At 44.4% G+C, this 55,217-nt stretch carries 68 protein-coding genes (2 of these 68 cut by a window edge); 26 read left to right on the forward strand and 42 right to left on the reverse strand.

Features of this window, described 5'->3' with window-relative positions; translation table 11 throughout:
• From CSW98_RS15660 to hflC, 7 genes are all read left to right on the forward strand, one after another.
• On the forward strand, positions 1 to 646 hold the end of the coding sequence (locus CSW98_RS15660) for an N-acetylmuramoyl-L-alanine amidase (protein WP_443083670.1). It extends 1,055 nt beyond the left edge of the window; only the last 646 of its 1,701 coding nucleotides appear in the window; its start codon lies off the left edge, out of view; its stop codon occupies positions 644 to 646.
• Positions 646 to 2,598, forward strand: coding sequence for a DNA mismatch repair endonuclease MutL (gene mutL / locus CSW98_RS15665; RefSeq protein ID WP_100801410.1), 1,953 nt, complete (start codon positions 646 to 648; stop codon positions 2,596 to 2,598). The genes CSW98_RS15660 and mutL overlap by 1 nt, the downstream gene beginning before the upstream one ends.
• On the forward strand, positions 2,591 to 3,544 hold the full coding sequence (gene miaA / locus CSW98_RS15670; protein ID WP_100801411.1) for a tRNA (adenosine(37)-N6)-dimethylallyltransferase MiaA: 954 nt from the start codon (positions 2,591 to 2,593) through the stop codon (positions 3,542 to 3,544). Before mutL ends, miaA begins: the two co-directional genes overlap by 8 nt.
• Positions 3,545 to 3,718: 174 nt before the next feature.
• Entirely contained in the window at positions 3,719 to 3,988 is a 270-nt protein-coding gene (hfq, locus tag CSW98_RS15675) for an RNA chaperone Hfq (protein WP_100801412.1), read from the forward strand.
• Positions 3,989 to 4,017: 29 nt separating this feature from the next.
• Positions 4,018 to 5,307, forward strand: coding sequence for a ribosome rescue GTPase HflX (hflX, locus tag CSW98_RS15680; protein WP_100801413.1), 1,290 nt, complete (start codon positions 4,018 to 4,020; stop codon positions 5,305 to 5,307).
• A gap of 45 nt (positions 5,308 to 5,352) precedes the next feature.
• Positions 5,353 to 6,537 carry an FtsH protease activity modulator HflK gene (gene hflK / locus CSW98_RS15685; RefSeq protein ID WP_100801414.1) on the forward strand — a complete coding sequence of 395 codons (1,185 nt, stop codon included), beginning with the start codon at positions 5,353 to 5,355 and terminating at the stop codon, positions 6,535 to 6,537.
• Between the two features lie 2 nt (positions 6,538 to 6,539).
• Positions 6,540 to 7,517: a protease modulator HflC gene (gene hflC, locus CSW98_RS15690; protein WP_100801415.1), complete on the forward strand. Its 978-nt coding sequence runs from the start codon at positions 6,540 to 6,542 to the stop codon at positions 7,515 to 7,517.
• 91 nt (positions 7,518 to 7,608) lie between these two features.
• Here hflC and CSW98_RS15695 read toward each other — a convergent pair whose 3' ends face one another.
• Positions 7,609 to 7,794 carry a DUF2065 domain-containing protein gene (locus tag CSW98_RS15695; RefSeq protein ID WP_100801416.1) on the reverse strand — a complete coding sequence of 62 codons (186 nt, stop codon included), beginning with the start codon at positions 7,792 to 7,794 and terminating at the stop codon, positions 7,609 to 7,611.
• A gap of 148 nt (positions 7,795 to 7,942) precedes the next feature.
• Here CSW98_RS15695 and CSW98_RS15700 point away from each other — a divergent pair, with 148 nt between their 5' ends.
• The 10 genes from CSW98_RS15700 to pgi all read left to right on the forward strand — a co-directional run bounded on the left by CSW98_RS15700 (position 7,943) and on the right by pgi (position 18,518).
• Complete coding sequence (locus CSW98_RS15700) at positions 7,943 to 9,244, forward strand: adenylosuccinate synthase (RefSeq protein WP_100801417.1); 1,302 nt, start codon at positions 7,943 to 7,945, stop codon at positions 9,242 to 9,244.
• Positions 9,245 to 9,432: 188 nt separating this feature from the next.
• On the forward strand, positions 9,433 to 10,068 hold the full coding sequence (motX, locus tag CSW98_RS15705) for a flagellar protein MotX (protein WP_100801418.1): 636 nt from the start codon (positions 9,433 to 9,435) through the stop codon (positions 10,066 to 10,068).
• Positions 10,069 to 10,202: 134 nt separating this feature from the next.
• Entirely contained in the window at positions 10,203 to 12,680 is a 2,478-nt protein-coding gene (rnr, locus tag CSW98_RS15710; protein WP_100801419.1) for a ribonuclease R, read from the forward strand.
• Between the two features lie 14 nt (positions 12,681 to 12,694).
• Positions 12,695 to 13,432, forward strand: coding sequence for a 23S rRNA (guanosine(2251)-2'-O)-methyltransferase RlmB (rlmB, locus tag CSW98_RS15715; protein ID WP_100801420.1), 738 nt, complete (start codon positions 12,695 to 12,697; stop codon positions 13,430 to 13,432).
• 201 nt (positions 13,433 to 13,633) lie between these two features.
• On the forward strand, positions 13,634 to 14,014 hold the full coding sequence (gene rpsF, locus CSW98_RS15720) for a 30S ribosomal protein S6 (RefSeq protein WP_100801421.1): 381 nt from the start codon (positions 13,634 to 13,636) through the stop codon (positions 14,012 to 14,014).
• 8 nt (positions 14,015 to 14,022) lie between these two features.
• Complete coding sequence (priB, locus tag CSW98_RS15725; RefSeq protein WP_100801422.1) at positions 14,023 to 14,325, forward strand: primosomal replication protein N; 303 nt, start codon at positions 14,023 to 14,025, stop codon at positions 14,323 to 14,325.
• A 16-nt stretch (positions 14,326 to 14,341) separates the two neighbouring features.
• Entirely contained in the window at positions 14,342 to 14,569 is a 228-nt protein-coding gene (gene rpsR, locus CSW98_RS15730) for a 30S ribosomal protein S18 (RefSeq protein WP_000090471.1), read from the forward strand.
• A gap of 33 nt (positions 14,570 to 14,602) precedes the next feature.
• Complete coding sequence (gene rplI / locus CSW98_RS15735; RefSeq protein ID WP_100801423.1) at positions 14,603 to 15,052, forward strand: 50S ribosomal protein L9; 450 nt, start codon at positions 14,603 to 14,605, stop codon at positions 15,050 to 15,052.
• Positions 15,053 to 15,213: 161 nt separating this feature from the next.
• Positions 15,214 to 16,608 carry a replicative DNA helicase gene (locus tag CSW98_RS15740; RefSeq protein WP_100801424.1) on the forward strand — a complete coding sequence of 465 codons (1,395 nt, stop codon included), beginning with the start codon at positions 15,214 to 15,216 and terminating at the stop codon, positions 16,606 to 16,608.
• 257 nt (positions 16,609 to 16,865) lie between these two features.
• Positions 16,866 to 18,518: a glucose-6-phosphate isomerase gene (pgi, locus tag CSW98_RS15745; RefSeq protein ID WP_100801425.1), complete on the forward strand. Its 1,653-nt coding sequence runs from the start codon at positions 16,866 to 16,868 to the stop codon at positions 18,516 to 18,518.
• A gap of 124 nt (positions 18,519 to 18,642) precedes the next feature.
• Here the strand turns inward: pgi and CSW98_RS15750 are convergent, their stop codons facing one another.
• The 3 genes from CSW98_RS15750 to CSW98_RS15760 form a co-directional block, all read right to left on the reverse strand.
• Entirely contained in the window at positions 18,643 to 19,104 is a 462-nt protein-coding gene (locus CSW98_RS15750) for a chemotaxis protein CheX (RefSeq protein WP_100801426.1), read from the reverse strand.
• 6 nt (positions 19,105 to 19,110) lie between these two features.
• Positions 19,111 to 19,575 carry a zinc uptake transcriptional repressor Zur gene (gene zur / locus CSW98_RS15755; protein WP_100801427.1) on the reverse strand — a complete coding sequence of 155 codons (465 nt, stop codon included), beginning with the start codon at positions 19,573 to 19,575 and terminating at the stop codon, positions 19,111 to 19,113.
• A gap of 446 nt (positions 19,576 to 20,021) precedes the next feature.
• Positions 20,022 to 20,630 carry a KilA-N domain-containing protein gene (locus CSW98_RS15760; RefSeq protein WP_100801428.1) on the reverse strand — a complete coding sequence of 203 codons (609 nt, stop codon included), beginning with the start codon at positions 20,628 to 20,630 and terminating at the stop codon, positions 20,022 to 20,024.
• 585 nt (positions 20,631 to 21,215) lie between these two features.
• Here CSW98_RS15760 and CSW98_RS15765 point away from each other — a divergent pair.
• Positions 21,216 to 21,731: a type III toxin-antitoxin system ToxN/AbiQ family toxin gene (locus CSW98_RS15765; RefSeq protein WP_100801429.1), complete on the forward strand. Its 516-nt coding sequence runs from the start codon at positions 21,216 to 21,218 to the stop codon at positions 21,729 to 21,731.
• Positions 21,732 to 21,883: 152 nt separating this feature from the next.
• Here CSW98_RS15765 and CSW98_RS15770 read toward each other — a convergent pair whose 3' ends face one another.
• From CSW98_RS15770 to CSW98_RS15825, 12 genes are all read right to left on the reverse strand, one after another.
• Positions 21,884 to 23,698, reverse strand: a complete 1,815-nt coding sequence (locus tag CSW98_RS15770; RefSeq protein WP_100801430.1) for a phage tail tape measure protein — start codon at positions 23,696 to 23,698, stop codon at positions 21,884 to 21,886.
• Positions 23,699 to 23,723: 25 nt separating this feature from the next.
• Entirely contained in the window at positions 23,724 to 23,930 is a 207-nt protein-coding gene (locus CSW98_RS17805; RefSeq protein WP_332871199.1) for a GpE family phage tail protein, read from the reverse strand.
• Positions 23,876 to 24,175: a phage tail assembly protein gene (locus tag CSW98_RS15780; protein WP_100801431.1), complete on the reverse strand. Its 300-nt coding sequence runs from the start codon at positions 24,173 to 24,175 to the stop codon at positions 23,876 to 23,878. The genes CSW98_RS17805 and CSW98_RS15780 overlap by 55 nt, the downstream gene beginning before the upstream one ends.
• Positions 24,159 to 24,857, reverse strand: coding sequence for a phage terminase small subunit (gpM, locus tag CSW98_RS15785; RefSeq protein WP_100801432.1), 699 nt, complete (start codon positions 24,855 to 24,857; stop codon positions 24,159 to 24,161). The genes CSW98_RS15780 and gpM overlap by 17 nt, the downstream gene beginning before the upstream one ends.
• 9 nt (positions 24,858 to 24,866) lie before the next feature.
• Positions 24,867 to 25,232 (reverse strand): phage tail tube protein, encoded by a 366-nt coding sequence (locus CSW98_RS15790; RefSeq protein WP_100801433.1) that lies wholly within the window; start codon positions 25,230 to 25,232, stop codon positions 24,867 to 24,869.
• A gap of 2 nt (positions 25,233 to 25,234) precedes the next feature.
• Positions 25,235 to 26,368 carry a phage tail sheath subtilisin-like domain-containing protein gene (locus tag CSW98_RS15795; protein ID WP_100801434.1) on the reverse strand — a complete coding sequence of 378 codons (1,134 nt, stop codon included), beginning with the start codon at positions 26,366 to 26,368 and terminating at the stop codon, positions 25,235 to 25,237.
• On the reverse strand, positions 26,365 to 26,550 hold the full coding sequence (locus tag CSW98_RS15800) for a DUF2635 domain-containing protein (protein ID WP_100801435.1): 186 nt from the start codon (positions 26,548 to 26,550) through the stop codon (positions 26,365 to 26,367). The genes CSW98_RS15795 and CSW98_RS15800 overlap by 4 nt, the downstream gene beginning before the upstream one ends.
• Complete coding sequence (locus tag CSW98_RS15805; RefSeq protein ID WP_100801436.1) at positions 26,550 to 27,089, reverse strand: phage virion morphogenesis family protein; 540 nt, start codon at positions 27,087 to 27,089, stop codon at positions 26,550 to 26,552. The genes CSW98_RS15800 and CSW98_RS15805 overlap by 1 nt, the downstream gene beginning before the upstream one ends.
• The gene (locus tag CSW98_RS15810; protein ID WP_100801437.1) at positions 27,086 to 27,550 is read right to left on the reverse strand and encodes a phage tail protein; all 465 of its coding nucleotides are present in this window, start codon (positions 27,548 to 27,550) and stop codon (positions 27,086 to 27,088) included. The genes CSW98_RS15805 and CSW98_RS15810 overlap by 4 nt, the downstream gene beginning before the upstream one ends.
• Positions 27,550 to 27,999, reverse strand: coding sequence for a head completion/stabilization protein (locus CSW98_RS15815; RefSeq protein ID WP_100801438.1), 450 nt, complete (start codon positions 27,997 to 27,999; stop codon positions 27,550 to 27,552). Before CSW98_RS15815 ends, CSW98_RS15810 begins: the two co-directional genes overlap by 1 nt.
• 109 nt (positions 28,000 to 28,108) lie before the next feature.
• Entirely contained in the window at positions 28,109 to 29,143 is a 1,035-nt protein-coding gene (locus CSW98_RS15820) for a phage major capsid protein, P2 family (protein WP_100801439.1), read from the reverse strand.
• A gap of 42 nt (positions 29,144 to 29,185) precedes the next feature.
• Positions 29,186 to 30,010, reverse strand: coding sequence for a GPO family capsid scaffolding protein (locus CSW98_RS15825; protein WP_100801440.1), 825 nt, complete (start codon positions 30,008 to 30,010; stop codon positions 29,186 to 29,188).
• 134 nt (positions 30,011 to 30,144) lie between these two features.
• Between CSW98_RS15825 and CSW98_RS15830 the strand changes: the two genes are divergently transcribed.
• Both CSW98_RS15830 and CSW98_RS15835 read left to right on the forward strand, forming a co-directional pair.
• On the forward strand, positions 30,145 to 31,902 hold the full coding sequence (locus tag CSW98_RS15830) for a terminase large subunit domain-containing protein (protein ID WP_100801441.1): 1,758 nt from the start codon (positions 30,145 to 30,147) through the stop codon (positions 31,900 to 31,902).
• 10 nt (positions 31,903 to 31,912) lie between these two features.
• On the forward strand, positions 31,913 to 32,881 hold the full coding sequence (locus CSW98_RS15835) for a phage portal protein (RefSeq protein WP_100801442.1): 969 nt from the start codon (positions 31,913 to 31,915) through the stop codon (positions 32,879 to 32,881).
• Between the two features lie 6 nt (positions 32,882 to 32,887).
• On the opposite strand, the gene CSW98_RS15840 is transcribed toward CSW98_RS15835, so the two are convergent.
• From CSW98_RS15840 to CSW98_RS15960, 25 genes are all read right to left on the reverse strand, one after another.
• Positions 32,888 to 33,415: a hypothetical protein gene (locus tag CSW98_RS15840; RefSeq protein ID WP_100801443.1), complete on the reverse strand. Its 528-nt coding sequence runs from the start codon at positions 33,413 to 33,415 to the stop codon at positions 32,888 to 32,890.
• Positions 33,416 to 33,417: 2 nt separating this feature from the next.
• Positions 33,418 to 33,963 carry a lysozyme gene (locus CSW98_RS15845; protein WP_100801444.1) on the reverse strand — a complete coding sequence of 182 codons (546 nt, stop codon included), beginning with the start codon at positions 33,961 to 33,963 and terminating at the stop codon, positions 33,418 to 33,420.
• A complete protein-coding gene (locus CSW98_RS15850) occupies positions 33,960 to 34,202 on the reverse strand; it encodes a hypothetical protein (RefSeq protein ID WP_100801445.1) in 243 nt (80 codons plus the stop codon). Before CSW98_RS15850 ends, CSW98_RS15845 begins: the two co-directional genes overlap by 4 nt.
• 144 nt (positions 34,203 to 34,346) lie before the next feature.
• On the reverse strand, positions 34,347 to 34,871 hold the full coding sequence (locus tag CSW98_RS15855; RefSeq protein WP_100801446.1) for a hypothetical protein: 525 nt from the start codon (positions 34,869 to 34,871) through the stop codon (positions 34,347 to 34,349).
• Positions 34,872 to 34,874: 3 nt separating this feature from the next.
• Positions 34,875 to 36,077: a phage tail-collar fiber domain-containing protein gene (locus CSW98_RS17765; protein ID WP_232733542.1), complete on the reverse strand. Its 1,203-nt coding sequence runs from the start codon at positions 36,075 to 36,077 to the stop codon at positions 34,875 to 34,877.
• Complete coding sequence (locus tag CSW98_RS15865; protein WP_100801447.1) at positions 36,074 to 36,553, reverse strand: hypothetical protein; 480 nt, start codon at positions 36,551 to 36,553, stop codon at positions 36,074 to 36,076. Before CSW98_RS15865 ends, CSW98_RS17765 begins: the two co-directional genes overlap by 4 nt.
• Positions 36,535 to 37,581, reverse strand: a complete 1,047-nt coding sequence (locus tag CSW98_RS15870) for a baseplate J/gp47 family protein (RefSeq protein ID WP_100801448.1) — start codon at positions 37,579 to 37,581, stop codon at positions 36,535 to 36,537. The genes CSW98_RS15865 and CSW98_RS15870 overlap by 19 nt, the downstream gene beginning before the upstream one ends.
• Entirely contained in the window at positions 37,578 to 37,964 is a 387-nt protein-coding gene (locus CSW98_RS15875; protein WP_100801449.1) for a phage GP46 family protein, read from the reverse strand. The genes CSW98_RS15870 and CSW98_RS15875 overlap by 4 nt, the downstream gene beginning before the upstream one ends.
• Positions 37,961 to 38,536 carry a phage baseplate assembly protein V gene (locus tag CSW98_RS15880; RefSeq protein ID WP_100801450.1) on the reverse strand — a complete coding sequence of 192 codons (576 nt, stop codon included), beginning with the start codon at positions 38,534 to 38,536 and terminating at the stop codon, positions 37,961 to 37,963. Before CSW98_RS15880 ends, CSW98_RS15875 begins: the two co-directional genes overlap by 4 nt.
• Entirely contained in the window at positions 38,529 to 39,473 is a 945-nt protein-coding gene (locus CSW98_RS15885; protein ID WP_100801451.1) for a phage tail protein, read from the reverse strand. The genes CSW98_RS15880 and CSW98_RS15885 overlap by 8 nt, the downstream gene beginning before the upstream one ends.
• Complete coding sequence (locus CSW98_RS15890) at positions 39,473 to 40,663, reverse strand: DNA circularization N-terminal domain-containing protein (RefSeq protein WP_100801452.1); 1,191 nt, start codon at positions 40,661 to 40,663, stop codon at positions 39,473 to 39,475. Before CSW98_RS15890 ends, CSW98_RS15885 begins: the two co-directional genes overlap by 1 nt.
• Positions 40,664 to 40,977: 314 nt before the next feature.
• Positions 40,978 to 41,391, reverse strand: coding sequence for a type II toxin-antitoxin system HicB family antitoxin (locus tag CSW98_RS15895; RefSeq protein ID WP_100801453.1), 414 nt, complete (start codon positions 41,389 to 41,391; stop codon positions 40,978 to 40,980).
• A gap of 62 nt (positions 41,392 to 41,453) precedes the next feature.
• Complete coding sequence (locus tag CSW98_RS15900; protein WP_100801454.1) at positions 41,454 to 41,633, reverse strand: type II toxin-antitoxin system HicA family toxin; 180 nt, start codon at positions 41,631 to 41,633, stop codon at positions 41,454 to 41,456.
• A 105-nt stretch (positions 41,634 to 41,738) separates the two neighbouring features.
• The gene (locus CSW98_RS17910) at positions 41,739 to 42,551 is read right to left on the reverse strand and encodes a KilA-N domain-containing protein (RefSeq protein WP_100801455.1); all 813 of its coding nucleotides are present in this window, start codon (positions 42,549 to 42,551) and stop codon (positions 41,739 to 41,741) included.
• Positions 42,552 to 42,824: 273 nt separating this feature from the next.
• On the reverse strand, positions 42,825 to 43,043 hold the full coding sequence (locus tag CSW98_RS15910) for a hypothetical protein (protein ID WP_100801456.1): 219 nt from the start codon (positions 43,041 to 43,043) through the stop codon (positions 42,825 to 42,827).
• A gap of 41 nt (positions 43,044 to 43,084) precedes the next feature.
• Positions 43,085 to 43,231, reverse strand: a complete 147-nt coding sequence (locus CSW98_RS17575) for a hypothetical protein (protein WP_232733543.1) — start codon at positions 43,229 to 43,231, stop codon at positions 43,085 to 43,087.
• 20 nt (positions 43,232 to 43,251) lie between these two features.
• On the reverse strand, positions 43,252 to 43,503 hold the full coding sequence (locus tag CSW98_RS15915) for an Ogr/Delta-like zinc finger protein (protein ID WP_100801457.1): 252 nt from the start codon (positions 43,501 to 43,503) through the stop codon (positions 43,252 to 43,254).
• Positions 43,504 to 43,513: 10 nt separating this feature from the next.
• Entirely contained in the window at positions 43,514 to 46,141 is a 2,628-nt protein-coding gene (locus CSW98_RS15920; protein WP_100801458.1) for a replication endonuclease, read from the reverse strand.
• Between the two features lie 268 nt (positions 46,142 to 46,409).
• Positions 46,410 to 47,240 (reverse strand): DNA adenine methylase, encoded by an 831-nt coding sequence (locus CSW98_RS15930; protein ID WP_100801460.1) that lies wholly within the window; start codon positions 47,238 to 47,240, stop codon positions 46,410 to 46,412.
• Positions 47,237 to 47,464 (reverse strand): hypothetical protein, encoded by a 228-nt coding sequence (locus CSW98_RS15935; RefSeq protein WP_100801461.1) that lies wholly within the window; start codon positions 47,462 to 47,464, stop codon positions 47,237 to 47,239. The genes CSW98_RS15930 and CSW98_RS15935 overlap by 4 nt, the downstream gene beginning before the upstream one ends.
• Positions 47,461 to 47,913, reverse strand: coding sequence for a DUF3850 domain-containing protein (locus tag CSW98_RS15940; protein WP_100801462.1), 453 nt, complete (start codon positions 47,911 to 47,913; stop codon positions 47,461 to 47,463). The genes CSW98_RS15935 and CSW98_RS15940 overlap by 4 nt, the downstream gene beginning before the upstream one ends.
• On the reverse strand, positions 47,910 to 48,503 hold the full coding sequence (locus tag CSW98_RS15945) for a hypothetical protein (RefSeq protein WP_100801463.1): 594 nt from the start codon (positions 48,501 to 48,503) through the stop codon (positions 47,910 to 47,912). Before CSW98_RS15945 ends, CSW98_RS15940 begins: the two co-directional genes overlap by 4 nt.
• Positions 48,504 to 48,585: 82 nt before the next feature.
• Positions 48,586 to 48,915 carry a hypothetical protein gene (locus CSW98_RS15950; protein ID WP_100801464.1) on the reverse strand — a complete coding sequence of 110 codons (330 nt, stop codon included), beginning with the start codon at positions 48,913 to 48,915 and terminating at the stop codon, positions 48,586 to 48,588.
• An 11-nt stretch (positions 48,916 to 48,926) separates the two neighbouring features.
• Positions 48,927 to 49,475, reverse strand: coding sequence for a phage regulatory CII family protein (locus CSW98_RS15955; protein ID WP_100801465.1), 549 nt, complete (start codon positions 49,473 to 49,475; stop codon positions 48,927 to 48,929).
• 230 nt (positions 49,476 to 49,705) lie between these two features.
• Positions 49,706 to 49,990 (reverse strand): pyocin activator PrtN family protein, encoded by a 285-nt coding sequence (locus CSW98_RS15960; RefSeq protein WP_100801466.1) that lies wholly within the window; start codon positions 49,988 to 49,990, stop codon positions 49,706 to 49,708.
• A 160-nt stretch (positions 49,991 to 50,150) separates the two neighbouring features.
• On the opposite strand from CSW98_RS15960, the gene CSW98_RS15965 reads away from it, so the two are divergent.
• The 3 genes from CSW98_RS15965 to CSW98_RS15975 all read left to right on the forward strand — a co-directional run bounded on the left by CSW98_RS15965 (position 50,151) and on the right by CSW98_RS15975 (position 52,326).
• Positions 50,151 to 51,035, forward strand: a complete 885-nt coding sequence (locus tag CSW98_RS15965; protein ID WP_100801467.1) for a helix-turn-helix domain-containing protein — start codon at positions 50,151 to 50,153, stop codon at positions 51,033 to 51,035.
• A complete protein-coding gene (locus CSW98_RS15970; RefSeq protein ID WP_100801468.1) occupies positions 51,035 to 51,454 on the forward strand; it encodes a type II toxin-antitoxin system PemK/MazF family toxin in 420 nt (139 codons plus the stop codon). Before CSW98_RS15965 ends, CSW98_RS15970 begins: the two co-directional genes overlap by 1 nt.
• Positions 51,455 to 51,738: 284 nt before the next feature.
• Positions 51,739 to 52,326: a hypothetical protein gene (locus CSW98_RS15975; protein ID WP_100801469.1), complete on the forward strand. Its 588-nt coding sequence runs from the start codon at positions 51,739 to 51,741 to the stop codon at positions 52,324 to 52,326.
• Between the two features lie 39 nt (positions 52,327 to 52,365).
• Here CSW98_RS15975 and CSW98_RS15980 read toward each other — a convergent pair whose 3' ends face one another.
• Entirely contained in the window at positions 52,366 to 53,439 is a 1,074-nt protein-coding gene (locus tag CSW98_RS15980) for a tyrosine-type recombinase/integrase (RefSeq protein WP_100801470.1), read from the reverse strand.
• 122 nt (positions 53,440 to 53,561) lie between these two features.
• On the opposite strand from CSW98_RS15980, the gene dusA reads away from it, so the two are divergent.
• The 3 genes from dusA to CSW98_RS15995 form a co-directional block, all read left to right on the forward strand.
• Positions 53,562 to 54,572, forward strand: a complete 1,011-nt coding sequence (gene dusA / locus CSW98_RS15985) for a tRNA dihydrouridine(20/20a) synthase DusA (protein ID WP_100801471.1) — start codon at positions 53,562 to 53,564, stop codon at positions 54,570 to 54,572.
• 160 nt (positions 54,573 to 54,732) lie between these two features.
• A complete protein-coding gene (pspG, locus tag CSW98_RS15990; RefSeq protein ID WP_100801472.1) occupies positions 54,733 to 54,942 on the forward strand; it encodes an envelope stress response protein PspG in 210 nt (69 codons plus the stop codon).
• A gap of 140 nt (positions 54,943 to 55,082) precedes the next feature.
• On the forward strand, positions 55,083 to 55,217 hold the 5' portion of the coding sequence (locus CSW98_RS15995; protein WP_100801473.1) for a hypothetical protein. 96 nt of this gene lie beyond the right edge of the window; only the first 135 of its 231 coding nucleotides appear in the window; it begins with the start codon at positions 55,083 to 55,085; its stop codon lies off the right edge, out of view.

The raw sequence follows: 55,217 nt of genomic DNA on the forward strand, positions 1-55,217 counted from the left end.
GGAAACCGGTTTTATTTCCAATCCGACGGAAGAGCGTCTGCTTATTCAGCGTTCTCATCAGGATAAGCTGGCTCAGGCACTCTCTAAAGCAATAGTGCAGTATTTTGAAGAGAATCCGCCAGAAGGTACTTTGTTTGCTCAGCGCAAGTCTGCCAGAAAGCATAAGGTTCTCAGTGGTGAATCTCTTTCTGTGATTGCGCAGAGATACAGTGTTACTGTCCAGACTCTGGTTAAAGCGAATAATCTGAAAAGTACGTCACTTTCTGTGGGTCAAGTACTGGTTGTCCCGGGTGGGCTTCCTATTGTCATGAAGAAGGTGATCAATCCGGTAGAGACCACCGTTATTACACATAAAGTTCAACGTGGAGAATATCTGGGTAGGATTGCCGATAAATACAAAGTTTCCGTTGCTAGCATCCAGCAGCAGAATCATTTGCGGTCAGATACTCTTCGGGTAGGACAGAAATTGAAGATCACTGTAAAACTTCAGGATCAGCCTATTCGAAAACATATCGTCAAACGGGGGGAATTTCTGACCAAAATAGCAAACCAGTATGGGGTCTCTATTGCGAGTATCCGGAAGGTAAATAAACTTCGTTCTGACCAGTTGGCAATTGGGCAGACACTAATTATCCCAAATAAATAATGGCTATAAAAATACTGCCGGCACGGCTGGCAAACCAGATCGCAGCCGGTGAGGTTGTAGAAAGACCGGCATCTGTTGTCAAAGAGCTGGTGGAAAACAGTCTGGATTCCGGAGCCTCCCGTATTGATATTGATATCGAGAAAGGGGGCTGCAAGCTGATCCGGATCCGGGATAACGGAAGTGGTATAGAAAAAGATGAACTGGCACTGGCACTTAGCCGTCATGCAACGTCCAAGATTCATTCTCTGGATGATCTGGAAGCCATCATTAGCCTAGGCTTTCGTGGAGAAGCTCTGGCCAGTATCAGTTCGGTCTCCCGGCTGACCCTGACTTCCAGACCCGTTGCTCAGGAACAGGCGTGGTCGGCTTATTCTGAAGGCCGGGATATGGCTGTAAAGATTCAACCTGCAGCTCATCCTGTCGGTACTTCTGTTGAAGTTCTTGATCTGTTCTTTAATACGCCAGCCAGAAGAAAATTTTTACGTACTGAAAAAACAGAATTTACTCATATTGATGAATTGATAAAACGTATTGCTCTCAGTCGGCTTGATGTGACCATTAATATGACTCATAACGGCAAGATAGTGCGTCAGTACCGGGCTGCAAAGACGCAGGCTCAGATGGAAAAAAGACTGGCAGCTGTCTGTGGTGGTGCTTTTGTACGTAATATGCTTCGGATCGAGCTGGAACATAATGGACTTAAACTGAGTGGCTGGATCACTACGCCGGAAGGAGCCCGTCAGCAGAGCGATTTGCAATACTGCTATGTTAACGGACGTATGATGCGAGATAAGTTGATCAATCATGCCATTCGTCAGAGTTATGAAAGCAGCCTGAGGCCGGAACAGTTTGCTACTTATGTTCTGTTTATTGAGATCGATCCGCATCAGGTCGATGTTAATGTACATCCGGCTAAACATGAAGTCCGTTTTCATCAGGCCCGTCTGGTGCACGATTTTATTTATCAGGCTCTGGCTGGAGCATTGGCTCAGAGTGCTTATATTGATGAACCGGTTATGGCGGAATCAGCCCGTCATAGAGAATCTTATTCAGAGACGGGAGAAATTGCAGCTTATCCGTTATTATCGGAAGGTGTCTCTATCGAGTATTCTGTACCTCGAAGGGTAATGGAATCGGCCTCCAGAACACCGGATTATCCGCGTAAAAGTGGTGGAAATTGGGCGCCGGATCATCGAACTCCCTCCCGCACTGGATATAAAGAAAATAAGTCAACATCAACCCCTTCTTCTCGCGAAGTGAAAGCTTATCAGGAATTATTACGCACGCCGGCTGGACATCAGCCACAGCATCCGACGATATCTGTAAGCGATAAGCCTGACCGGGCAGCAGAACAGGCTGTTAGCTATATTCACAACGAGAGCGCATCGATCCGAGAGCTGGGTAAAGCTGTGGCTGTGGTTGACAGCCGCTATCTGCTGATGCTTTCGGATTCCGGGCCGGTTCTGGTTTCTCTGTTCAGAGCTGAATGGTACAGACTGGCCGGACAGCTTAGGATTGAAGAGCATGGGCTAACTGCTCAGCCTTTGTTGGTACCATTATCCCTTAAAGTGGAGAAAGCACAGTTGGACGCACTGCAATATAATGAAGCATTATTGAGCCGGTTCGCTATTCAATTGAAGAAAAAAGGGACAGATAGCGTGATGGTGATGGCGGTGCCGCAACCGCTACGGCAACAAAATTTACAACAAATGGTTCCTAATCTGTTATCTTACCTGGCTTTTTACGCAGAGCAGCAGACAAAACCTCAACATCTGACGCAATGGCTGGCTACTGAGCTAATGCAAGAAAAAAGCAGCTACACTTTATCTGAAGCAATTCAGCTTATTTCCGAGCTGGAGCAGCTTTGGCAGGGACAGTTACCACTGACTGACCGTACTTTTATCCGGATTGCGGATTTTTCAGCCACGATAGCGAATTTGAACCATGAATAAACCATCACCACTTGCTCTGTTTTTAATGGGGCCAACCGCATCGGGTAAAACGGACTTGGCGATTCGTCTTCGGAAAAAATATCCGCTGGAAATTATCAGTGTGGATTCTGCGTTGATCTATCGGGGGATGGATATCGGTACGGCTAAGCCGGATAAAGAAGAGCAGTGTAGTGCTCCGCACCGGCTGATCGATATTCTGGATCCGAAAGAGATCTATTCAGCAGCGGATTTCCGAAGGGATGCCCTGGCTGAAATGAGTGCTATTGTTGCTGAGGGTAAAATTCCGTTGCTTGTTGGCGGAACTATGTTGTATTACAAGGCTCTATTAGAAGGATTATCACCACTTCCTTCGGCTGATCCAAATGTTCGCAGACAGATAGAAGAGGAAGCAAAACATTTCGGATGGGAAGTATTACATCAGCAGTTACGAGATCTTGATCCCGTATCGGCGGAAAGAATACACCCGAACGACCCACAAAGGCTTTCAAGGGCATTGGAAGTTTACCGAATTTCGGGTAAAACGTTAACTGAACTGACTCGGCAACAGGGAGAGCCTCTTCCGTACAGGGTCAGACAATTTGCCATAGCGCCCGGAGACCGGGCTGAACTTCACCGCAGAATTGAGTTCAGATTTGAAAAAATGATCGAATCCGGATTTGAAGATGAAGTGAAATCCCTCTATGCTCGAAAGGATCTGCATCGCGATTTACCTTCTATCCGTTGTGTGGGATATCGGCAGATGTGGGATTATCTGGATGGGAATTGCACTCTGGATGAAGCGATTTTTCGCGGTATCTGTGCAACCCGTCAATTGGCCAAGCGGCAGATTACCTGGTTACGCAGCTGGGATAATTTAACTTGGTTAGATAGCGAAAACATTGAACAGGCGGTAGCAAAGGTGTCTGAAGTTCTGGATTCAGAACTAAATGAGATGGCATCAGACTGATATTGCTGTGTATAATGTGATCGTTTTTGCGTGATGGTGTCGAAAGTATTCTTCTTTGAGGAGCAGACGATACTTTTTTGATTTATTTAGCTCAGATGCAAAAGCAGGACCTAACTTGCAGCAGTGTACCGATAGCTAAATTACTACAACTACAAACTATATAAGGAAAATAAAATGGCTAAGGGGCAATCTCTACAAGACCCATTTCTGAACGCACTTCGCCGTGAACGTGTGCCCGTATCAATTTATCTGGTCAATGGCATTAAATTGCAGGGACAGATCGAATCTTTTGATCAATTCGTGATTCTGTTGAAAAATACTGTTAACCAAATGGTATATAAACATGCGATTTCTACTGTGGTTCCAGCTCGTGCAGTATCACATCACAGTGTGACTGAGCGCCCTCAGCAAGAGCGTTCACAAGAGAAATCTGAAGATCAATAATACGATTCAAATGATGAGGAGTTGATTGCTTGTTTGACCGTTATGAAGCCGGTGAACAGGCTATTCTTGTTCATATCAACTTTACGCAAGAGGGTGAGTGGGAAGATCTAAGCGAATTTGAGATGCTGGTCTCTTCTGCCGGAGTCAATACGCTGCAGGTTATCACTGGCAGCAGACAGGCTCCGCACCCTAAATACTACGTCGGAGAAGGCAAAGCCGAAGAGATTGCACTGGCTGTGCAGTCTGCTGGTGCTGAAATAGTGATCTTCAATCACGCCCTCTCTCCCGCCCAGGAAAGAAATCTAGAGAAGCTTTGTGAATGTCGGGTTGTGGACCGTACCGGTTTGATCCTGGATATTTTTGCTCAGCGTGCGCGTACCCATGAAGGTAAATTACAGGTTGAACTGGCACAGCTTCGTCATCTTTCTACGCGTCTGATTCGGGGTTGGACTCACCTTGAAAGACAAAAAGGTGGTATTGGTCTGCGTGGGCCGGGGGAAACCCAGCTTGAGACGGACCGACGTTTGTTGCGTGACAGAATTAAGGCGATTTTGCGCCGTCTGGAAAAAGTTGCCAAACAACGTGAACAGGGTAGACGGGCAAGAAACCGGGCAGAAATACCAACCATTTCTCTGGTTGGCTATACTAACGCCGGTAAGTCCACACTGTTTAACCGTATTACCGAAGCGGGGGTTTACGCCGCTGATCAGTTATTTGCCACTCTCGACCCGACATTACGTAAGATTGAGCTGGATGATGTTGGCTCTGCTATTCTTGCTGATACGGTAGGGTTTATTCGTCATCTGCCTCATGATCTGGTTGCTGCATTTAAAGCAACCTTACAGGAAACACAAGAAGCCGATATTCTGTTACATGTTGTAGATGCCAGTGACGACCGTTTTCGTGAAAATATAGAGGCGGTTGATATTGTACTGGAAGAGATTGAAGCAAATGAAGTGCCTTCTTTGCTGATTATGAATAAGATTGATAATCTTGAAGGACAAAGACCACGTATCGAACGGGACGATGAAGGGGTTCCCCGAACGGTATGGGTATCGGCAATGGAAGGGATTGGTATTGATCTTCTGTTTCAGGCATTGACGGAGCGTCTGGCCAGTCAGATAGTTCATTACCGTCTCAGAATCCCGCCTCAGTATCAGGGGCGTTTGCGCAGTTTATTCTTTGAAATGAGGTGTATTCAGTTTGAAGAATATGATCAAGATGGTAACTTATTGATCGATATCCGAATGCAACAAGTCGATTGGTCTAGACTTGAGAAAAGAGAAGGGGCAGTTCTGGGTGACTTTATCGTTCACTGAAGGGCTGCTACAGTATAACGTCATATCTAATGATGGAGCTTTCTAATGGCGTGGAATGAGCCTGGTAATAATAACGGCAATAATGGTCGCGATAATGACCCTTGGGGGAATAACAATAATCGCGGTGGCCGAGATCAAGGTCCGCCAGACTTAGACGAAGTATTCAGCAAACTGAGTCAAAAGCTGGGGGGAAGATTTGGTAAAAAAGGTGGTACACCTTCGTTTGGTACGGGCAGTACTATAGGGCTGGGATTGATTGTTGTTGTCTTGGCGGCCATTTGGGTCTTCTCCGGTTTTTATACCATTGGAGAAGCGGAGAAAGGTGTGGTACTTCGTTTAGGTAAATATCACCATACCGTAGATCCTGGCCTGAACTGGCGACCTCGTTTTATCGATGAAGTAACAACGGTTAACGTACAACGTATCCAGCAGCTTAAGGCCAGTGGCCTGATGCTGACTAAAGATGAAAATGTGGTTACCGTCGAGATGGTGGTTCAGTACCGTGTGGCTGACCCGTACAAGTATCTGTTCCGTGTGACCAATGCAGATGATAGCTTACGTCAGGCAACCGATTCGGCCTTACGCGCCGTTATTGGTGACTCGCTGATGGATAATATCCTGACCAGTGGTCGTCAGATTATTCGTCAGAGTACTCAGGTGGAACTGAATAATATCATTGATAACTATGATATGGGGCTGGTAGTTGTCGATGTGACTTTCCAGTCGGCTCGTCCACCAGAGCAGGTAAAAGATGCATTTGATGATGCTATTGCAGCTCGTGAGGATGAAGAGCGTTATATCCGTGAAGCGGAAGCTTATAAAAATGAAATCCTTCCTAAAGCAACGGGTCGTGCTGAACGTCTGAAGAAAGAAGCTCAAGGGTATAGTGAACGTACGGTAAATGAAGCTCAGGGGCAGGTTGCACAATTTGAGAAATTGCTTCCGGAGTATCAGGCCGCGCCTGAAGTTACCCGTAATCGTTTGTATCTGGATACTATGGAGGCGGTTTATTCCCGTTCTTCTAAGGTATTGATTGATTCTGAATCCAGCGGCAATCTGCTTTATTTGCCAATTGATAAGCTGGCAGGGCAGGCTGCGGGGGATGTTCCGAGTAAACGTGAGGCAAAATCTACAGCGGCTTATGATCAGATTGAGCTGGATTCTCAGGGGACAAACTCTCAGACCAGTTCTTCATCTCGTACCACTAACACTCGTCAAGGGAGATATTAATAATGCGTAAGTTACTGATCCCTGTCGTGGTGGTCGCGCTGGTTATCGCACTGATGTCCGTTTTTGTGATCCCTGAAGGTGAGCGTGGTTTTGTTATCCGCTTTGGACGGGTACTAAAAGATGATAGTGGTATCTCCAAAGTTTATGAGCCAGGCGTGCACGTCAAGTTCCCAATGTTTGACCGTGTAAAAACTCTGGATGCTCGTATTCAGACAATGGATGGTCGCGCAGACCGTTTTGTTACATCCGAGAAGAAAGACGTTATTATTGACTCTTATGTCAAATGGCGTATTGAAGATTTTGGTAAGTACTATGTCGCTACCGATGGTGGTGATGTTGGTAGAGCACAATTACTTCTGGAGCGTAAAGTAACGGATGTGCTTCGTTCAGAAATCGGTTCTCGTGAAATCAAGCAAATAGTCTCTGGTCCACGTAACAATGAGGTACAGGTTACGATTGGTAGTGATGTCCCTGAAACCGAAGCGGTCAGAAAGGCGCTGGAAATTGACGGTGAACGTGACAAGATCATGGAAAATGTTCTGGCAGATACCCGAATCAGTGCTATGAAAGACCTTGGGGTGCGAGTTGTTGATTTTCGGATGAAACAGATCAACTTGCCGGATGAAATCAGTGAATCCATTTATAAGCGCATGCGAGCGGAACGAGAAACTGTTGCGCGTAAACACCGTTCTCAGGGACGAGAAAAAGCAGAGATTATTCGTGCTCAGGCTGAACTGGAAGTGGCAACAGTACTGGCGGAAGCGGATAAGACAGCTCGGGTTACCCGAGGGGAAGCTGATGCAGAAGCAGCAGCAATCTACTCTGAAGCTTATAACAAGGATCCTGAGTTTTTCAGTTTCCTGCGTTCGCTGAGAGCGTATGAAAAATCATTCAGCAGTAAGAGTGATATCCTGGTTCTTGATCCGAACAGCGATTTCTTTAAATACATGAAGGACGCTAAAGGCAAACGGACTAAGTAACCGAAAACGGTATTTTTTGCTTATATATAAAGGCTCCTGTTACGGAGCCTTTTTTATTGGGCTAATACGGTTGACTCTGGACGGGACACAGTCAGGATACCATATAGGCAATAACAAGCCCGGCAACGACGAGACAGCCACCAATTCGTCTAATATCATTATTGGGCTGTCTGCTCAGTTGCGAGATCATTTTTCTCCAGCCATCGGGAGCAATAAGAGGGCCAATTCCTTCGACAATCAGGAGCAGACCGAGTGCAAGCCAGACAGAATCTGTCATATTTCATTCCACAAGACTAAGAACAGAGCAATATTGTCTGATTATTTATGAGGATAGGCAAATAGGATATCGTATGCTCAAAAAATGACTGCAAGATGATGGTTAAGGTGCTAGAATCCATTTTTAACTAGCAATCAGACTTGGAAAGATGGGAAATAACGTAGTCGTTCTAGGCACCCAGTGGGGTGACGAAGGTAAAGGGAAAATTGTTGACCTTTTAACGGAAGATGCAAAATATGTGGTTCGCTATCAGGGTGGTCACAATGCAGGTCATACTTTAGTCATTGACGGTGAAAAAACCGTTCTTCACTTGATTCCATCAGGTATTCTCCGTGATAACGTCAAATGTGTTATTGGTAATGGTGTCGTTCTGTCACCGGATGCACTTATCAACGAAATGAAGCCGCTTGAAGAGCGTGGTATTCCTGTACGTGAGCGCCTCTTTATTTCTGAAGCATGTCCTTTGATTCTGCCATACCATATCGCTCTGGATCAGGCGCGTGAACTGGCTCGCGGTAAAAAAGCCATTGGTACCACTGGTCGTGGTATTGGCCCTGCATATGAAGATAAAGTTGCCCGTCGTGGTCTGCGTGTCGGTGATCTGTTTGATAAAGAAGCTTTCGCTGAAAAACTGAAAGAAGTGATGGATTTTCACAACTTCCAGCTGGTGCACTTCTATAAAGCAGAACCCGTTAGTTACGAAGACGTTCTGGAGCAAGCTATGGGGTATGCAGATCTTCTGACCTCTATGGTGATGGACGTAACGGATGAACTGGATGCGGCACGTAAACGTGGTGATAAGATCATGTTCGAAGGTGCGCAGGGTACACTTCTGGATATTGACCATGGCACTTATCCATATGTTACTTCTTCTAATACGACTGCTGGTGGTGTAGCTGCAGGTTCCGGCTTTGGTCCTCGCTATCTTGGTTATATTCTGGGGATTGCTAAAGCATACTGTACCCGTGTTGGGGCCGGTCCTTTTCCTACAGAACTGGATGATGAAATTGGTAATCATTTGGGCACTAAAGGTCAGGAATTTGGTGCAACAACCGGACGTAAGCGTCGTTGTGGCTGGTTTGATGCCGTAGCAATGCGTCGTGCGATTCAGATCAACTCTGTGACTGGGTTCTGCCTGACAAAACTGGATGTCCTAGATGGTCTGGAAGAGTTGAAAATCTGTACCGGATATAAGATGACAGATGGCTCTATACTGGAAGTCTCTCCAATGGCTGCAGATGCGTATGACCACGTGACGCCGATTTATGAAACGATGCCTGGCTGGTCTGAAAATACCTTTGGTGCTAAATCTCTGGATGATCTTCCTCTGGCCGCTCTTAACTATATCAAGCGTATCGAAGAGCTGACCGGGGTTCCGGTTGATATCATCTCTACAGGTCCTGATCGAAATGAAACTATCATTAAAGTACACCCGTTTAGCAAAGCGTAGTGCTTTTATCTGATTAGAATCCCAAAAAACCGGCCTTGATGCCGGTTTTTTTTCGCCCGGAAGAAATGATCCTGAAAGATCTTTTGGGATCAATATGGCAAAATATTGCCTCACACCGGTTATTTTTTGGCTAAAGTAGAGACAAAAATTGCCGATACAAAAGCACGGTATGAAAAAAGAGAGCGGGTATGAAGCTGAAAGCTGTAGCCGCTTCGATGATATTGTTACTGCATTCACCATTTACTCGTGCTGAGTTACCCGAGGTTGGTGAACCGGTACCTATATACACCGAAGCTGAGCTGATTAATCTGATAGATAACAATAAGCATCTGGAAAGAGTAAAAGCCGATAACTGTCAACTGGTGGAAGATATCGTTGCCCGTGCAACGCGTATTAGCTTACCTGCTTATGAATTCCTCTATGGTGATATGCTTGCATGGGGAGTCTGTGTTGATCAGGATGTCGAACTGGGTCTCTACTATATGGAAAATGCAGCTCATCAGGGTTTACCCTCGGCACTGGAGCAGCTCGGACGTTACTATTCGCGTGGAACTTTGGTTCAGCAGGATAAAGAACGTGCAATTCCTTACCTGCGGGAAGCGGCAGCAATGGGTAATCTGAATGCCCGAATTCATTTGGCTGAACTGCTTTTACGTGATTATGGCAGCCCTCTGGATTATGAAGATGCTTACCGCTGGCTGTATAACTCGGTTACCGCAGATCAGAGAAAACATAAACGAATTAGTGTCCTGCGCCATGGTCTGGAACAGAGAATGCCACAGAATATTATTGCCAGAGCTAAGCGGAGAGATGTGTTCTGGTAAGCTTGTACATGCCTGCTGCATATAAACCATACCTGAACGCCTCACATATGTGGGGCGTTGGTATTTTTAATTACTTATTTTAGATGGAGTTCTATATACTTACATTATTCACCCTTCTTTAAGCAGGTTTACTTATGTCTGAACCGACGAGTCCGGATCCTTTTGCCGAGCGCGAATCCGAAAAGTACGATAATCCTATCCCCAGTCGAGAATTTATTCTTGATTTTCTGACCCAGGCCAATGTGCCGATGAATCGAAATGATCTGTTCGAAGCACTGGAACTATCAGGTGAGGAACAGTATGAAGGCCTTCGTCGCCGCCTTAGAGCGATGGAGAGAGATGGTCAGTTAGTCTTTACCCGTCGCCAGTGTTATGCACTTCCAGATAAGCTGGAGATGGTTAAAGGTTATGTTATCGGTCATAAAGACGGGCATGGCTGGGTAAGGCCGGAAGGCAGTCTGAATAAAGATAATGATCTTCTGCTGCCTCATCATCAGATGCGGACAATCATTCATGGTGATTATGTTCTGGTTCAGCCTGTGGGACAGGATAAACGAGGACGCAAGGAAGGGCGTCTAGTCCGGGTTCTGGAAGAGCGGAAATCACAAATCGTCGGGCGTCTGTTTCTGGAACACGGTTATGCTTACGTGGTGCCGGATGATTCCCGTATCACACAGGATATATTAATCCCCAATGATGCCCGAATGGGTGCCCGAATGGGGAATGTCGTGGTGATAGACATTACCGATCGCGGAGCACGATCCCGGGGGATGGCAGGGAAAATAGTGGAAGTTCTGGGTGAAAATCTGGCTCCCGGAATGGAGACTCAGATCGCTATCCGTACTCATGATATCCCTCATGAATGGCCGCATGAGGTAGAAAAGCAGATTGCCGGACTGGGTGAAGAAGTACCGGAAGAGGCGAAGCAGGGGCGGGTTGATTTGCGGACACTGCCATTGGTGACAATTGATGGTGAAGATGCGCGTGATTTTGATGATGCCGTATACTGTGAATCCAAGCCAAGTGGAGGCTGGCGTTTATGGGTAGCGATTGCTGACGTCAGTTATTATGTTCGTCAGGATACCGCTTTGGACAAGGAAGCCATCAATCGTGGAAATTCCGTATATTTTCCTTCTCAGGTAGTTCCAATGTTGCCTGAGGTGCTCTCTAACGGGCTCTGCTCATTGAATCCTCAGGTTGACAGACTATGCATGGTATGTGAAATGACGGTTTCGGAATCCGGAAAACTGTCAGGCTATAAACACTACGAAGCAGTAATGAATTCTCATGCCCGTCTGACCTACAATAAAGTCAGTGCTATCTTGGAAGGGGACACTGAACTCAGGGAAAGATATGTGGATTTAGTCCCGCATCTGGAAGAGTTACACAGCATGTATAAGGTACTGAAACATGCACGGGATAACCGAGGGGCTATTGAATTCGAAACAGTAGAAACCAAATTTATCTTTAATGCTGAGCGTAAGATTGACCGAATTGAACCGGTAATACGTAATGATGCGCATAAGATTATTGAAGAGTGCATGATTCTGGCAAATATCGCTTCTGCTTCTCTGGTAGAGAAACTGAAGGAACCAGCTCTGTACCGTATTCATGAGACTCCAGGTGAAGAACGCCTGACCGGGTTCCGGGATTTTCTGAGTGAGTTGGGGTTGGATCTTTCCGGGGGACTTGAACCATCACCGACAGACTATGCCAAACTGATCCGGGCAATTGCCAACCGACCGGATCACGAATTGATTCAGACCATGCTACTTCGTTCCATGAAGCAGGCTGTGTACAATGCCGATAATGCAGGGCATTTTGGTCTGGCACTGAAGCGTTATGCTCATTTTACTTCACCGATCCGCCGGTATCCGGATTTATTGCTGCACCGGGCAATTAAATATCTGATTGCCAAGCACGAAGGCAGAAATAAGGATCGCTGGACACCAACCGGAGGTTATCACTATTCCTTTGATGATATGGATTTTTATGGTGAGCAGTGCTCCATGACGGAACGTCGGGCTGATGATGCAACCCGAGAAGTTGCTGACTGGCTGAAGTGTGAATATATGCAGGATCATGTCGGTGAAGAAATGGAAGGCGTGATAGCTAATGTGACCGGGTTTGGTTTCTTTGTTCGTCTGACAGAATTGCATATTGATGGGTTGGTGCATATATCCACGCTGGCGAATGACTATTATCAGTTTGATCCAATTGGAGCTCGTTTGATAGGTGAAAGTTCTGGCCAGATTTACCGGTTGGGAGACGCGGTAAAAGTTAAAGTACTTTCGGTTAATCTGAATGATCGCCAAATTGACTTTGAATTGGTAGAAACAAGTCGTAAGCTACGCGGAAAAGGAAAAACTGCGAAAAAACGGGCTGCACAGGCGGAGAAAAAAGCGGTATCTAAAAAGAAAATGGCAGTGAAAGCCCAAAAAACTGGTGGCAAAGCTAAGCCAATGATTGAACCGACTAAACGTCCGGGGGATTCTGATGATACGGCAGATAAAAAGAATCCGGCCCGAAGGAAAACTAAAGCAGAGAAAGCGCGTAAGAAAAAGTCCAGAACAAAGACTAGTGCAACGCAGGGTAAGAGAAAGAATAAATAGTTTCAGAGTGAACCATGAGTAATGAATTTATCTACGGTATACATGCCGTAAAAGCTGTACTGGAAAATGATCCGGCACGATTTGTTGAAGCCTTCGTGTTGAAAGGGCGTCAGGATGATCGTCTGCTACCGGTACTGAATCAGCTGCAACAGTGCGGTATCTCTATTCAGCAGATGGGAAGAAAGGCACTGGACGATAAAGCCAAGGGTGCTAATCATCAGGGTATTATTGCCCGGGTCAGGCCGGTGAAGGCACTGAATGAAAACGATCTGGATCAGATTCTGGCTCAGCATGAACAGCCTTTACTGTTGGTTTTGGATGGAGTGACGGATCCGCATAATCTTGGAGCTTGTCTGCGTAATGCTGATGCGGCTGGTGTGGCGGCAGTCATTGTGCCGAAAGATAAGTCTGCTCCGATGACGGCAACAGTAAGTAAAGTGGCGTGTGGCGCAGCGGAAACCGTTCCTCTGGTGAGAGTAACCAATCTTGCCCGAACTATGCGAGCACTGCAGGAGCAGGGTATCTGGTTCGTGGGAACTGCCGGTGAAGCAACACATGATATCTATCAGAGTAAACTGACAGGTTCTTTGGCTATTGTGATGGGCGCTGAAGGGGATGGCATGCGTCGTCTGACTCGTGAAACTTGTGATGATCTGATTAAAATCCCAATGGCGGGTAGCGTATCAAGCCTGAATGTGTCGGTTGCAACCGGGATTTGCTTGTTTGAAGCGGTGCGTCAGCGCTCACAGTAATATAATACTCTTTGTTCCCGTACACAGTGCGGGAACACGAAATTATCCTTTCTCGGTCTCATCAAAATACCCCTTGCCCTTATCGCCTTCTTTCTATACAATTCCCCGTCCTTAATTCTCGGTCACTTTTTATTAGTTCCTTGCTTCCTCTGGATGACCGGGCCAATTGTGGAAGCTGAATAATCCGTAAGGAGCAACCAAATGCGTCATTATGAAATCGTATTCATGGTGCACCCTGATCAAAGCGAGCAAGTTGCTGGCATGATCGAGCGTTACACTGGTTCTATCACTGAAGCTGGCGGTACTATCCACCGTCTGGAAGACTGGGGTCGTCGTCAAATGGCTTACCCAATCAACAAGCTTCACAAAGCTCACTACGTTCTGATGAACGTTGAAGCTGATCAAGCTGTGATCGACGAGCTGGAAACTGCTTTCCGTTTCAACGATGCAGTTCTGCGTAACATGATCATGCGTACTAAAGCTGCTGTTACTGAGCAATCTATTATGCTTAAGCAAAAAGAAGAGCGTGCTCCTCGTCGCGAAGAGCGTACAGAAGCTAAGCCAGAAGCGGCTGCTGAGTAATTGATTGTATGACCAATCGAATGGAGTTAAGCGGTACTATAGCCAAACCTCCGATTCGAAATAAAAGCCCGGGAGGGACGGAGCATTGCCGGTTTTGGCTGGAACACCGTTCAACCATGATAGAAGCAGACTTACCGAGACAGGTTTACTGTCGAATACCGGTAGTTGTCAGCGGGCAAAGGTCACAAGTATTAACTCAAGACTTAGTACAAGGTAGTAACATTAAGGTAAGTGGTTTTGTTGCTTATCAGACTGGCCGAAATGGCGTAGGAAAATTAGTGTTGCATGCCGACAACATCACTCAAATTTAAGATCAGGAGATAGCCCATGGCTCGTTTCTTCCGTCGTCGTAAATTCTGCCGTTTCACTGCAGAAGGCGTACAAGAGATTGACTACAAAGATGTAGCAACTCTGAAAAATTACATCACTGAAGCTGGTAAAATTGTACCTAGCCGTATCACTGGTACCAGCGCTAAGTATCAGCGCCAGCTGGCTCGCGCTATTAAGCGTGCTCGCTACCTAGCCCTACTGCCGTACACTGACAAGCATCAGTAATCGGTTCGTTTTATTAAGAAAGAGGATTAAACAATGCAAGTTATTCTACTTGATAAAATCGGTAACCTAGGTGGTCTTGGCGATACAGTTAACGTTAAATCAGGTTACGCTCGTAACTTCCTTATCCCTCAGGGTAAAGCAGTTATGGCTACTAAATCTAATGTTGAAATGTTCGAAGCTCGCCGTGCTGAACTTGAAGCAAAAGTTGCTGAAGCTCTAACAGCTGCACAAGCTCGTGCAGAAAAAGTTAACGCTTTGGAAGCTGTTGTTATCGCATCTAAAGCTGGTGACGAAGGCAAACTGTTCGGCTCCATCGGTACTCGTGACATCGCTGATGCAATTACTGCTGCTGGTGTTGAAGTTGCTAAGAGCGAAGTTCGTCTTCCTGAAGGTGCTCTGCGTACAACTGGTGAGTTCGATATCAGTGTTCAGCTTCATTCTGAAGTATTCGCGAACATCAGCCTACAGGTTGTTGCTGAGTAATTCAGTTTTAAAGCCAAATAAAAGCACCGACCTTGTGTCGGTGTTTTTTTATGCGAAAAATACAGGGAGGGCAGAAAGAATCCCCTCTGGTTATTTTTCTGCATTACAAGTGGATGATTGCCGCTATAATAGACGGTCAAAAATAGATATTGAGTGTAGTCATGGCCGATTTCCGAACAAAAAAACCGAATGATTCTCAGGTAGATGCAATCAAAGTCCCACCGCATTCACTGGAGGCTGAGCAATCTGTTCTCGGTGGCCTGCTGCTGGATAATGAACGCTGGGATACCGTAGCTGAAAAGGTAGTGACGAAAGATTTCTACAGCCGGCCGCACCGACTTATCTTTGATGGCATAAAAAGTACTCTGGAATCAGGTAAGCCGCTTGATTTAATTACTTTGTCTGAATATCTGGAGCAGCGAGAACAACTTGAAGATGTTGGAGGTTTTGCCTATCTGGCTGATCTGGCAAAAAATACACCAAGTGCTGCGAATATTAATGCTTATGCGGATATTGTTGCAGAACGGGCATTGGTGCGTAATCTGATCGGCGTTGCCAATGAGATCGCTGATGCCGGTTATGATCCTCAGGGGCGCAGTTCGGAAGATCTGCTGGACTTAGCTGAGAGTAAAGTATTTGCTATTGCTGAGGAGCGTACCAGTGAGAACGAAGGGCCTCAGCATGTGGATACGATTCTGGAAAGAACCCTTGAACGCATTGAACTCCTGTATAAAACTCCTCAGGATGGTGTAACAGGTGTCGATACCGGATTTACCGATCTGAATAAGAAAACAGCGGGTTTGCAGGGGTCAGATTTGGTGATTGTTGCGGCGCGTCCTTCAATGGGTAAAACGACCTTTGCCATGAATTTGTGTGAAAATGCTGCGATGCAGCAGGATAAGCCAGTGTTGATTTTCTCCCTTGAGATGCCAGCAGAGCAACTGATGATGCGTATGCTGGCCTCACTGTCCAGAGTTGATCAGACCAAGATTCGTACTGGTCAACTGGATGATGAAGACTGGGCTCGTATTTCTTCGACGATGGGGATCCTGATGGAGAAGAAAAACATGTTTATTGATGACAGCTCTGGTCTGACACCAACAGAAGTTCGTTCTCGAGCCCGTCGAGTTGCCCGTGAATATGGTGGACTGAGTATGATTATGGTCGACTATCTTCAACTGATGCGAGTTCCGTCACTGACTGATAACCGTACGCTGGAAATTGCAGAGATTTCGCGCTCACTCAAGGCTCTGGCAAAAGAGCTGAATGTGCCTGTTGTGGCTCTGTCGCAGTTAAACCGTTCCCTTGAACAACGAGCTGACAAACGCCCGGTAAACTCAGATCTGCGTGAATCAGGCTCTATTGAGCAGGATGCTGACCTGATTATGTTTATCTACCGGGATGAGGTTTATCACCCAGACAGCAGCTACAAAGGTATTGCAGAGATTATTATCGGTAAACAGCGTAATGGCCCTATTGGTTCTGTTCGGCTGACCTTTCAGGGACATTTTTCTCGCTTCGATAACTATGCCGGTCCGGCGTTTGATGATGAATAGGGATTTGGTCTCGTGCCTGAGTGAAACAATAACTCTGGACTTAGATCGGAATGTTACGTGACTTATCTCAAAAATAGCATGAATAAGTTACGCCATAATCTCAGACTGAAAATAAATAATAACTTCACTGTTTTCTGGCTTTAGTCAGAAAGCTGAAAGTGATACAACTTTCTTTTTGCTAAGCGGGGATTCAGTATCACGGGGATATTCCTGTGCCTGACTGAATAAAACCTACTGTAACATCGGGATATAACAGCATGTTAAAAAATATCAATCCAACGCAAACACAAGCTTGGAAAGCACTGACTGCTCATTTTGAATCAGCTAAGGATATGAATCTGAAAACACTTTTTGCACAGGATGCAGAGCGTTTTGAGCATTTCTCAGCAAAATTCGGGTCAGACATTCTGGTTGACTACTCTAAGAACCTAATCAACCAGGAAACTATGGAAAAACTGTTCGCTCTGGCTGAAGAGACAGAGCTGAAAGCGGCGATTGATGCCATGTTTTCTGGTGAAAAAATCAACCAAACAGAAGGCCGTGCCGTTCTGCATACTGCTCTGCGTAATCGCAGCAACAAGCCAGTAATGGTTGATGGCGAAGACGTAATGCCAGCCGTTAATGCGGTTCTGGAAAAAATTAAGGCATTTACTGAACGTGTTATTTCTGGTGACTGGAAAGGTTACACAGGTAAAGCGATTACAGATGTGGTGAACATCGGTATCGGTGGTTCAGATCTTGGTCCTTACATGGCGACAGAAGCCCTGGCTCCATATAAAAATCACCTGAACCTGCACTTTGTTTCTAACGTTGACGGTACTCACATCGCTGAGACACTGAAAAAAGTAGACCCTGAAACCACTCTATTCCTGGTGGCTTCAAAAACATTTACTACTCAGGAAACTATGACCAACGCGCACACTGCACGTGACTGGTTCCTGGCGTCTGCCAGTGATGAAGCACACGTAGCAAAACACTTTGCTGCGCTGTCTACTAATGGTAAAGCGGTATCTGAGTTTGGTATCGACACTGAAAACATGTTCGAGTTCTGGGACTGGGTCGGTGGTCGTTACTCTCTGTGGTCTGCTATCGGTATGTCTATTGCTCTGGGTGTGGGTTTTGACAACTACGTTGAGCTGCTGACTGGTGCACATGAAATGGATAACCACTTTTCTGACACTCCATTTGAACAGAACCTGCCTGTAATCCTGGCTCTGATCGGTATCTGGTACAACAACTTCCACGGTGCAGAATCTGAAACTATCCTGCCATACGATCAGTACATGCATCGTTTTGCTGCATATTTCCAGCAAGGCAACATGGAATCCAACGGTAAGTTTGTTGACCGTAACGGTAATCCTGTTGATTATCAGACTGGTCCAATTATCTGGGGTGAACCAGGTACTAACGGTCAACACGCGTTCTATCAGTTGATCCACCAGGGTACAAAACTGATTCCTTGTGACTTCATTGCTCCGGCAATCAGCCACAACCCAACAGGTGATCATCACCAGAAACTGATGTCTAATTTCTTTGCTCAGACTGAAGCGCTGGCATTTGGTAAGACAAAAGAGCAGGTTGAAGCTGAATTCGCTGCGGCGGGTAAATCTGCTGAAGAAGTGAAAGATCTGGTTCCTTTCAAAGTATTTGAAGGTAACCGTCCAACGAACTCGATTCTTGTTAAGCAAATTACCCCACGTTCTCTGGGTAACCTGATTGCGATGTATGAGCACAAGATCTTTGTTCAGGGTGTTATCTGGAATATCTTTACTTTCGACCAGTGGGGGGTAGAGCTGGGTAAACAGCTTGCTAACCAGATTCTGCCAGAACTGGCTGATAAATCATCAGTTGATTCTCACGACAGTTCAACGAATGGTCTAATTAATGCCTTTAAGGCACTGCGTGCTTAATGGTTTTACTGATTAGGTAAAAGCTAAAAAAGCTGGGACACTGCGTGCCAGCTTTTTTGTTTTCATAAGACATGAAAAAAGCCGGTAAACATGTACCGGCTTCAGGTGTTGTGGTTATGTAGCCTTATTCGAAACAAATTTCGATAAAAGCATTACCCCATTCAGAGGTAAAAGGCATAATGATGATCGCTCCTTCACATTTATGCCGGATCGTATGTCCTCTGCCTGAAACGACAACAGGGGTCGCCATATCAAACTCAAAGCCACTGTCTGAAAGAATACGTTTTGCTCCACCTGTAACCATATTGGTGATTTCACCAACCATATCGGTGACTTCTTCATTGAGTCCGTTGGGTCGTTCTCCCAACATATTCTGCATAATCTCCAGAGCCAGTCCTTCGTCAAATGTTATCGACATGGATCCTCTGGTTTGAGCGCCTACCATACCGATAAGGCCTGATACATCTCCTCGGGCAATTTCATCTTTTTTCACCCGAGGCTTTTGTGGCTTCAGTTCAAGAGAAGCCATTGTTTTTAACACGTTCATCAACGAGGCTAAAAACGGATTTACAAATTCAGCGCGCATAACACTCTATCTATCTTGTACTTTCATATTACTGAGACATCTATGACAAGTGCCGTGAGTCTCAATGACATGATTTGTTATTCGAAAACCGTGTTCTTCGGCATTTTTTGCCAACAAGGCTATCAGATTATCATCTTGGAGCTCTGCTACGTTACCACACTGGTCACAAATAAGCAGGTGAGAGTAGTGCTTATTCACATCGCAGGAGCAACAAGATATGAAACTATTTTCGGATTCAATTCTATGTATCAGTCCCTGTTCCAGCAAAAAATCTAAAGCACGGTATATCGTCGGAGGTTTTGCCTGTGGCTCGCTTTGCTTGAGTTGTTCCAGAAGCTCATAAGCACTGGAAGCACTTTCATTTGTGCATATTAACTCATAAACCCGCTTTCGCTGCGGAGTGAATCTAACACCACGAGACAGGCAAATGCCTTCCGCTCGTTCTAGTAACGACTGGTCCAAATCGGCCACCCTTTATAACTGGACTTGCTTTAATAATATACCATTTCTCTATCTTAGGTCGATTAGAGAGCCTGATTCTTTACACTAAGGTAAAACAGAGTATGTGATCAATAGATTAGGCTAATTATTCTACTGCATTATTTTATCAGGAATCAATTCTGTAAAATTTCTGCGTGAAACAATCATTTTGGTAAGAATGCATCTTACGTTAAAATCAGCGCTTTCTCAGAAACAGAATTCAGCAAGGCTATTCAATGACTGTATCCAGTAAATACCACGCCAGCCGCTTTTCCATTGCACCCATGCTCGATTGGATAGATTTGCAAGGTTGTAAAAGGGTTTTTGAGTGTTGAGGCGTACCATGGGCGAACCGTTGTAATTCGGTGCACCTCAAAATTCGTCTTATCAGATATAGAAAAGCCGCCTTTATTTGGCGGCTTTTTCGCATCTTGTAATCAGTGTGTTCGTTCCATGAAGTTTTTGAGCTCTCGTGCGCCTTCATAGTCCATTGCCATTTTCTTATAGAGGTGTACGTGGCTAATCACATTGAAGTTACTGTTTAGCCGATCGTTGAATTGGTTTAGGTTTGCTTCCATTTGGTCGCAGAAAGAGCGCATCATCGCCAGTTGCTGCTGCATGGCTTGGTATTGCTGCTGTGTTTGTTGATAGTCAGCTTGCAGCTTATCCATTAAGTTGAATGAACATTTAACAAAGCCGGCTTGGTTTTCAGAAAGCGTTACGCCTTGAATAGGGTGGGGGGCTGCAATCATAGCATCAAAAGCTCGGATTACTTGCAGATGGAACTTAGCACTAATCCACATGGCATAAGCGTAAACAAGTTCACGACATACCCACGTTCCTGAGTTTGTTCCACCGTGTTTCACGTGTAAGGGCGAAATTCCGCCTTTGCTTATTTCTTCTATTAACTCTGTTGTTTGTGTGTTCGCAAGCCAATATTTTGGACGGTGTCTGTTTTTGTTGCCAGCTGCTTTATGTAGGTCATTCAGAGAATATAGATGATCAAAAGTGCGAACTTCATTTGAAAGGATAGTTAGATTGGTCATAGTGACCTCCGATGGCTAATTTTATTTTACCATCACGCAAAGGTCCTAATCTTCGGGTGATGGACTGAACAGGGTTAGGACTACCGCACCATCGACACGGCCAGCCCGAAGGCTGCCCCGCCCAGCCCACCATAGTTATTGTGCCGTTATTTTTAAACGTCACAATGTGCAGGTGTGCCGAAGCCGCACATAAAAAAACCAGCAACTGCTGGTACTTATGTACCGATGGTTCTATACGGGGTCCTAATCCCGACACTGGATTTTGCCAGTGCCCGATTAGGGTACATCGGTTTTGTGGTAATATAAAGCAACTTATCGCAGCTTAACGCAATTCAACGTAACTCAAATTGCTTTTTCTTGACTCATACAGTGTGAGATGTATAATTTAAACATCAAATAGTTAATGTTTAATTAAATGTTTGGTATTTCGGAGAGTCACTACCGTTAAGTGTGAAACTAAAATTATCGGAGAGTCGCTACCGTTAAGTGCGAAACTAAAATTATCGGAGAGTCACTACCGTTAAGTGTGAAACTAAAATTTTAACCCTGCTTCGGCAGGGTTTTTCACTATATGGCTTAATAATAATGAAAATATATACCGTTAGTAATGAGTATCTAACGCACTTACGTAGCGTTGAAACAAAAGTTCCTAGTAGTAGCTATGCCAATCCTAAACCTTATGTTGGCGTAGTGCTTGAAGTTGGTGGTATGAGGTATCTTGCTCCGTTGACGTCCCCTAAGTTTTCTGTAGATAAGTTTGATGACAATAATCCAACGTTATTTAAGCTTCACGCTGTTGATGATAAAGAAGATAAATTGGGAGCAATGCGCTTACTTTACATGATTCCTGTTTTAGAGTCTGAAATAACAGAGCTTGACTTGACCATTGAAAGTACAGATTCTCGCCAAGATAAAAATTACAAGCGGATGGTGAACAAACAGATTCTATTCATTCGTAAAAATGCTGAACCTATTAAAAAAAGAGCAGAAAGGCTGTACCACTTGGCTCACTCTCAAGATAACTTTAAACGTATTTGTTGTGACTTTAAGGCTTTGGAAGCTGTCATGGCGACGTTTAGTTCTTCGGTATCTCAAGACTAATAAAAGAACGCAAGAAAATTGCTTAATTCTTAACAGGTAAGATAGAATTGCCGTTAAAGAGAGTCACTACTTTAGTGTGAAGTTAAAAGAACATACCGCCCTTGGCGAATCCTCCCACGATCAGGGAAGTGACGACCCAAGGGCTTTTCGTATCAGTAGCTAAAACCTAAATCTCCGACATTCAAATCTAGATCAGTTCCTTTATCACTTTTCGCTTTATCCACCGTCACTGGCTTGTCTGATTTCACGGTTAATGAAATTTCTGACTTGCTGTTGAGTGTTTGACTGGTTAACGGTTTGTACTGACCGTAAGAACCTGGCGCTGAGAAATTTCCAGTTTGGTAATCCGAGTATGTTTTTCTGCGTTCTGTTTGGTTGGTGGTTTCGTTGGTAGTAATTCCAAGTTCTATGCTTTTGTCTTGCAGCTCCTTAACTGTTTTCGCCTGTTTAGCTGCTTTGTCAGCTGCGTCGTCATTTCCCCAGAACTTATCCCATGCATTACTTAATCCGTCCATAATTCCTTGCAGGCTACCAAACTTATCGTAAAGGTAAGCAAAACCAGCACCAACGACACCAATAGCGGCAATTACTGCTCCAAATGGGTTTGCTAGTGACAAGCCAATGAGAGCGATTTTTACAGCAGCGAATACGGCTAGAAGTTCTTTAAAATTGCTACCTACAAATATTGCAACTTGTGCAAATACTCTGAAGGCTTCGAACGTGCCTTTTACAACCTCTTTTAGCTGTTTAATCGCATCGTTCCTCCAATCAATACTTTTAAATTTGTCAGATAGTTCAGTAAAAATAGCTGTTAGTTCCTGCATCACTGGTGCAAGCGCGGCAGACTTAATTGCATTCATACCTTCTTGCAGCTTTTGAAGGGCATCATTGTAAGCTTCTGCCTTGGCTGCATCTTCAGCTTGAACACCACCACCTAGAGCATTGAGCTCTTCACGGGCAGCGGTTAAACCTTCAGTACCTTCGCGTAACATGATGAGCATTTCACGGCCACTGTCACCAAAAGCAGCATCGGCAAACGCCATTTGTTCTTGCGCGGTTTTCAGTTTAGAGAATGACTCAAGCAGCATTTGATAGGCTTGTTGGTTGTTTTCCGCGCCTTTTAAGTCTTTAAACAGTCCGTTCTTACTCTGTTTTAGGTAACTGCCTAATGCACCTTTGCCTGTTTGTTGCAACACACCTAAGCGGCGAGTGAAGCGCGTCATCGATGCAGATAACGCATCGGAACTTACACCCGCATGTTCGGCTTGTGACTGCATGGCTTGCAGTTCGCCGATTGGCATCTGAAGGTTCGCCGACTTCTTGGCTAGTTTATCCATATCGGCAGCGGTGCTATTGATAATTGCACCAAAGCCAGCCATTGAACCTATAACTCCTGTAACAGCCAATGCACCTTTTTTCGCGGTTTCCATGGTCGGCATTTTAATGGCGTTATTGAGGGTCTTAGGGATTCTCATCCACTTTTGCATACCAGCGTATTGCTTATGCAACTTCGTAATTTCTTTGCCGTGCTTTTTGTAGCTTGAATCTAGTCGTTTGTATTCATCATCCAGTTTGTAGACTGTAACACCTGTTTTTGTGAGTGCTTTTCTTACATCTGATAGATTCTTTTTATAGCCGTCTTGGGTATTAGATAGCTTTTCTACTTTAGTTCTTTGCTTGTCAATTTGCGCAATAAGCGCTGCGCTTGGCTTTTGTAACGATTTGTTCTTTTGCTGTAATGCGTTGAGTTTTTCAACTTCGGCCTTTAGTGCTAAGTTATTTTGGTTTTTAGCTACTTTGAGTTTGTTGTAGTTATCTATCATGCCCATAGCGGCAGAGTCTTTTGCCTGAGCTTTTTCAAGATCTTCAATTTCTTTGGTGTATTTATTGGTTTCAGTGCTGATTTTTTTTAATGGGGCAGTGGCTTTATCAATCACTCCCATTACTACAGATAGATTCATTTTCATAAAACAATCCTTAAAAAAAAGAGAGCTAAGAGCTCTCTTCTGGTGTGTTTCTTTCTGCTGCCAATTTGCGGAAGTACAATAGTTCGTCGAATGTGAGCTTATCTATTTCGCTTGGTTGCCAATGAAATACGACGGCTAAGTCAGCATATAACGGCTCTACATGTTGGACTTCTTCTATTAAACATCCATATTGACGAAAAAAGTTGCGAGCCCTGTAAGTAACGGAGTCCAGTTCTCTGGTTCCAAGTTGAGCATGTCACGTTCATCCAAACAGCTAATGCGTGGGATAACTTTTGCTCCTGCTTCAAAGTCAGCCTGACAAATGTCACTTAGGTTTACTCCGCGCAGATGACCAGAATTAGGCTTAGTTAATTCGATTTCAGTCAAAGTTACCGTTTGGCCATCTCGTGTCTTTTCAATTGGAGTTGCAAGTATGACTTTTTTGGTTGCGTTTTTGTCTTTAATTGCTGTCGCCATAGCCCAGCTCTTCCTTCAATTCGTTAAGTTTGGTCTTACGACCGCCTGAGTTTGGATCCAGCTTCATTACCAGCTCATAGAGGTTGTATGCATGTTCTTTTTCCCCGGCGGCTTCATGCCAGTCTCCAACCAGTCGGAACATTTTTACTTTCAGTGGGGCATTGGTTGCCAGTTCTCCTGAAAGTAGGTCTTTTACTGCATTGAGTAGGTATTCACGGTTGAATTCTTTTTTCTCAGTGAATGCTTCATGAGCGTACTTAAACACGTACCCACAATAGGCCGTCTGTCCGTTCATTTTCCAGTTGGTTGGGGTTTCCAGTCCGCCCCCGATCGCTGCCCGGAAATCATCATGAATATTCTCAAGCAGACCTAAGTCGATATGCCAAATAAAGAACCACCACATCACATCAAGGTGACCATATTCTCCCTGGTGTGTTGCCAGTAATCGTTCCACCAATGGATGATATTTCTTGATGAGTTCTTCCTTGTACGGATTTTTCTCTTTGGAACCGGCCAATGTGCGCAGGTAAGACAGATCTTGTTTCAGGGAAGCCTGAGTGTCTTCCCATGCTTTGTCAGCCAGCGTATAAGAAGCCATTTTGCTTTCTGTATTCACTACAATGACTTCCTCTCTGGCCTTTTCTTTTTCCTGTGCTTTACGTTTCAGTAATATGGACAACATAATGACTCCTTATTGACTGATCATCTCGTAACCATAGAACACGACTTCCAGTTGACCGTCTTTAACTGTCAGTGAAAGAGGATCCCCTGTCCATGCATCGGTTAGGGTGAATACTTTGCCACTGTTGGTTTCAAGCGTGATGTTTTCATCTACGAAATCACGAATGGCGTCTTCATCCGTAGATTGTGCGTGAACAATGGTGCATTTGATGGATGGTGCCGATTCATAGGATTCAGAATGACCTAATACGCCATCGTCACCCATTACCGGTTCGCGCTTTAGATTGCCGAAAGTAATTTCAGCCCCTTCTTTAATTGGTAAACGTCCCAGAGAGCCAGCATTGAGTACTGCCCGGCTAGTGATTTTTGTTCCCATGACTATTTCCTAAATTGAATTTTACCGGCAACGATGATCAGACCATTTACGAACTGTGGTGAGTCCTGATAGTTGATGCGTTGTTTGTTTGAGTCATCCAGCTCAACAATGAGCGATTTTTTATAGCCGTCAAAATCTTGCACAATGCCGTTGTATTCCAGCTCCTTGTACAGTGCCAGCAGTTCAGTTTTGAACATACTTGGTGTGACAATGGCCTGACCCGGAGCGAATCGAGTACCGTCTTTGGCTACTTTGTAGCGGGCATATTTGCTCAGGATTCGTGAGCGTTGTTTCTGACGAAAGTACATTGCTGTCGCTGGCGTCATGATGTCGAGGTAGCTGTTATCTGCAATACCTGCTGCGTTTTCTGTGTAGGCCGTTACCACACGCTCAACCTGAACTTCTTTGGTGGAAGTGACAACATAAGTCCCCATGCCTTCATGAAGCATTAAGTTGCGTTCCGTCCAGTCAAATTCGGTTTCGGCAATGGAATACACGCCGCTCATTTTCAGGGTTTGCAGTGGCCGGCAAGGATCATTTGCCAGTGACGGTGCAATTCGCCCTGCCCAGGCACCGATTGCTGCCGCCTCTGAAATGACTTCATTGGATGAATTACCCAGAGCATTCACCGGCATAAAACTGATCAACGGGCAGTTACTTTTGTTGGCAAAGGTGATCAGTTCGGCGTTAGTGCCTTTTTTGGGGATGTAGGCAATGCCGGGAATTTGGTTCATTGCGTTATAGCGGGCTTCTAAAAACTCGCCTAAATCTCGAACGGTAGTGTCATCATTCAGCGAACAAAGGATGTGATGGTATTGCACATCACCGAGAGCCGCTAGTGCTGACATAGTATCTGCTGCGTTCACACTGACGGCATAAATCGGCATGGTTTCATCTTGTTTACGGAAGTACTTCACCATCTCCACGATGTCAGAATCACCAAACAGCGCTGCTGCTTTGGTTTCATCCATGCATAGTACCACGGTGTTAGGGGCGGCAGGGGCTTCTGCCACTGCCTTACCGATCACAAGGCATAGCTGTTGTTCCTCGGCGCTGTTTGCCAGGCTATTGTCGATTTCGACATACATACCCGGAACATAAGCACTGTTAGGCACTTCAGAGAAGCTAATGCTCATTGATTCGTCTCCTTGCTTGCGGTCGTTTCAGTGGCTGAGACTAAAATGACGGATTTATCTTTAATACGGCGTAGCCAGTACGGATTACGTGGTTTCTCTTCACCCGCTGCTTTCAGCGGTTCCCGGGTGTCTGGATCGCGAACCAGTAACCCTTTTTGTGGTTTAACCTTAATGTTTTTCATTATGCTGCATCCTCTAGTGCAAAGTGTTCAGCGGCCATAGCCATCAGTTCGCGTTCCAGTTCTGGTGTCCAGCCAATAAACGTTCGTTTAGGCATTTGGTAGTTCCGTTTCGTCCGGAGACCACCTTCCCAGCGCCCGGTTTTGCTATCAAAAAAACCTCTCACCCGAGTTGTGAACGACAGCTGGCTACCTTGGTTATGCTCCTGACCGATTCGTCCTGCGATACCAGCCAGACCAACTTCAAAGCTTTTATCGTCTGCTCTGGTGCGCAGAGCTTTGGATAGCCCCATTAGCATGTTCTTGTTGTTGACCGTGTTCTGTGCGACTAAACCACGACTGAGCTCAACACGTTTACGTCGTGTCCGGCTTTGGTAAGGGTTGTTATCAATATCTCGCTGTGCACGGATCTGAGCGCGAAAGAACTGCCGAGCGTGATTTGCCATGCGGCGGTTCAGGCCTAACTTTTCCGTAGCTGTCAGCGTCAGGCTTTCAACTACATGAGTCAGTTGCTCTGGCGTTCTTAGCGTTAACTCGTTCATGGCAGATCATCCAGATGACCGACGAATAAAATCAGTTCGCCTAGGTCGTCTTTATTCGTGCGGGCTTGGAACTCGCTGACGCAATCAAAACGCTCGCCACCTTGCATCCAGTTACCGCTTTCATTTTCTTTGAGTGAATAACCTTCCTGTAAATCAATTTTGATTTTGATATCGCAGCGTCCCTTATCGAGCAGTTCAGTAGCAAAGCTTGGAAAGGCTAAGCCTTTTTCCTGACGGTACGGGTCGTATGTGTTCATCCACGCGACAATATGCATCATTAGGATATGTGGCTGAATTTTTACATCCTGTATGAACACAATGGCGGTGTACTCAATGTCAAAACCATCGACAAGTTCATCTTGTCCACAGAGCAAGGCACCATCTTCTGCCCACACGTCGAAACTTTTTGCATCACAGACATGTTCCCTTAACATGTCGGTTAAGCTTTGCAGTGCTTTCATCACACCACCTCAAAACAGTAGGTTTCTTCACCATGCAATAGCAGATCAACAGCCTGACGATATTGAACTTCGCAGTGCTGCTTTTTACCTGTTAGCGCTTCTTGCCGTTCTGCGGCTTCTGCGGTAGCGTCTGTACTCATTCTGATCCCAATTAATTCACTGGCCGTTAACGCAAATACAGCCTGGGTGTACAAAACAGTGGCGGCAATATCATCACCAAATTGTTCCTGAGATAGGTCAGTCAAATGCGTATAAAGCGCAATGATATTTCTAAGCTCTTTGTGAACTTTAATCCGTGATACTTTTGCCTGCTGCAGAATGCCTGCTTCTGTTTCATTGCTGAGGAAATTAAACAGAGACTGAAACTCTGACATTTTTAATGCTGGGTATTTCTCCGTTGCTGGCAGCTCCGATTCATACACATCACTTTTATTACCGACAAATTCCATATAGCCACCTAAAGAGGAATGCAGGCAGCCAAACGCTAATATCAACCAAAGCCACGACTTTTTTGATAGAGCGATAGTGCCTGCATTGGGGGGTGTCAGATAACGGTTGTTATACCCACGCGCCGTCAATTCGCAGTTTTACGTTGTCGAACTCAACAGCTGAGACTTTTTCGAGTTGTTCAATCACGTAAGCCATGTTCATTGATTCGTAGTTTTCAACCTGATCTTTGGCGTCGTTTTTCTTACCGACTGAACGGCGAACGGAACCATCCTGAATGTAGATAGACAGGTTGTCATAACTGGTCACTATGATCCCTGTTGATGGGAAGCCCGGCACGGATACCGCAGGAAGACCACCATAAGTACCAATGACCTGTTTTTCTTCTACCTTGCTCTTTTCACTTGGCGTATTTCCGTGTGCTGTATAAAACTTGGCTTTTTCATAAGCCAGCAAGTCGGAACCAATGATCGCCACAAGGTTGGCATCATTTTCACAGGCCGGGTGCAGCAGGTTTTTCAGGTTGAGTACCGCCAGATCCAGATTTGAAAAATCACCACCTTCACCGATACGAATTTCACCTACAGTGCTTCCTTCAGTAATAAGGCGATCAGCATTATGCTCACGCATAGCCTGAAACCAGCCCTTATTCACGTCTTCACCATTTGGGTTCGTTGCCGGGTTTGTTGTTGCTGCCGCTGTTTTACCGAACCAGCCGACAGTAATTTTGTTTGCATCAATTTGTTCGCGAGTATGGCTAGAGATAATCTGGCTGAAGTTTTTCATATGCGCCCAGGCATCCAGCTTTGCATAGCGAAGCGCGGTATCAAAGTTGGTCTGCATACACTGGTATGGCATGGATTTCATCCCATGGTAGTCCTTTGGCTTGCGCTCTCCGTCCCCGGAAGTATCGGTACGGCTAGCAATCATGCCGGTGACGCCTAAACCAATGGCTTCACCACTTTGGTTTTTCACAGAGATGATATTGATTTTGCTCAGAAACCAGTTGCTTTCACGAATCGCGGCAATGATGCGTTGTGTGCCGGTTGGCGTGACGTTAAACATCTCTGTTGCATCTTCGACACCATTTTGTTTCGCGACGGTCTGAACGTATGCGCTCAGTTTCTTTTTGGTATTTTCTTGCATGAGTTTACCTATACAATTTTGTTGAGATTGAAATGTCAGCAGTTACAAATAGGGATCTTCTTCGCCGTGTTGTCCGGCCATTTGCCGACCATCATCGTCAGTCATTTTGCTTAGCGCTGTCGTCAGATCAGATACCTGGGTGGAAAGCTCTTCGACCTGGCTTTTTAGTTCTGTGACTTGCTGGTTTTCTTCGGGCTTATTCGAGGCTTCATCACCGTCTGGGGCATTTTGTACCGACAGGGTTTCAACCAGCTTGCCTAATTGGCTGTTAAGCTCTTGGTTTTGCTCAATGCTTTTTTTGAGCAGTTCTTCTGTTTCTTTCGTCATTTCGTCTTCTTCCTCTTGTTGCGAGAACTGCTCAGCAGGCTTTTCACCTTTGAGCCAGTTTTTGAATTTTTGGAACAGAGATGCTTCATCGTCTTCACTGCTAACGGAGAATGTCTCTGGCTTGATAATAAAATTGGAATGCACCTGTACTTTGCCTTCATCTTTACTCGACAGGTGGATCTGGGTCGTACCCAATGATGCGGGTTTATCGGTGAGTGCCAGTCCGGACAGATAGGCTTTGCCGGTGTCAGCAAATTTTTCATAATACTCACATGACGTATGGAGCAGTTGCCCTTGCTCTACTGCACGGAGTAAAAAGGAGTTGGGTTTTAGTACTGCAAACAGTTTGTCTTCGCGCTTTTCGACAGAGAGAACGGAACCGTATTTAATGCTCCAGTCGTAGTGCTCTTCATTTATTCTGGCGGTATACACTTCCGGGTTATAGCTTTCTGCTATTTCATCAATGATTTTTTGCTCTATAACACGGCCATCTACAGTGGCACCTGCCTGTAAAATGCAAATTGGCTGGGATTGAAACATGCCTAAACTCTCCTAAATCTGATGTCTCCAATCTAACGAATGCCTTTCTCTTTTTGTATTCATGCTGATTCTAAATATCTGATATAGAAGCTGTTCATGCTGAGGAATTACGGTGTCTGTTGCACTATGCCAGCATGGATACGAATGTCGTTACTGAGCTGAACCAACCGCTTTACTCGTCTGCCCAAACTCAGGCTTTGGGTTTGTACCTTCGCCAGTACAAGCCTGCTGAAGTAGCAGATAAGATCGGAGTAGCCACCCGAACGGTTCAGCAGTGGATATCAAAATTTGGCTGGAAAGAGATGCGGGATGATGCGCCCGTAGAGCTTATGCTGCGTCAGCGTATTGCGTATCTGATGTGGATTGACCGTAAGCACGATGAGCAGTTGAAAGAGCTGGATATACTGCTTGAGCAGAAACGAAAGCGGGATCAGGCTGATAGTAAGCATGCCGGTAACTTCCGTTCAGGTGAAGAGAAGAAGCGGGGCAGAAAGCCCAACAAGGTTAAAAATGATATTTCTCATATCACCAAAGAGGTGCTGGACGAGTTCCGGGAAAAAACCTTCTTTGAATACCAGAAAGAAATTCACGGACATAAGTGCAATGATGATCTAAACGAGTTCCGTTTTTACCTGAAATCACGGCAGATTGGCTTAACGTATTATTTTGCTTATGAAGCGTTTGAAGATGCGGTGCTCAATGGTGATAACCAGGTATTCTTATCCGCTTCGCGTAAGCAGTCTGAAATCTTTAAAAATTACATCCGGAGATTTGCTCTTGATCTGGGTGATGTTGATCTGAAGGGTAAGGATGAACTGCAGCTTTCCAATGGCGCGACGCTTTATTTCCTGTCTACCAACGCTCGAACCTCACAAGGTTTTAACGGCCATGTTTACTTTGATGAGGTGTTCTGGATACCTAAGTTCGGGGAACTGGACGACTACGCTGGCGGTATGTCGATTCAATCAAACTACCGCACCACGTATTTATCAACGCCTTCAACGGTCGCCCATGAAGCTTATCCCAAATGGCAGGGTAAGAAAGAGCTCGGTATTGATATCAGTCATGCTGCTCTCAAGAATGGCTCTTTGGGTGAAGATGGCATTTTTCGTCAAGTCATTACCATTGATGATGCGATTGAGAAAGGGGCAACCTTTTTCAATATGGATAAGCTGCGCCGTAAATATCCGGATCAAACAGTATTTAATAACTTACTGCGCTGTGTGTTTCTGGATGATTCGGCGTCGATATTCACGCTTAAAGCTTTGCTCGCCTGTAAAGCTGATGCTTCTCTCTGGACGGACGTCGATCATAACAAGGCTCGCCCAGTCGGCGGTGCTGAGGTGTTGGTCGGTTATGATCCAAGAGGAGGCGGGCAGGGTGAAGGTTCTGATGATGCCGGTTTGGTTGTCGCACTGAAACCAAGGCGGAAAGGTGGCGTATTCCGCCTAATAGAACGAGTTCGTCTGAAAGGTTCCAGTTATGAAGATCAGGCTCAAGCGATAAAAGGCATCACTGAAAAATATAACGTGGTTTATATGGCCATGGATGTGAGTGGCGTTGGTTCCGCTGTGGCCGAATTGGTGCGTAAGTTTTATCCCGGGTTAGTTGAACTGGACTATTCCCCTGAGATGAAACGAATGATGGTTTATAAAGCCCGGGAAATTATCAATGATGGCCGTTTGCTATTTGATGGTGAATGGGATGATCTGGTTCATTCGTTCCTGATGATTCGTCAGCACACCACAAAAGCCAGTAACCAGGTAACTTTTATTTCTAACCGTAGCAAAGTGGGCTCTCATGCTGACCTTGCATGGGCTTCGATGCACGTTATGCGTTGGGAGCCGATTGATATTTATTGTGAAGACGATACGACGGTGACGTTTTTCTAAGAGAGGCATTGTGATTGATATTGAATTTTCTAACCCTGTGAGTGTGATGAACAGCGATATTCTCAGCTACCTTGAAGTGGCTTTGATAGATGGTCTGTATGAGCCGCCGATCGCACTTGATACGCTGGCTAAAGCATTGCGGGTGAACCCGATGCATTCCAGTGCCATTGAATTTAAGCGTAATACCCTAGCTTATGCTGTCTCTGTACATGATGTACTTCCGCGCGGTGATCTGAAACGCTTTATTCAGGACTTTCTTACTTTTGGTAATGGTTATTTTCAGATAGTGCGTAATGGGTTGGGGCAGATGGTGACGGTTAAGCACATACCAGCACTGTATATGAGGCGCCGGGAGGATCTGGGCTATACCTATAAACCAAGAGCGTACGATAATGACGGGCGCATTGATTTTAAGCGGGGGCAAATATTCCATCTTGCTGAATATGATGTCGCACAAGAGCTTTATGGTTTGCCCCAGCATGTGAGTGGTTTAACGTCGATTTGGCTGAACGATGATGCCACGTTGTTTCGCCGTCAGTACTACCGCAATGGCTCACATGCGGGTTACCTGCTGTATATGAATGAGCCCAGTATGACTAAAGATACTGAGAACGATATTCGTAACAAACTGCAGGCAAAAGAGGGGATGGCGTTTAAAAACTTGTTTGTGAATGCAAAGGGTAAAGACACCAAAGCACCGGAGCTTAAACCGATCGGTCAGGTTGAAGCAAAAGATTCGTTCAAAGACGTGAAGAACCAGACCACCAATGATGTCCTTTCTCTGCATCGTGTTCCGCTGGAGCTGATGAGTGTAAAACGGGAAGGCATTACAGCAAGCAGTGATTTGAATAAAGTGGATCGTATTTTTTATAAAAATGAGTTACTTCCTTTGATTGATTCTCTGAGTGAACTGAATGCATTTATGGGGATGGACGTGATTAAGGCTGATAAGTATGTGAGCTTAGAGCCGGCAGCCTAAGCTCATTTATTTAGAAGGAAAGTGGTCTGGTAACTGAGCTTTTATCCACGTTTGCAACGATAGCAATTGCTGGGCGTTTTCAGCACAGGTTTGCAAGTTTACTACATCTTCTGCTAAGACTTCGGCATCTCGCTCATAACTTGTAGTGGCTTTGGTGGCACCATCAGAGATGGAGGCGGGGTACTGAATACCGATCGCTCTATTATGCGCTCGCACTGATTGGGCGCGGATGCGCATCCAGTCAGGATCATTAACAACGCACTGCTTATCACTGTTCTTTTGAGCATACTTGATCACCTCTTTTTCTATTGTTCGAAATTGAATCCGAATGTCAGGCTTTTGGTTAGCAAGTTTTACAGCCAACTGGAAAGCCTCGTCTTGTTTTTGTTCTACTCTGTCCCATAGGGCGTTTTGCGCTTTCAGGGCTTTCGCTTCGGTAGTCGTTACTCCGTAGTCATACGAGAAGTAAGCAATACCACCAAAAACGGCAGTAACAGCAATCGTTTTAATCAGGGTTAGGTAATTGCTTAACATTGTTACTCTCCCGGCCAACCGTTTAGACATACGTCTTGTTCTTTGTTTCGGCGTTTAGGAATACCTGCACAATGGTTTTTCTCTAGCTGGCAATTTTTACCATTTACAAACACCCATCGTGGATACTCATTGCAAGCACCAATATGATCACCCCGGTTAAATTTTTTCAGAAGGGTAGAGCGAGCGAAGTTTCCGGCACCAAGGTTGTAAACAAAACTTACCATCATGTCGTACTCACCTTGGCTTGGTATTTGGTTGATGTGCTTATTTACCACACGTTCAGCGGTAGCAACGCTTTCAACAAAGGTTTTAGCCGCTTGCTGTTCGGTTATTTTTGTATCCTTAGTCACGTCTTTTGTATGGCCGAGTCCAACAGTCCATACATTAGCACTACATTGGTAGGATTTAAGGCGGCAACCTTCTTCGTTAGCGATATGGCGTAAGCCGTTTTCACTGACGCTGAGGTCTGAATCAATGTTGAAAACAATAGCGAGAACAGATACGACAGAGCATGTCGCTGCTTTGATTGCTCGACTCTTTATGCTCATCCGATATTTCTCTCATGTTCATTTAGTTTTGCCAGTTTCGCTTTATTGAGCTGTATTGCTACTGCATAATGTTTAATGGCCATGATGCCCGAAACAATACCAACACAGACCGCTATCAGTTGCGCAATATCATTTACACCGAAACTTAATATAGTTGCACTGATTGATGTGGCTATTTTTTTTAATCCGGCGGCATCTAAAAACGAAATAATTAACGCTTTTATTCCAATGTCATTCATTATTTTCTCTCATAGTTTGTAATTAATGCCCCCACTAAGTCAGTGTAATGGAATGGTTTATAAAGCGAACTTATGTAGTTTCTACTAAAGGGATATAGAGGTTTGAGATAAAAGAAAACCCAGCACGTGGCTGGGTTATGATGTTCAGGAACATGGGGCGGCAGGCCATGGATTGTCTTCACGGATTTTTAGATATGCAGCATCGGCCTGCGCTTCGCATTCTGCGGCTTTTGCTTCATCCTTTTCTACCCTGCGGATCATTTCTGCTTCGTTGTTCAGTCGGTCAACAATCTGAACATAAAGGTTTTCACGGGTGCTATTCACTCGTTGATATTCATCTTCATACTGTGCCTGTTTGTCAGTTACCCATTCTCCATCTTTCCATACATCAAACTCAGTTTTAGGCTTGTTTAATGTCCAGCCCGATTTAATTTCACCGAGTGCAGTGACAGTTTTTGTCTCCGATGGGTTAGCCGTGCTGTAGATGATTTTACCGCGGTAGTCCGCAATGTATTGTGTTCCACTCAAATCTTCCATAGCTACAACAGCAAAACCTGCTTTTTCCGGAAAAGGCTCAACTAACAGGACATTACGTGGCATATTCCATTTGTCTGTATCTCCTCCGCCGACCACTTCTCGTGTCGTTTTATCAATCGTCCAGTATTTCATTTGTTAAATCTCCACAAGAATTGGGAATGCTAAGTTGCGAGGGCGGGTTTCAGTTGCGATTCTGGGTGTACCATAGCCGGCATTATACGTCCCAGCAGTTTGGGTAGTTGTACTACCAAGATTGCCATTTTGTTTGTCTCCAGTTGAACCACCCACAATAAAAGGATTTGTAGCCAAGTGCTTATGTCCCTGGAACGCATCTAATTGCAAACTACTGAACACACGACCTGCATTTATTCCACGTCCCTGATCAAGTACACGGAAGAACTCCCCACCGGTGTCTGGAAAATCGATCATTGCTGTATCTGTATTAACAAATTCAGGAAATGCCTCTGCTAATCGCCAAAACACGGCTACGGGTACTGAATTACCCAAGACATTCAATGTTCCTTCTGGAACGGTTTTACTGAACCAAGGCCAAAGCGGCGTACCCGGGCGCGCTTTCTTTGCTGGAGTCCAATAGAACGAGGCATTATCGTCCGTCCAACCTACTTGACGATTTGCTTCATCGCCAGGGTCTTTACCACTGAATGGTTCACTGTGGTACGCCTCCCATTCGTAGGTTCTGTTATCGACTCGGGTGTAACAGGTGTCTCCTCGATAGTAGATACGATCTGGATCGTATTCTAGTCCTTGCGTTTTTGTTGCTAATGGATATTGAGCATGAGGGCTCTCTTCTGCTTTGTGAGCCATCATCCTTTCTTTCAATTTTTTAGGCGTAACTATCGTTGTGTCATCACTACCAGCACTAACAAGAGTAGTAGTAGCGATTTTCGCAATACCGGCTAATGCTTCAGAGGCGTAAGGGGAGCCCTGTAGTTCAACCGTAATATTCTCGATGGTTGATGCGGCCAGATTAAGTGCACACGCTTCAGTGACTATTGTATTTTTACGTTTGAACGTTATGACTTCACCATCACGACTATCAACGGCAAACAGAGTACCGTTTTCTAGCCAGTAACCAAGCTCCTTTCCTTCGAATTCTTCTGTTCCATCCCAGACAGTTTCAAAGTGAAGCTGACCTGGTGCAACAAGTTCACCTCGTGTTATGGCTTTCCTTTGGATCTCATTTTTCAGGGCTGTTTGGTCTGATGTGGGAATATAGCCTTGCGTGCCAATACTGATGTGGGTAATTTTGTAACTGATACCCAGATCACCCGCTGCAATAGAAGCAGAAATTCCTGCATCAGTGATCAGTAAGCTCATTGTAGTACCTCGTATTTATGATAATTTCTTATGTGCCTGCATGTGGCTAATTGATGGTGATAGTTCAGTCTGGAGTTAAATATCCAAGCAAATTCTGTATGAGGCAGGCGTTTTTTTTCGAACTCTTCCCAAGCTTTTTTACAACTACTTCTAAAAGCATCGTACATTTCTATGAAAATCATATTTGGTACAGCAATATCATCAAAAACTACACCGCCGCTCTTACTTACTGTTTCATTTAACAGGTTCTGATAGTCACGTAGTTTCCAGCCGAATAAACTATCGCTGAAATCAGTCAGCAGTGACAACTGAATTTCGTCATGGGTCTGTTTGAAATCAATAGCCATGCCGATTATCAGGTTTGTGAGTTCCTGATTATCAACTTCCTGCCAATATTCCCCTTTGGGCAGTAATAATCTAAGCGCATCAGCAAAGTCACCGGCGCTGTATTCAACAATTACACTGGAGGTGTCCACGCTACCTCCCCTAAGACATGAATTTGATTATTGTTAATGGTTATTTCAACCGTGGGGCTTTTCACAATGAAATTGTTCGTTACTGCTGAAACCGCCAATACAATTTCGGTCGGTGTGATAGATTCTGGTGTTCGGGTATCATTGTTTATTTTTCCCATCTTGGCTTTGACCATGTTTTCTAATGCGGTGACCACATCATCACGAACGGCCTGATCTTCGATGCCCTGAATTTCAATATTCAGCATTACATGCTCAGGTAACAGAGCCTTAGGATGGCAACCGGCCAGCCGGTTATTTTCAAAAGTTTCCTGAACTAAAGTAATGACTTCATTCCCCAATGTTGGGTTATTTCCTCTGGCTCCAATATAGACCTCAACCATGCCGCGCTCAGGTGTGTTATCCTGTGCCCAAGCATAATCTACATCTGAATGTGCGGAAACAGCCCAAACTTCATAATCTTCAACCTTGCCAATGAGGTCATTTTTCTCAAATGCAACAATGACTCTTGCCCGCCAGTGCTCTATTTCTTCAATATCTGCACCACCAGAAAATCCAAGACACTGCACATTGTTGGGGTCAATTCCGCTGAGCCCTTCGTTGAGCGTTAATTTGGTTCCTGCCGGTAAGTTACTGTTGATCCCGGATGCAAGGGCAACGACTTCGACCGGTGAATCACTGTATTGCTCTTCTGTTGTTTCAAATTCATTGCCTGTGGCATCTGTGAGTATTCTGCCTTTAGGAATGACTACGGCATCACCGAGCTGAATGAACTGGACAAATCCGCGGGCGAAAGTGGGTAATAAACGCGGAGAGTCATGGCGGTTTGCGTGTAAATAAAGCCAAGCTTCTGAACAGGTTTCCGGATGCAGTTGGCGAAATAGCAAGTCCTGATAACCATATTGCCCATAACTGATACCCGCTATGGCGCAGGCAATAGCGCTGATCGCTGGGGTATTCTGGCCGGTTTGAGCAATCAGTGTTGAACGAGCTCTGTCTATCAGTTCCTGCAGACTCCGTTGTGTACTCATGGCTGCACCTCAAATTTGCTGTTGTCCATCAATGTGATGATGATATTTCTCCCCATCTGATTAGGTTTTTCTTCCCATACAGATACTTCCACACTTTTGGCGTATCCATCTTCGATTAACCAGGCTAAGGCTGTCTCATAAAAACGTTTCGCAAGGCTTAGTGTCTGGGCGGTCAGTTTTTCGCGAGTTAGTGTCCAGTCACGGGATCCAACCACGGATAACAATTCATCACTCCAGCTGCCGCCTCGTTCGTTGCTATCCATTCTTGCCCGGTCATTCTGAGTGGATTCAGCGTTGTTGTAGATGCTTTGTAAAACGGCATGCCTCATTCCTTCTTTAGATGTCACCGGCGCAGTAATCGCGTTCAGGCTAAAATGACTCATTGTTTGTTAGGCTCCCGGGTGGTTTTTATCTGGCTGTCATCTTCATAATCATGATCATGGGTCTCTACAGTTACGCCACCGAACATGCCTGAACTGCCTCCAACACTACCGGCTACATTTAAGTTTCCGCCAATGGATACGTTTCCTGAAAACTCGGAACTTTCAGCTGTCACACTGACTTTGGGTGCTGTCACACTGATATCCCCGGCTGCCGTCACGTTGATTTTTGCAGATGAAGTAATCTTGATGCCATTTTTAGTGAAATGAACAAGGTTGCCTTTGTCATCAAGAATAGCGACTTCTCCGGGGGCTAATTCAATTTGATGCCGTTCGTCTTCTACGTTGACCGTAAATCCCCGAGCCGTAACACCTCCAATGAAGAGGTTATATGTTTTGGCACCAACAAGCGGACGACTCATAAATCCATAGTTATGAATTCGCTTGATACGGTCATTGGTTCGGCCAGTTGCTGTTTTGATCTGCAGCATTCCGGTTTGCGCCCCGGTAACCGTACCGGTTCCAGTGACATTCTTTATTCTGGCCATGAGCCGTTGTTGCTGTTCTTTACGCATAGCTCTGTTCCTTAAATGGCCGGAATAGCTCTACGGACGTGTTTGCTGAGCTTTCGGATACCGATAACCCTAATGCTTTGATAACCAGCATTTCATTGAATTCTTGTTGTTTGTCGATAACGCGAATAACCCGGTTCAGTCCATCAATTGTCAGTTCTGGAAATAGCCCGGCAATATTTGTTGATGCCGTCAGGCTTTCTGCAATGGCTAAATCCCGCTCATACGTTGCCCGGGATAAGCATGCTTCCGCACTTTGGAGCTGATCGCAGATAATCACCATGGTACGTTGGTTGCTGATCCCTGATGAGGTGATAACGGCGTTAGCATCATCCCAGGCACCTTGAACTTCTGTTCTGTAAAACTGCTTGTTGAAGGTTCTGGTGATAGAGAGATTTTCAATGTTGTTTCCGGTTTCTAACCCAATACCTGCAATTGTTGCATGAGCCGTATTTTCTATCGTCAGAACGCCTTTCCGCTCGATAAGCATCAGTCCCTGCTCCCGGATTAGCTGAGCCACGTTCTCAATAGGTGACTCTGCATTGATCTGAAACTCAGGAACCTGAGATAGTGTTGAATGATTCACCTGACATCTGACATCTAATCCGAATGGTTTTGCTAGCTTGTGCAGTAGCTTATCAATGGGCTGATCATAAATGGCATCCATTGTGATACGAGAATCAATCATATTGGCGCTTTTTGAGCGACCAGAGATAGAAACCGTCTGCGAACTGGACTCTGTTGTGGACTGAACCTGATCAACTTGTCCTGTCAAAATAAGCACATCATCAAGACGAAACTCGACCGGTAGCGGCTGGGTAATTGTCATCACTGGAATGGTGCAGTTGAAAGTATGTGCCAGCTGTTCGACCGAATAGTTCAGGTCTGCCTTATAAAACGGCACATTGGAGCCATTAATATGCAATGTTAGTTTTTTCATTACGCATCATCCCTTACGGCAATATCACCCCGGAAAAAGAGAGGATGCTGTAATGCGTTGATTGCAGTAATGATGCTCTCTTTGGCTCGTTCATCATGAGCAATGACCAGCGCCGGCTTAAATCGTGGATATTGCACGGTTCTATGAGAAGTACTGCCGGTAACAGCTTTGTCGTATTGAGTCCGGATATTGCTTTTTAGTGCTATTAATGAATCGAAAAGCTCAATGCTTTCTGATGTTGATACCTGAGTTACTTCATTGATGCGGTCGTCCAGCTTACTAAGTAATGTGGATAAGTCACTTTTGATAATATCCGGTTGTTTTGAAACACTTGTAATATCAAAACGCTCTTCTTTTTCTAATAGTGATAGATCTTTACTCATCTTCACTGCGCCGGTGGTCATCAGTACGTTGTAGTGATGGCTTGCTGTATTTGCTTTTACTTGTCCAAGCATCAGTGACTGTGCACTCCGGGAGTTGTCAATTGCCTCACTCTCTGAATCGGCTTCTGACTGCACCCCTGAAGCAACAACATCGACAGTGGAACTGAACTGCTCAGAGAATGCATCCGGCGAATTACTTAAGCTGCTGACGCTGGTAAAAGACTCATTTATCGACTGATTGATGCCTTGTAGTGTTGCATCATCAAGATTCAGCCGGTGCGTAATATCGACCAGCACGTTTAATGCTTCGGTAAAGTCAGACTGTGTTTGATTAACTTCCGATACATTCATCTCTTTTACTTCAGTGATGAATGATTTGCGGGATATTTTCTCTACATCTGCAGTCTGTTCTTTGGTTCGAATAATGGTCGCAGTGTTTATGTCTGGCTGTGTGCCTGCCCGGATGAAACTCAGGTTGAGCGTAACGATTCCCCGCTTAGTGCTGATGTTCTGGGAAAAGGTTTCGTAGATCAGGGGTAACTCACCAAGCCATGGGTGCTCAAGTTCTCCGGTCGGTGACTCTTCAAGGTTAGCAATAAACGCATTGGCATCGGACAGCGAACTGCTGCCGACAAACACCACGTCCAATTTAATCGTACGTGCTTTGCTGCCCATCACTCGGATGTGTGGCAGTTGTGCATAAGGGATTTCACTGACGTGCAAGCGCTGACCACCATCAATGGCAGTAGCAAGGATGTTGAGCTGATGCCCATTCCATCGACCGTGCTCGTACTGTCGTTCCCACATGAGAGACTCACTTCATCGCAATAAAAAATAGAAGATGCAGCAAGCTGAAAGTTTTCAGGTCAAGGGTAGGCGCTCAGGCCTCGTTCGGACTCACCCCTCCCTCCGCACTAAAATTCAGCACTGCAATTTTGCGCAATTTGAGGCGCAATTAATTTCGGTAGGATTATTTGAGCACAGCCCTTGTGGGAACTGAATCAATGGCTGTTTTAGATTGGGGATATAGAGATTATCCCAGATCGTTTTTTTGCGTTTTTGATCGTTTTTGTGATCTTTCTATTCATCATAATAAAGCCCACTGATTTGTGGGCTTGTTCTTATGCTGAATGTTGTAGTTCATGAGTTGCTGCTACTTGTAAAAAGTGGCTACGATTTTTATATAAATCAGGGTGAGCTTTTACTTGTTCATCAATCTTTTTAGATAACAAGTTTGGAAGTGTCACATTTAACTTGCTGGATTTACCTAAGTAAGGCTCAATGTCAACTTCCACAACGGCCCATGCCCAGCCGATATATTCTTCGTCTTTTTGCCACTCTGATAATGATTTAGCTTGCGGTGGCAATCTGCCCTCTTCGGCTAAATCTTCTAAGTAAAAATCGGCAGCTTCTTTTGCGTTGGCCAATGCTTCTTCTAAACTATCACCTGCTGAGAAACATCCTGGCAAATCAGGAAATGCAACGCCGTAAGCGTGCGTATCGTCTCCGATTTCAATGGCAATTGGATATAACATAGTGAGTTCCTTGGTTGTTATGTGCTAAGCACGTGAAATATCGTGTGTGCAGTTAAGGGGGCTTATAGCCCCGCTTGTTTTTTCAGCTTATTGACCAATCCTATTTTTAAATCTTTCTTAGGATGGGGAACAATAATGGGGTCTTTAAAGTCAGGATGTCGAAATTTATGATGACTTCCTCTAATACTTTTTAACTCCCATCCGTTCTTTTTCAAAAGCTTGATGAGGTCTGCACTTGTCACGCTATCTCCTGTTTTGTTTAACTTGGGGTTATAATAACCCCGTTATTTGTTGCTGTCAATTTTTATAACTCTAATAACTCTTTTTCTTTATTCCGCAAAGTCTTTCTAATACGGCATGTTTAAATACGACCGCAAAGCCTGACTATTTTCTCCTTTCAGTATCAAAGAACGGTACAGATGAATGTGACTAATGACGTTCTGGTCCGATACTATTTGTTGTTCAAAGGTTGTTACTTCTGACTCAAGTTCAGCGCAAAGTGTTTTGGTCATTGAAAGTAATTTCTTCATTTCTCTGATTTTCAGATAGGTGTCTTTTTCTCTGCGCTCTAACTTTTCGCTGAGTCTTAGAATGGTTCTTAGAAATCCGGCTTGTTCCTGGCTAAATGAAAGGAATGCATTTTCATCCATAATCATCATGTCAGCGGGAATAGGGGAGTTTTGTTGCATCGCATCAAAGGCGCGAATGACTTGTAAGTGGAATTTGGCACTAATCCACATGGCGTAGGCATAAACCAGTTCTTTGCATACCCAAGTGCCTTGGTGTTTGTGCCCACCTTTGATGGCTTTTATTGCGATGCTCAGATCTGAGCATCGACTTTCATTACCGTTCCTCAGATCTGAGGAGCATTCAATTTCTTTCGATCTAGGAATTCCTAGATCGCTTTCGAAGTAAGAATTCTTACCTCGTTCGTCATGTTTTACACTCAAAGACGGAATTCCGTCTTTGGTTACTTCAGTGTCGATCCACAGATCTGTGGATCGCTCAATTTCGTTGATGAGCTCTTTAGTTGAGTCTAAGCGAACAAATAAATTTGGTTGATGTTTTCGAGCATTACCACTCGCTTTGTGCAAGTCGTTTAGAGAGTAAAGCCCATCAAGAGTGCGGATTTCTTTTGAGAAGATAGTTAAATTAGTCATTGTGTGACTCCTTGAGTAAAAGAACGTCACCACTCAAATGCGAAATGGGTGGTGAACTGAACAGGATTCGCATTACCGCCCTCAAGGATAGCGGCGCACCGGAGTGCTCCCATCCAGCCCACCATAATTCTACAGATGTGCTGAATCACGCATAAAAAAACCAGCAGAAAGCTGGCGACATGCGCCTTGAGAAAACGGTTCTGGGGATGCGAAACCCACGGGCACCGGATTTTGCCAGTGCCTTACTAGCGTAATCTTGAATCGGGTCTATTGTCAAATAATGTCCCAATTTTCCTCCTCATCAACGGGTTCTGCTCTCAACGCTCCTTTTATTGATAGGTTATCTATATTTTTACCTTCAATATGATAAAGGGGCTTCTCACAGTATTCGCAAAAAGCGGCATAAATTGTTGCTTGCTTTTCTTCGTTGAATATCTCGTTTTCTACCATGAATACTTCGTCACATTCCGGACAACGTAAACTTTGTGCCATAGCGGTAACCTCCTAGTTAAAATTACCTCTATGCTACCATCTTACTTTTTGATTACTTTAAATTTCATATCTTTTAGTGGGGTTACTGATATAACCTTTCCATTTTCATCTTTCTCAACAAGTTCTAGCTCCATAAGTTTGTCTAGAGACTCTGAATGATTTTCTGATTGGGTTAGTTTCTTCTTCATCATATTTCCTCTTGGTTTGTTTATGCCGGTTCTTCAATTTGCGTGAATATGTCCATCTGGTTTAAGTCACCCTTACAGAGTTCCGGCTGAAGCTCTGGATCGGGTTTGTTACCTGTAGGTTCTATTATTCTGTTAACGGTTGTTAAAGTCGTGAATGCCCGGCCACAATTTAAATTTAAGCATTGACAGTAAGCTTCTCTGGTTTCCATGGTTATTGCCCTGGATGTCGCAATACGGGCTTTGCTTCCACAAATAGGGCAGGTGATTAGCATGTTCTTTCTCCTACGCTAACGGCCAGTCATCGTCCCGTTCCGGGAAGAATGACAGGTCGGGTTGTTGATATTCATCGTTATTGGTTGGTTCTGGCTGAGCAAAAATCTGATCCCAGCCATCAAAATCCATCCATTTCAGGTCATCTTCCGGCCTGCGTTTTACTTCAACCAGTTGGGCAGGGCGTACATTGCCGTGCTTGTCTACCTCCGCAGGGCGGATTTGGATACTGGTTTCATCATCAATTCGAACTGAGCTGCCTTTTATCAGTGCGGCCAGACTGAAATCGTCAATATCCGGCGGCAAACCAGACGGTTTTTTATCTGGTTCGAATAAACGAATAAGCTGATCGCTGATCTGTGCCGGAGGTGGCTCCGTACAGTTATTGACAGAACTCCGAGAGGCGGCAAAGCCGCCAATTGCGGAAGCTGCGCTTCCGTCTGGTGCGTTCATATCAATGGTATGGGTTGGTTTCTTCTGAATTGTCCAGACTTTAATCCGGGTTTTTATAAACACACCGGAAGCGTCAAACCCATTTAACTTACGAACAGTTTCACCGTGAGGGGATGCAAACGGCAACTCTTCATAGACGTTAGTGATCAGTAAATCTTTGCGCTTAACAAATGGACCACCTTGCCCGATGATGTAATCGCGCCACTGACCACGGTCAGCCGCTTTCATCACATCAGTAACGGTGGCATTTTCGTGTTCCAAATCAGCCTGGTAAACCTGAGTCAGCAGAATAAACAGGTATTTACTGTTGTACTTTTTGCAGCTTCGGATAAGTTCTACTGGGACAGGTGGCCCCACAAATTTTCTTCCGGCCTTAACTTCCATTTCTTCATACACAGCAAGTAATTCTTCATAATTCAACTGCGTCAGATATTCGTTAAAGCTTGCTTTATCGTTGTTGGCAAAGCGGCGCAACTCTCGGTAAGTTGTTACCGGCGCACCACCGAAGAACTGGAACTGACGGATGTTCCAACGACTTTTCCATGCCCCGACGTTTTTCGCCATGTCTTTTACAGGTTTACCGGTTTCATCGGACATTTCATTGTCCATTGCAAAACCGTCGATATTCTTTGAAATGTATTTTGCGATATAACCGGTTGCTGTGCCTTTGGCCGGATCGATATACCCAAAATCACAGCGAGCCTTGTAATTCATAGGACCCTGAAAATTCCGTTTCTTTTCGGCGCGAATTTCATTACGGTCAAAGTGCGGATGCAGCTCTTCTTTGTCTTCAATCGTTGCATAATGGATAAAGACACGCCGGACAATAGTCACATCTTCCGGTTTAACCCAGATCAACAGATGCCAATGCGGGGTCGCATCATGGTGAGGCTCAGCCACACGAACACCAAACCAACGCACCTCTTTACGGCCAAGTTTGGCGCGAATACGTTTCCAGACATTATTCAGATAAGCCTGTGCATCTCTCGGACTAGCTCCGTTCCAATGCGGAATAAAGCCGCCTTTTTTGTAGCTGTTGTGGTATTTAGATGGCGTGGTCAGAGTGAGGAATAACCCTTGTAAGTCCAGCTCATTGCCGATGTCTTCACATCCCCGGCAGCGAACCATCAATTCATGACGACGGATGGCAGGATTCGAGATACTTTTCAGAACCATGTCGGCCAGATCCGCTTCTTCTCCGGTTTCTTCATTCAGCAACTGGCACTGCTTAATGTAATCCCAGTTTTGTTTCTGTTGTTCCTTATGTTCACGAATACAGTCCCATGATGCATAAGGAGAGGCTTTGTAAGAAACCTGCCCCATAGCAATAGCAAGGTGTTCACGCATAATTTTCCGGGATTTCACCAACCGGCCTCGCCACCATGTTTCGCTGATCATCTTTGAAATATCATTCAGTGCTGTCAGCTCAGTTTGATTTTTTCTCTGGCGTGGGGCTTTTATGCCGAGCTGCTCAACAAATTCTGCCAACTCTTTATATCCATTGATGACAGCAATTGTGCCGATTTTTGATTCAGAGGTTTTAACTCCTTGTCGCTTAAGCTCTGCTTTGACTTTTCCCACTGCCTGAGACGAAATAAACTGATACCTGGCGTTCATAATCTTAGATACAGAGAAAGCCATATCTCGTAACTCGTCCGGTTCCAGTTCCGCCAATGTCCGATTTTTAACTGGTTTGCGATTACGTTCGGCAGCTTCAAAATTAAAGCTCATTTGCTTAGTTGGTAAATCTTCTGGCAAGCCATGCTCTGTAAAGAATACATCCATAAATGGATTTTCTTCTTCATACTCTTTAGACAGCAAAGCCACTTTCTGAGTGGTGGGTAATTGCTTGTATTTGCGCAAAACTGTCAGAGCCCGCTCCATTGCCGGGTCTGCCTTTTCACGTAGAAAAATATTGGCTTCTCTGCGTCCTTCCTTTTCAAATACAGAAATATAGCGAGTGACAAAATACTTAGTCAGGTATTCCGGAAGACGTTTTATTTTGTCTTTTGCCCACTCGAAATCATCCGGATTTGCTTCAAATAACCGGCGTTGCTGAACAGTTAAGTCTTCCGGTTCGAGAATATCGTGTTGATGCGCATAACAGACTCCTTCAACCGGAGCTAAAGGAGCCTGATATGGCAGGTCGAACAATTCGATTTCGGTGGGTTCAGTGAGAGTATGCATTACAGCAGAGTTCTTGCATGGTTAAGAAACGAGGCAATAACCAGCTTTGTTATTTCCTTCTTTAAAAAGATTTTTGAAACGCCATAACCGCTATCAAGGTTTTCCGTTCTGACAAATGTAAGGCATACCTCAGTTCGCCAAGGCTTGCTGACTCTTAGTTCACCATCAGAGAATTGTTTCGGCTGCCCGTTAAATTGCAGGCCACATTCTGGGCATATAGCGGCAGTTTCCAGAACAATACATGGACAATGTGGGCATCGTTTATTGTTCATGCTGTCACCTCATGCATTGCTAATGCTTCAGCACAAGATGGTGAAACCCAAAGACATTCGGTACGTTTTTTTGTTCCTCTGCCGCCTGAAATACGAGACTGTTTAGTATCCTTAGTCCAACCGGTTAGGATATCGTTATACAATTCAGACTCGTAACCACTCAGAACCACATATCCTTTAAGATTCCGAAGGCACTGTAATAATTCTTCGTGCTCTGCTATTGTCATCTCGTGTTTATAGCTTCGATTCCCTTTAACTCTTGTTTCGGGCATGTATGGGGGGTCACAATAATGCAGCGTATCTACTGCGTCGTGCTTTTTCAAAACGTCAATTGCAGGACGATTCTCAATGAGAACCGTTGAGAAACGCTTACCTACTGCAGACAAATTATCAGGGTAGAGTGACCACAAATGCATAGCTGTTGCGTATTTACGCTTTGTATCTATACGGAATCCGCTTGCTGATGTTGTTGCAGCAAACCCCATTGTGGCTCGTACAACTGTCCGTCTTGCTCTTTCTAGCGGTTCATCCGTATGCTCTAACGCCAGCTCAAATTCTTCCCGAGAATAGGGCGTTAATACACATACCTCACGCAGCTTTTGATTAAGTTCTGGATCTCTTAATACAGAAAACAAATTCACCACATCAAGATCAACATCGTTATAGACTTCAGCGTAACTTCTTGGTTTTCTCAGCAGCACATTGCCGGCACCACCAAAACACTCGGTATAACATTTGTGTTCAGGGAAATGCTCAATAATCCACGGCGCAAGGCGGAATTTACCTCCGTGGTATCTGATTGCAGGAGCGTTAATTACTTCACTCATACTGCCTCCAGTTCCTGAGTGGGCACCACCATAAACCCGCCTTTTCCGTAGCCTTTGGTTAAGGTTCCGTTGTGCATTTGGGTACATTTCAGATCAAGGCATGCTTGTTGGATGGCATCATCCATGGAGTCGAAATCGCCAATTTGAATATTGGCGACTTCTTGAGTGTCCGGATGGCGGATTACTCCGCCATCCGGACAAAGGTGAACAGCGGTGTACATCATGCTGCCACCTCGCTAATATCTTTCAGATAAGCATTAGCCTCCGCGATAAACTCCCGGCCACCTTCCACAGTTATTTGTGAATCGGTGATGGTACGCCCGGACTCACGAATAATGCTGTAACTGGCTTCAATACAATCACAGGTTTCTTCTAACCGATCACGCAGGAATTTAATCAACAGTTTGGCTGAGGTGGCAGTAACGCTGCCAAGGGAAAGAACACACCAGTCATCAGCCAGCCCGTATTGACCACCTTTAAGAACATGGGTGACACAAGCATTAAGTGTCTGACCTGTGTACTGGAGGTTTTTATCTATTTCCTGCAGGTGAAGAACATCACCAACCTGATAATTTCGATCATTCAGACGAACTTCATGGGTTTTGCGTCCAGCCAGAACATCTTCGAAATGTTCAGTTTTGATCTTCAGCTCATGTAGCTTGAAAGTACTCATGCCTCTACCTCCGCTTTCGCTTCGGCTTGTTCACGGGCTTCAATGATGAGATCTGTTAATTGGCTTTCGATGAGAATGAGTTTTTCTAGAGGGTTAGGTTCGTGTCGCAAATAGATCATTTCACTTAATAACCTTTCTTTACTCGCTTCTTTATCACTCCAGTCGGTACTAATATCAACCGCCCAAACGCTAACCACTTTCGCATTACCATCAATATCAACAAACACTTGGATAACATCAGCGTTTGATAGCGCCAATACATTGATAGCGTGGATAACGTCATATACATCACGCTCTTTAGGTGATTCAACGTATCCATGAACGCAGCCATTCATCAAAACAGGCTGGTATCTAGATGATACGCTTTTCAGCTTTTCTTTTAGCTGATGCTCTTCTTCCTCAGACATTGGCGCCAGAGTCATCATAGGCTTAGATAAACAAGACAGCGCATGAGCTAACTCTCTGGTTTTACTTAAAGCTAAGTCACTCGCTCTAATCGACTTGTCCAAATTCTCTTCCGACTTTTTGAGCACTTTACGCGCTTCTGCCAACACTTCATTGGCTTGTTCTAAAACGGTGTTACCTTCCATAATCAAAGCTCCTACGCTTAATTTGGTTAAAAAATCCCTCTTTCAATCTAATGAAATCGAAAGGGCAAAGGCTTGGCTAGGTTTAGTGGGTATTACTGAACTGGTAGTGCTTGAGGTGGCGAACGTCTCCGAGGTTGCGGTCAAATACGAGTGCTATCTCTTTTATTAGCTGCATTCCGTTACGGATTTTCTGTAGCTCGATATCGTCAAATTCATCAAGCTCACGTGCGTATTCTGATGGTTTTATATCACCGGCAATCAGAACCATTCCGCGAAATCGTGGAGGCATGCGGTGCCACATTTCTTTAAGCTTGTTACGTGTAGCTTTGCCATTGAACAATGATTTGCATGCGGCAATGCTGTCTTGTGCTGATGGTGTTTGTACTGTTTGTTTCTTTGCTGCTACAGACATGATGTTACCTCTTACGCTAAACCGGGAAGTGGTGCGCCATTGGCAACAAAGTCCACGCCCATACTTAGGAACGGAGTCATGCCACTGGTGCGGTTTTCTAAATCGGAAATGATTAAGACGAGGTTGCTAATACCGTGCTGGCATTTAGCAATGATGTTGTTTTTGGTTGTGCGTGGAAGGCGAGAATCGCCCCCAAACTCTAAAGCCATGCGTGATAACTCACCTGAATTTAGGGAATGTTCAAGCACACGCTTTAAGAATGTTTCTCGGGTTGCTTCACTAGTGTCGCTAGGGAGGTGAGCGGCTACGATATCGAGCTCACGTAGAAGGGCATAAACAATAGAGTAATCGTTGGTTGCTTTACTGATGGCTATCATCATCGGTGGTGCCAGCAGTCTTGCTTGTTCTGGATTAAGCATATTGCGCATCGAATTACCTGCTATGCCAACTTGTTTAGCCAGCTTGGTCATGTCGTGTTTTTTTGCAAAGCTTACGCATGCGTCATCAAAGTTGCATTGTGCACTTTGAAGGAATTCGCACATTGCTTGTTTCGATTCCATATCAGATACTCAACTCTGTAGCTAGGGAAGCAAAAACCAGATACGGAATGACAGGGAAGGTAAGACGGGCTATCCTAAATAGGAACGCGAGTTCACCTATGAATCCTTGCACATCGAGAACGTTCTTTTGTGTTCTTGTGTCTCGCCAAAGTCAAAAGAGGTCACATTGGAACGTGGCTGTACTGGTTTTCATAACGCGGCGCTGGGGCTATGCTCCAGTGCCGTTTCTTTTAATGGTTGCGCCCTTGAGCTGTTAACCATTCTCCTCGTGCAATTTCTTGCTGCTTAAAAATGAATTCTGCTAAGTCGTTAACCATTACTAGATAAGGAGCTCGTTGAGATTCATCCATACGAAAGACAGGTAATGGCAAATCATAAGCGCGAGCTTTTTGTTGAGCCGTTTTGGGGTTGATACCAAAGTACTCTTCACAAATTTCACTCAATGGAATGGTGTCTTTGCCAAATCGAGCATGAAGCCCATATGCAATGCCTTTTTCAGTTATATGTAGACTCATGAGATCTTCACCTCTTGTTAAGTGCGCCTTTAGGCACGTACAATGTAAATCGCTATTTATCGCAACTCATCTCGTTTAATAGCGGTTTATGTTGGTTGGTTTAATGTGTTTAATTAAACGATCGTAATGGTTAACAGTCAAGTGTTTAATTAAGGTTTGTATGAGAGAGTGGTTTATTAGCTCAGAGCTTTTAGGGTTAGATGGCATGCCAAATACAATTGTTGGTGTTAGTCAGAAAGCTCGAAGAAACAATTGGTTAAAAAGAAAAGCGTCTGGGAATGGACGAGCTTTTGAATACCATATCTCTAATTTTCACCATGATGTAAAAAAACAATTAGTTGATAAGTACGTCACGGATAAAGATGAGGCTGATGCGCTTCTTCTTCTAGGTGAGCCTTCAATTGAAAGCATGGATCCGGCACTTAAGAAAAAGTTAGAGAATGAACTTGCTGAACGTAGTTTCAAAAGCATTCAAGCCATTGAAAAAGAAACCGAAGATGCGAGAAATGAAATTATAGCGATAGCGGCTGCTAAGAAGAATTTAGAGATGCTAGTCGGTGAACGGAAACTGATTCATATGCCAAACATCGCTGAATCAAAGCTGATTCACCAACTCGACATGTGTCCTGTGGCTGTTTATAACGTTTATGCTGCCTGTGGGTGGGGGGCTGAGAATTCGGCTGAATACCAAATTAGAACCGAGTTTGTTCCTTGCCAGTGGCTAAGTCGATTTGGTTTAAATGAAGATGACGCACGAATTATCACCTGCCAAGGTGATTCAATGGAAGACACGTTAAGCGATGGTGACGAAGTTCTGGTTGATACCCGCGAACTGGAACACCCGGTTAAACACGGTGTTTATGTTGTTCGTATTGGTAAGCACGTTTATATCAAGCGACTGAAATACGACATCATGGCCGAAGGCTATGAAGTGATTTCAGATAATAAAGAATTGTATCCACCATTTATCGTGAACGGTGACAAGCTACAAGAGTTCAAGGTAATTGGTAAAGTCGTTACTACCGTTATGAAGGCGGTGGTTTAGTGGCAATTAAATATTCACCTAAAGTTGGGCAAATTCTTCTTTGTGATTTTGATGGGATGAAAGCCCCAGAGATGGTTAAGCGTCGTCCTGTTCTTGTTATTGGCACTAAGCCGAATGGGCATGGGCTGGTAACTGTTGCTTGTTTAAGTACGACTAAGCCTGAAGTCGCCATGGATTATCACTTGTTGCTTGATGATAACCACATGCCACGTAACAAGTTTTTTGAGAGAGGCAATACGTGGCTCAAGGGTGACATGATTTACACAATGTCGTTTGAAAGGCTAAGCTTTGTTTCCATCGGTAGAGACAACGGTCGTAGGCTCTATTTTCAGAATAGACTGTCTCGTGAGAACATGAAAAAGGTATATTCTTGTGTGCTTCATGGTTTACATATCGGGTCTATAGCCGAGCATCTATAGCACTATCATTAGTTGCGATGAGTAACGATAAATGACGATGAAATACAATTAATGCTTGCAAAAAAAGCGTTACTTGCACTATGATCATGGTGTCACAGCTTCTTTGGTTTAACCAAAACGGAGCACTTAGACTACGTTCTTGGAATGTAGCCAGCCCACGAACCGGCGATAACAAGCCCTTGTGGCGCTGCTGAAACAACCCTCGCTTATGCGGGGGTTTTGTTTATCTACACTATGAAAATAATCAAGCAATACAGGTTGCTTAGAAGTCTTAAGGCATCCGTATGGGTACTTTTTTGTTGGCTGAAAATAATAATTATCCAAGGAATAGAATGTTGAAAAAATTACTTAAAGTATTTGGCGTTGTTTTAGGTTTGTTTGTTGCTCTGTTGGTTGGTGTTTCGGTCTTTAGTCCTGATAAGGTTCCTGACTCTCAAGTGCTGTTCACTAACCAACTAAACGAGTTCAGATCTTCCATTAAAGATGCTCAGGAATCTTCAAACTCAGTTCAAGCCAATAAACTTCAGTCTCAATTTAATTCTTTTATTAACACTGAACGCCAAGCAGAATTTTGGTATGCAAAAGTCGAATCTGTATCTGAGAGTGAGGACGGAATTCGTGTAAAGGCTATGTATGATGGTGACCAGCACGACAGCTACCGCGATTATGCTCAGCTTTATCACTTATTCATTAAAGACGAAAATGCAATCAATAAGCTTAGCCAGCTTAAAAAAGGCGATGACATCTTCTTTAGTGGTTCGCTTGGTAAGGAAATGTCAGTAACTGATTCAGGTCGTTTAGAACAACCTGAATTTTATTTATACCCTCAATCAGTGAAACTTTCTTTAGATGGCGCTAGCTTCAACTTGTAAGAACATCATAATACTAACCCTGTATTGTGCAGGGCTTTTTTATACTCTGGCGTTCTTTTCATGGAGCTTATGCGGAAACAGCTGAGTATAAACTTGCCACAAAATATTTAAGTTTCTATGGCCAGTCACCTGTGCTACTTCTTCTATAGAGTAACCTAACTCAAATAACCGGCTTGCACCTTCACGTCTTAAATCGTGATAGCGTAAATCTTCAATTCCTAAACTGTTCCGAACTCGCTGAAAACCTGCCGTCACCGAACGAGAGTTATAAGGGAATATTAATTCGCCTTTGCGTTCCTGGCGCATAACAATATTCATCGAGTCACCCAGTAAAGGTACAATCATATGGTTACCTTCTTTCTTACGTGGGTCTTTACGATCACGAACAATCACTGTTTTGTTCCCTTCGTTTAGGTCTTCCCAACGTAGTGCACACACTTCACCAATTCGCATGCAGGTTAGAATACTGAAATCGAGTATGTCTAAGAACGGGATGCGAGTAGGGCCATTTGGCCTAAAGTTCTCCCGTTCAAGTAACCCTTGCTTTAGTTTATCCAGCTCAACTTCGGTTGGCCTTCTGGTACGCCTTTGCGATTTACCGACTAACTTCATATCAATGAGAACCGGTACAGCTTCTTCAAATACTGCGTAGTTCGCCTCGATGTTGAATACCGGGTTCGCCTTTTTCATTACTGAACGTAAGTAAGCAATATCATGATAGATAGTGGCTGGTTGTGCCCCTGCACCCTTCCGGTTCTTACAGTGCTCAATGAGATCAGCAGTAGTAAGGCGGTTGGTTTGTACTTTTGCAATATCGCAGTCACGAAGCATCTTAATCACATACTGCTTGGTACGCCCCGTGTTATCCCATAAATCACGCTCACCCATAAACAGGTCAAGCAACTCAGCGATAGTAGTAGCTCTTTGAGTATTAAAGCCTTTTGTTTCTATTTCACTGACTTGATTCTTTGCCCAAGCAGTAGCGATGGCTTTTTTCTTATGTGTTTTGGCAAATCGGTGTACAATTCGCCCATTACTTTTTACTGTTATCGTTGCTTTATACCGCTTTTCGCCATTGGCGATAGTGCGAGTTTGAATACTGTAAGATGCCATTTAATAAACCCTTGAGGCGTACCGAGTAGGTTACTTTGAGGTGTACTATAGGCGTACTATACAACGTAATTCATCGTTATTCATAGCAACTCATCGCAAAATCAAGAATACCTAAATCCTTTATGAACCTAGATAAATCAAAGAACCCCAATAAATTCGAGGCTAGCCGCTTTTCCATTGCACCCATGCTCGATTGGACTGACAGGCATTGCCGTTATTTTCATAGACTACTAACCAGTGAAAGTTTGTTATATACCGAAATGGTCACCACTGGCGCTATTATCCATGGTAAAGGAGATTTTCTTGCTTACAGTGATGCAGAACATCCGCTTGCTTTACAACTTGGTGGCTCAAATCCGGCAGATCTTGCTCGTTGTGCTAAAGAAGCGGAAGTTAGAGGGTATGATGAAATTAATCTAAATGTTGGTTGTCCTTCCGACAGAGTTCAGAATGGCCGTTTTGGTGCATGTCTTATGGCTGAGGCAGATTTAGTTGCTGAGTGTGTCAGAACGATGAGAGATGTTGTCAGCATTCCTGTAACTGTGAAAACTCGGATTGGGATCGATGAACTGGATTCTTATCGATTTCTGACTGACTTTATCGGCTTGGTATCTGATAAAGGGGGTTGTAGAGATTTTACCATTCATGCAAGAAAAGCATGGTTAAAAGGATTAAGTCCGAAAGAAAACCGGGAAATCCCACCACTGGATTATGCTCGGGCTTACCAATTGAAAAAAGATTTTCCCCAACTGACCATTTCATTAAATGGAGGAATAAAAACTCTGGAAGAAGCTAAAGAGCATCTTCAATATCTCGATGGAGTAATGGTTGGTCGAGAGGCATATCAGAACCCTTACCTGCTGGCGGAAGTCGATCAGCAAATCTTTGGGATGTGTAAACCAGTAAAAAAACGTTCTCAGGTGGTAAAAGAAATGTATCCTTACATTGAGAGAGAACTATCTGGTGGTGCTTACCTTGGGCATATTACAAGACACATGCTTGGTCTGTTTCAGAATATGCCTGGAGCCCGTCAATGGCGTCGGTATATTAGTGAAAATGCGCATAAGAACGGTGCTGGTCTTGAAGTGGTTGAAGCTGCATTAGCAAAAATACCTGAAGAATTGGGAGTGTGAATTTCACCAATATTATGGTGAATTTTACCATTCATTTCTGAATTGATTATTATTAATCGATGAGTTTTTCCTTAATATCTTGATAAATAATGAATTATCAAAATGTACATGGTTGGCCTGAATTCTGCTCATCTCATATGTCGATACGAGGAGAGTTATAATGTTTGAATTAATATTTTTTTTATCATTTTTGGGGATTCTGGTGTTTACAGGCATCACTATGATGAGCATCGTTTTTGCTATAGGGATATCATTTGTAGTGATGCTTTTATTAGGTATGCTGGGATTAGCTCTAAAACTATTGCCTTGGTTAGTTGTAATTGGTGTCGGTGTCTGGTTTTTTAAAAACCATGTCTATTGTTCTCGTTAAAGTACACAGCCTTATATCCATACATAAAAAGAGCTTCTTTTATACCTGAGTGTTATAAGAAAGCTTATTCCCTTAGCAAATTATCTGCAATGAACCATGCTTACACCATTGAGATTAGCTCGCAGCTAAGAAGGATAATGATGATATTAACGGAATTGCGTGTCCTGTATCAAAAGCATCAATTGGTGGAAGCTGTTATTGAACCTTCAATACAAGAAGGCGGATGGGTTGTTGAGTTTCGTCATGTGCAGGGGGGATTTATCATATTAACTGAC

Source organism: Vibrio sp. HA2012 (genome assembly GCF_002812955.1).
Lineage (GTDB): Bacteria > Pseudomonadota > Gammaproteobacteria > Enterobacterales > Vibrionaceae > Vibrio.

Coding starts and splice junctions, on each gene's coding strand:
- mutL (WP_100801410.1), top strand. CDS start 646: ATGGCTATAAAAATACTGCCGGCACGGCTGGCAAACCAGATCGCAGCC.
- miaA (WP_100801411.1), top strand. CDS start 2,591: ATGAATAAACCATCACCACTTGCTCTGTTTTTAATGGGGCCAACCGCA.
- hfq (WP_100801412.1), top strand. CDS start 3,719: ATGGCTAAGGGGCAATCTCTACAAGACCCATTTCTGAACGCACTTCGC.
- hflK (WP_100801414.1), top strand. CDS start 5,353: ATGGCGTGGAATGAGCCTGGTAATAATAACGGCAATAATGGTCGCGAT.
- hflC (WP_100801415.1), top strand. CDS start 6,540: ATGCGTAAGTTACTGATCCCTGTCGTGGTGGTCGCGCTGGTTATCGCA.
- CSW98_RS15695 (WP_100801416.1), bottom strand. CDS start 7,794: ATGACAGATTCTGTCTGGCTTGCACTCGGTCTGCTCCTGATTGTCGAA.
- CSW98_RS15700 (WP_100801417.1), top strand. CDS start 7,943: ATGGGAAATAACGTAGTCGTTCTAGGCACCCAGTGGGGTGACGAAGGT.
- motX (WP_100801418.1), top strand. CDS start 9,433: ATGAAGCTGAAAGCTGTAGCCGCTTCGATGATATTGTTACTGCATTCA.
- rnr (WP_100801419.1), top strand. CDS start 10,203: ATGTCTGAACCGACGAGTCCGGATCCTTTTGCCGAGCGCGAATCCGAA.
- rlmB (WP_100801420.1), top strand. CDS start 12,695: ATGAGTAATGAATTTATCTACGGTATACATGCCGTAAAAGCTGTACTG.
- rpsF (WP_100801421.1), top strand. CDS start 13,634: ATGCGTCATTATGAAATCGTATTCATGGTGCACCCTGATCAAAGCGAG.
- priB (WP_100801422.1), top strand. CDS start 14,023: ATGACCAATCGAATGGAGTTAAGCGGTACTATAGCCAAACCTCCGATT.
- rpsR (WP_000090471.1), top strand. CDS start 14,342: ATGGCTCGTTTCTTCCGTCGTCGTAAATTCTGCCGTTTCACTGCAGAA.
- rplI (WP_100801423.1), top strand. CDS start 14,603: ATGCAAGTTATTCTACTTGATAAAATCGGTAACCTAGGTGGTCTTGGC.
- CSW98_RS15740 (WP_100801424.1), top strand. CDS start 15,214: ATGGCCGATTTCCGAACAAAAAAACCGAATGATTCTCAGGTAGATGCA.
- pgi (WP_100801425.1), top strand. CDS start 16,866: ATGTTAAAAAATATCAATCCAACGCAAACACAAGCTTGGAAAGCACTG.
- CSW98_RS15750 (WP_100801426.1), bottom strand. CDS start 19,104: ATGCGCGCTGAATTTGTAAATCCGTTTTTAGCCTCGTTGATGAACGTG.
- CSW98_RS15760 (WP_100801428.1), bottom strand. CDS start 20,630: ATGACCAATCTAACTATCCTTTCAAATGAAGTTCGCACTTTTGATCAT.
- CSW98_RS15765 (WP_100801429.1), top strand. CDS start 21,216: ATGAAAATATATACCGTTAGTAATGAGTATCTAACGCACTTACGTAGC.
- CSW98_RS15770 (WP_100801430.1), bottom strand. CDS start 23,698: ATGAAAATGAATCTATCTGTAGTAATGGGAGTGATTGATAAAGCCACT.
- CSW98_RS15780 (WP_100801431.1), bottom strand. CDS start 24,175: ATGGCGACAGCAATTAAAGACAAAAACGCAACCAAAAAAGTCATACTT.
- gpM (WP_100801432.1), bottom strand. CDS start 24,857: ATGTTGTCCATATTACTGAAACGTAAAGCACAGGAAAAAGAAAAGGCC.
- CSW98_RS15790 (WP_100801433.1), bottom strand. CDS start 25,232: ATGGGAACAAAAATCACTAGCCGGGCAGTACTCAATGCTGGCTCTCTG.
- CSW98_RS15795 (WP_100801434.1), bottom strand. CDS start 26,368: ATGAGCATTAGCTTCTCTGAAGTGCCTAACAGTGCTTATGTTCCGGGT.
- CSW98_RS15800 (WP_100801435.1), bottom strand. CDS start 26,550: ATGAAAAACATTAAGGTTAAACCACAAAAAGGGTTACTGGTTCGCGAT.
- CSW98_RS15805 (WP_100801436.1), bottom strand. CDS start 27,089: ATGAACGAGTTAACGCTAAGAACGCCAGAGCAACTGACTCATGTAGTT.
- CSW98_RS15810 (WP_100801437.1), bottom strand. CDS start 27,550: ATGAAAGCACTGCAAAGCTTAACCGACATGTTAAGGGAACATGTCTGT.
- CSW98_RS15815 (WP_100801438.1), bottom strand. CDS start 27,999: ATGGAATTTGTCGGTAATAAAAGTGATGTGTATGAATCGGAGCTGCCA.
- CSW98_RS15820 (WP_100801439.1), bottom strand. CDS start 29,143: ATGCAAGAAAATACCAAAAAGAAACTGAGCGCATACGTTCAGACCGTC.
- CSW98_RS15825 (WP_100801440.1), bottom strand. CDS start 30,010: ATGTTTCAATCCCAGCCAATTTGCATTTTACAGGCAGGTGCCACTGTA.
- CSW98_RS15830 (WP_100801441.1), top strand. CDS start 30,145: ATGGATACGAATGTCGTTACTGAGCTGAACCAACCGCTTTACTCGTCT.
- CSW98_RS15840 (WP_100801443.1), bottom strand. CDS start 33,415: ATGTTAAGCAATTACCTAACCCTGATTAAAACGATTGCTGTTACTGCC.
- CSW98_RS15845 (WP_100801444.1), bottom strand. CDS start 33,963: ATGAGCATAAAGAGTCGAGCAATCAAAGCAGCGACATGCTCTGTCGTA.
- CSW98_RS15850 (WP_100801445.1), bottom strand. CDS start 34,202: ATGAATGACATTGGAATAAAAGCGTTAATTATTTCGTTTTTAGATGCC.
- CSW98_RS15855 (WP_100801446.1), bottom strand. CDS start 34,871: ATGAAATACTGGACGATTGATAAAACGACACGAGAAGTGGTCGGCGGA.
- CSW98_RS17765 (WP_232733542.1), bottom strand. CDS start 36,077: ATGAGCTTACTGATCACTGATGCAGGAATTTCTGCTTCTATTGCAGCG.
- CSW98_RS15870 (WP_100801448.1), bottom strand. CDS start 37,581: ATGAGTACACAACGGAGTCTGCAGGAACTGATAGACAGAGCTCGTTCA.
- CSW98_RS15875 (WP_100801449.1), bottom strand. CDS start 37,964: ATGAGTCATTTTAGCCTGAACGCGATTACTGCGCCGGTGACATCTAAA.
- CSW98_RS15880 (WP_100801450.1), bottom strand. CDS start 38,536: ATGCGTAAAGAACAGCAACAACGGCTCATGGCCAGAATAAAGAATGTC.
- CSW98_RS15885 (WP_100801451.1), bottom strand. CDS start 39,473: ATGAAAAAACTAACATTGCATATTAATGGCTCCAATGTGCCGTTTTAT.
- CSW98_RS15890 (WP_100801452.1), bottom strand. CDS start 40,663: ATGTGGGAACGACAGTACGAGCACGGTCGATGGAATGGGCATCAGCTC.
- CSW98_RS15895 (WP_100801453.1), bottom strand. CDS start 41,391: ATGTTATATCCAATTGCCATTGAAATCGGAGACGATACGCACGCTTAC.
- CSW98_RS17910 (WP_100801455.1), bottom strand. CDS start 42,551: ATGACTAATTTAACTATCTTCTCAAAAGAAATCCGCACTCTTGATGGG.
- CSW98_RS15910 (WP_100801456.1), bottom strand. CDS start 43,043: ATGGCACAAAGTTTACGTTGTCCGGAATGTGACGAAGTATTCATGGTA.
- CSW98_RS17575 (WP_232733543.1), bottom strand. CDS start 43,231: ATGAAGAAGAAACTAACCCAATCAGAAAATCATTCAGAGTCTCTAGAC.
- CSW98_RS15915 (WP_100801457.1), bottom strand. CDS start 43,503: ATGCTAATCACCTGCCCTATTTGTGGAAGCAAAGCCCGTATTGCGACA.
- CSW98_RS15920 (WP_100801458.1), bottom strand. CDS start 46,141: ATGCATACTCTCACTGAACCCACCGAAATCGAATTGTTCGACCTGCCA.
- CSW98_RS15930 (WP_100801460.1), bottom strand. CDS start 47,240: ATGAGTGAAGTAATTAACGCTCCTGCAATCAGATACCACGGAGGTAAA.
- CSW98_RS15935 (WP_100801461.1), bottom strand. CDS start 47,464: ATGATGTACACCGCTGTTCACCTTTGTCCGGATGGCGGAGTAATCCGC.
- CSW98_RS15940 (WP_100801462.1), bottom strand. CDS start 47,913: ATGAGTACTTTCAAGCTACATGAGCTGAAGATCAAAACTGAACATTTC.
- CSW98_RS15945 (WP_100801463.1), bottom strand. CDS start 48,503: ATGGAAGGTAACACCGTTTTAGAACAAGCCAATGAAGTGTTGGCAGAA.
- CSW98_RS15950 (WP_100801464.1), bottom strand. CDS start 48,915: ATGTCTGTAGCAGCAAAGAAACAAACAGTACAAACACCATCAGCACAA.
- CSW98_RS15955 (WP_100801465.1), bottom strand. CDS start 49,475: ATGGAATCGAAACAAGCAATGTGCGAATTCCTTCAAAGTGCACAATGC.
- CSW98_RS15960 (WP_100801466.1), bottom strand. CDS start 49,990: ATGAGTCTACATATAACTGAAAAAGGCATTGCATATGGGCTTCATGCT.
- CSW98_RS15965 (WP_100801467.1), top strand. CDS start 50,151: ATGAGAGAGTGGTTTATTAGCTCAGAGCTTTTAGGGTTAGATGGCATG.
- CSW98_RS15975 (WP_100801469.1), top strand. CDS start 51,739: ATGGGTACTTTTTTGTTGGCTGAAAATAATAATTATCCAAGGAATAGA.
- CSW98_RS15980 (WP_100801470.1), bottom strand. CDS start 53,439: ATGGCATCTTACAGTATTCAAACTCGCACTATCGCCAATGGCGAAAAG.
- dusA (WP_100801471.1), top strand. CDS start 53,562: ATGAACCTAGATAAATCAAAGAACCCCAATAAATTCGAGGCTAGCCGC.
- pspG (WP_100801472.1), top strand. CDS start 54,733: ATGTTTGAATTAATATTTTTTTTATCATTTTTGGGGATTCTGGTGTTT.